The following is a 57057-nucleotide window of genomic DNA, read 5'->3' on the forward strand; positions in this document are numbered from 1 at the left end:
GATCTCGCGGACGGCCGTATCGAGGACGGCCTGGCTCGGTATCGAGAAGCACTGGAACTGTTGGGTCCTGCAATCGAGAACATCTTCGGTGATCCCTTCGTCGTTCTGCTCGGTGCCGCGGCCGTGTGTGCTCACGTCGTTCACGGACGACACGAACTCGTAGCCGGTCGGGTTCTTCAGATGAAGGATTCGAGTGCTCTCAAGTTCGATCCGAACGGTTATGCGGACCTGCCGCTCGCGGGTTCCTTGGCGTCGGCGATCGGCTCGTTCGATCTAGTGACGGGCAACATCGACCGCGGTGTCGAACTGATGGCTCTGTCGTTGAAAATGCCCGGGAGACAAGACTTCGTCTCGCTCCACCATGCGCGCCTGTCCGACTTCGCCGTTGGTGTGGTCGGAGCCGACAGGTGGTCAGTGGAAACGGAGAAGGTGTCGGGCTACTCACGTAGGGCGGTCCGCGAAGCAGCGTTGGCTGTGCTTCGCGGACCGGTGCTGGATTAGAGCTGGACAGTGTTGCGGGACTTAGGTCTTGCGCATGTACATCCGGACGGTCAGAGGTGCCATGACGGCAACGATCACCGCGGCGCCCACCAACGACCACACGACGTGGATACCGAAGTGACCGTCGTTGGCCAGCTCGCGAACCGCGGTCACCAGGTGTGAGACCGGATTGACGTTCACGAACTTCTGAAGCCAACTCGGCATGGTGGCAGGATCGACAAACGCATTCGACAGGAACGTCAGCGGGAACAGCACGAGCATCGAAACGCCCTGCACCGTGGACGCTTTGTTCATCAGCACGCCCATGAGGGCGAAGATCCAGCTGATCGAGAACGCGCACACCATGACCAGGATCGCGGCGGACAGAATGCCGACCACGCCGCCCGCGGGGCGGTATCCCATCGCGAAACCGACGATGAACGTGATGGTCGTGGCGATGCCGTAGCGCACGACGTCGGCGAGCAATGCTCCGGACAGCGGGGCGATACGAGCGATGGGAAGGGATTTGAATCGGTCGAACACGCCCTTGTCCATGTCCTCACGAAGCTGGGTGCCCGTGACGATGGAACCGGTGATGACGGTCTGAACCAAGATGCCGGGGATGATCGTCGGCAGATATGCCGTCACGTCACCGGCGATCGCGCCGCCGAAGATGTAGGTGAACATCAACGTGAAGATGATCGGCTGGATGACGACGTCGAACAGTTGCTCGGGGTTGTGCTTGATCTTGAGAATTCCGCGGTACGCCATCGTGAACGTGTTCGCGAAGCTCTGCTGCAGGCTGATGCGGCGGGGCGCGGCATCAGGCTGGGCTATCGGTGACCGGGGTTTGGTGAGGGTGGTTGTCATGCGACGCTCCGATCGGAGTCGTTGTCGGACTGGGCGTCGTTGCGTCCACCGTCTTCGGGCTGGTGCCCGGTGATGGTCAGGAACACTTCGTCCAGGCTGGGTTTCTGTACGTTGATCTCGTCGACGGCGATACCTTGCTCGCGCAGGCGGATCAGCAGGTCGGCGGTGATCGACGGGTCGCTCAACGGGGCGGTGATCCGTCCGACCTCGGGCGTGACACCTACCTCGACGCCGAGCGCCGACGCGATGAGCGAGCGAGCTTCCTCGGTGCGATCACGATCGACCAGCTTGAGTTGGAGCGAGGAGATCCCGACCGAAGCTTTGAGTTCGTCGGCAGTGCCGTTGGCGATCACGCGGCCGCGGTCGATCACCGCGATGCGATCCGCCAACTGATCGGCCTCGTCCAGGTACTGCGTGGTGAGCATCACCGTCGAACCCTCGGCGACCAATCGTCGGATGGTCACCCACATCTGGGCGCGGGTGCGCGGATCGAGGCCCGTGGTGGGCTCGTCGAGGAACAGAAGCGGCGGGCGAGCGATCAGGCTGGCCGCCAGATCCAGGCGTCGACGCATACCGCCGGAGAAGTTCTTGAGCGGCTTGGTCGCGGCCTCGACCAGGTCGAACTCTTCGAGGAGTTCGAGGGACTTGGTGCGCGCATCGCGGCGGCTCAGGCCGAGCAGTCGCGAGAAGATCACGAGGTTCTCGGTTGCGGTCAGGTCCTCGTCGACGGAGGCATACTGCCCGGTGACGCCGATCAGGGAGCGGACTGCGGTGGGTTCACGGCTGACGTCGTGGCCGAAGATGCGTGCCTCACCGCCGTCGGGGCGAAGGAGGGTGGCGAGCATGCGGACGGTGGTGGTCTTGCCGGCGCCGTTCGGCCCGAGGACGCCGAAGACCGAGCCGGTGGGGACGGTGAGGCTGACGCCGTCGACCGCGCGGTGCTCGCCGAACTTCTTGACGAGTCCGTCGGCCTCGATGGCAAGAGGCGAAGCTGTGTGGTTCATGGGGTGAAGCTTGGCAGATCGATCTTGCATGGACCTTGCGTGGAACTTGCGGTTACTTGCACAGCGCGCGAGGTCGGTGCTCCACAACCGGCAAACAATCCCCAGACGGATCTTGTTTGTCGGTGTGCGGGCGCGATGGCGTCACGCTCGCTGCATGGGAATTCTCACGCGGGCGCAGGCTCACCGGGACGGCACCAGCGACGCGCAGTTGCAGCGAGCGGTCAGGCGCGGTGAGCTGTACCGAATCGCAGCGGGGATCTACATGCGAGCCGATCACTTTCGCGAACTCGATGAGAGAGCACCCCACCGGTGCGCTGTCCTCGCGGCCGCTGAAACCTGTGGTCCAGGTGCGATCGTGAGCCACGCTTCGGCAGCGGTCATGCACGGATTGGATTGCGGCGGATTGCGATTGGGCACCGTGCACATGACGCGTAACCGGTGCTCGGGTGGGCGGAAGAGTCAGACCTTGCATCTTCATCCAGCAGTGGTCCCGCCCGAGGAGGTCGTGCTGATCGACGGTGTCGCAGCCACGTCACTTGCGCGAACGTTCGTCGACCTCGCACGGACGACCTCGTTCGAGAACGCCGTGGTGATCGGCGATTGCGCCCTGCGACGCGGGATGAGACGTGAGGACGTCGACGCTTCGCTCGATCATGCGCGCGGAAGGCTGGGCATGAGTCGTGCGCGAGTGGCGGCGGAGTTCATCGAACCGGGTGCCGAGAGCCCAGGGGAGTCCATCAGCCGCGTACGCATGCGCGCCGACGGTTGGCCGAAGCCGACCCTGCAGCACGAGATCCGTCACGGTGGCCGGTTCATCGGACGAGTCGACTTCTTCTGGAAAGAGCACGGTGTGGTGGGCGAGTTCGACGGGATGGTCAAGTACCGCGGCGACAATCCGGGTAGGGCGGTTCCTCCGCGCAGCCGCGCGCTGATTGTGCAGCCGCGGGGCTGGTCAGGCCTGCGGCTGAACAATAGTGCTGCGGCTGCTAGCTGAACCGCGCTACCAGGGCGGCGCGGTCGAGCTTGCCCGGTCCACGCAGGGGGAGCGCGTCCACGATGAAGAGTTCCCGCGGCGCTGCGGTGACGTCGAGTGTCCGCTGAGCATGTGTGCGCAGTTCCTCGAGCGTCGGAGCTTCGCCCTCTGGTACGACGACGGCCACCACCCGCTGCCCGAGACGCTTGTCCTCGATGCCGATCACCGCGCACTCGCGAACGGCGGGGTGATCTGCCAACGCGGCCTCGACCACCTGCGGTACGACGGTCAGCCCGCCGGTGGAGATAGCTTCGTCCAGTCGGCCGCTGATGCGCAGGACCCCGTCGACCACCGATCCGGCGTCGTCGGTCCGGAACCACCCGGGCTCGGCGAAAGCAGGGTGGTCGGGAAGCCCGCGGTACCCGGACGCGAGCATCGGCCCGCCCAGCAGAACCCGGCCGTCGTCGATACGAATCTTTGCCCCGGACAACGGGATTCCGTCGTACACACAGCCGCCGGACGTCTCACTCATCCCGTAGGTGCGGACGACGGTGATGCCAGCTTCGGTGGCCTGCGCGAGTACCGGTGCGGGAGTCGCAGCGCCGCCGAGCAGGACAGCGTCGAGCGAAGCCAACGCCTCGACAGCGGCGCGATCACCGAGTGCCTTGACCAACTGCGTCGGCACCAACGAGGTGTAGCGGCGCGGTCCGCTCATCGCGGCGACAGCGCCCGGCAATGCCGCCGGGTCGAAACCCGCGCTGACGTCGACGATCACCGGTTGTCTTCCGGCGAGGACACTGCGCAACAGAACCTGCATCCCGGCGATGTGGTGCGGGGGGAGAACCAGCAACCAGGATCCCGGCCCGCCGAGGCGTTCATGCGTCGCGTCGCCGCTGGCCCGCAGTGCGCTCGCCGCGAGCATCGCACCCTTCGGAGTGCCGGTGGTTCCCGAGGTTGCGACTATCAGCGAAACACCGTCGTCGATGGGCTGATCGGGGTGCAGTGCATCGCTCAGGCGGGCCGTCTCGCGTGCGTCGGCCGCCGGGACGGGGAGCACGGCGTCGTGCTTGCCTTCGAGGATCTGCGCGATGCGCGGCAGGACCTCGAAAATCGCCTCACCCTGCGGAACGGCCAGTGTGCGAAGAACGTTCACCGGACGTCCGGCCCGGCCAGCGGCCATCCACCGGCAGCCAGATGGCTTCGCACGCGGTCGACGTCGGTTTCGAGTGGCATCTCGTTGGTGATCTTCGTGATGAGGACCTGGATGTCGGTCTTCTCGATGGGCAGATCGCCGTCCTCGATCAACGCGTCGGCGACGGCGTCGACCTCGGTTTCGGAGAGTCTGCGAGTGAGAAGTGCGAAGAGGGGGATGTAGTCCTGCTCAGGGACGCCATTGGGATAGCCGGCCCGCAACCAGCCGACTATCGACGTGAGGAAGGGCGGAAGGGCCATGACGTCAGCTCACGTCTCGAACTTCGTTGTCGGATTCCGCGTCTTCGATGACCGGCCACCCACCTGCACGCAGTCTCTCGCTGACACGATCGACGTCGTCCTCGGAAGGCTCCTCGTTGAGGATTCCCTCGATGATTGCGCGGATGGTGTCGTAGTCGACGTGCCGGTCCGGTACCTCGTGTGCGGACTCGATGGACATCGAAACGACCTGCTCGATCTCCTCGTCGGTCAGACGACGACGGAGAACGGCGAGCAGCGCAAAATGATCCTTGTCCGGGATGCCCTCGGGGTACCCGGCACGCAGCCAGTCGAGCACGCTGCGCAATGAATACTTGCTCAAATCCTCGGCCTCATTTTCGTTTCGGTGGTTTCAGTGGTGTGCCGCGACGACCACTCAGAAGACGTGGATTCCGAACGTGCTGGCCAAGAAGTTCTTCATCAACAACAGTATTCCGGCGAAGATCGTGACGAGCACGACCGCAAAACAGAGGTACGCACCCATTTTACCCAGGGTGGAAGGCCCTTCGGTGCCGTCGGCGTTCGGCAGGCTCAGCGACTTGAGGCCGAAGGCGAAGATCGCCGGCAGTCCGGCTCCGAAGAGCAGTCCGACTGCCACTACCTGCCAGAGCGAATCGAGGGTATCGGTGAGTAGATGCATTCTCTTGCGCCCCTTTCAGGAGTTGCGAGTGGGTTCGGTGGACGGAGTGGGATCGACGACCGGAATCTCTCGAGCCGTCACATCCGGATTCTCGTCCCATTCAGCGGTGACGTTGGCCGCGTCTACAGGTTCCTTACGCGAACGCAGGTACATGAAGATCGCGAACGCGATGAGAGCGGCGAAGACGACGAGCACCCCGGCAAGTCCGCCGACCAGATGCGCGAGTGCCCAGCAGATAGCGCCGACGACGGCGGCCGACGGCAGCGTGATCAGCCAGGCGGCGGCCATTCGGCCTGCGACGCCCCAGCGGACCTCCGCGCCCTTGCGGCCGATGCCGGTGCCGAGGATGGATCCGGTGGCGACGTGGGTGGTCGAGAGGGGGAGTCCGAGATGGCTCGACGTGAGGATGATTGCGGCCGACGACGCTTCGGCTGCCAGACCCTGCGGCGCGGCGATCTCGACAAGGCCCTTGCCCAGGGTGCGGATGATGCGCCAACCGCCGAGGTAGGTGCCGAGAGCGATCGCGACGGCACAGGTGAACTTCACCCAGAACGGCATCTCGGTTTCGGCGGTGATGGTGCCGTGAGCGACCAGGGCCAAAAAGATGACGCCCATCGTCTTCTGGGCGTCATTGGTGCCGTGCGCAAGTGAGATCAGTGAGGCGGTGCCGATCTGGCCGTAGCGGAAACCGCGCTCACGCTCGTCTTCCTTGACGGATGCGGTGATTCGGTACACGAGCTTGGTGCCGACGCCGGCGACCAGAGCCGCGACGACCGGCGCGAGGATTGCGGGGACGACGACCTTGGTCAGGACCCCGCCCCACTCGACGCCGCCCATACCGATGGAGGCGATTGCGGCGCCGATCAATCCGCCGAACAGTGCGTGCGAGGAGCTCGACGGCAATCCGAGCAGCCAGGTCGCCAGATTCCAGATGATTCCGCCGACAAGACCGGCGAACACGATCAGCAGCAGATCCTGCCCACTGACCGCGCCGAGGTTGACGACGCCTTTGGCCACGGTTGCGGCGACCTCGACGGACAGGAACGCACCGACCAGGTTCAAGATCGCGGAAAGTGTGACCGCAACTTTGGGCTTGAGTGCACCGGTCGCGATGGAGGTGGCCATTGCGTTACCCGTGTCGTGAAAACCATTCGTGAAATCGAACGCGAGGGCGGTGACAACTACCACCAGGAGGATTAAAAGCTCTGCGGTCACAACGTGAATTGTGCGTATCGAACGCGTAAAAGTACAGCGAACGGGATGCGAACAGCGGCTCCGTGGAGTACGTCGCCGCGCGTGGGCTGCGGCGCTGCCGTTCGTGATGTGTTCAGCGCCACGAATTTCGAACCCTGTGTGGGACCTCACTTTTTGGTCTCACTCACCGGGAAGGCACATTCGGGCCGTTTTAAACGCTGATTACCTACGGGCACCGAGCGCACCGGAACAGGGGTTTCACCCCTGTATCTCGGTGTCTGTCAGTGAGAAGGAGAGCTCCGACCGTGAAGCCCAACAAGTCCACGAAGCTGATCGTGGCACTCGCCGCGACCGCCGTTCTGGCATCAGCCTGCGCATCGAATCGTGGTGACGATCCCTACGCCGTCGCTGTCGGCGGATCAGGCGTCAGCGCCGACGTCGCGTCGAGCACCTCCGATGCGAAGTTCGGCACCCTCGATTCGCCGTGTGGCAAAGGCGATGCCACCGGCGCAACCGATCAGGGCGTCAGCGACACCGAGATCAAGATCGGATTCGGCGACGACCGCGGGTACGTGAAGTCTCCGGGGCTGAACAAGGAAATGAGCGACGCGGTGAACGCGCTCATCTCGTGGTGCAACGATCAGGGCGGCATCAACGGCCGCAAGGTCGTCGGAACCGACTACGACGCCGCGATGACGCAGGCCAACTCGGTTATGCAGGAAGCGTGCGCAAGCCAGTTCATGATGGTCGGCTACGGCTTCGCGATGGATCAGACCGCCGAGCAGACGCGTGTCGCGTGCAACCTGGTGTCCGTGCCAGGCTTCACCGTCTCGCCCGACGCAGCCAACGGGCCGATGACATTCCAGGGTGTCCCGTTCCCGGTCGACTACGCGAACGGCTCGCAGTGGTTCCAGATGGCCGAGATGCACCCCGACCTGGTCAACGACTTCGACGTCGTCAACAGCACGATGCCCACGATCATCAGCTCCACCACGAAGATTCGTTCGATTGCCGAGGCTGCGGGCTTCAAGCTCAAGGATTGTGGCGTCACCCTCAACTACGAGGGTGAATCGAGCTACGTGCCGTTTGCCGAGAAATTCAAGGAGTGCGGCGCGAAGGGTATCTGGACGTCACGATCGGCGAGCCCTTCGGAGCTGAACTTCGTCAAGGCCCTCGACCAGGTCGGGATCGACCCCATCTTCTTCGGTGAAGCCACCTGGTACGGCGCGACCGTCTCTGATTGGAACAAGGACACCGGCCTGCTCGACAACCTCAACGCGGGCATGACCTTCCAGATGCTCGAGAACGCGGACAAGGTGCCCGCAGTGAAGAAGTACGTCGATCTGGTCTCCGAGCAGGGCGGCAAGACCGCGCTCCTCGGTATGCAGGCGGCGTCGTCGTTCCTGCTGTGGGCAGCCGCCGCGGACGAGTGCGGCAGCGATCTGACGCGCCAGTGCATGGTCGACGAACTCTCGAGCATTCACGAGTGGGACGGCGGCGGACTGCACGCCGCCACCGATCCCGGCAAGAACATGCCGGCCACTTGCGGACTCACGACCGCGCTGACGGGCAATACCTACTCGCAGGCGTTCCCGTCGACCGCGGGCGAATTCAAGTGTGACCCCAAGTACCTCGTCGCGACCGACAAGAGCACCTGGGGAACCGAACTCGGCACCGACCGCGTGTCGACGAAGTACCAGAACGCGAACGTCATCAAGCCGCAGTCCTGATTCTCCTGACTCGGGCGGTGAGCGCCAACCGCCGCCCGAGTCCCTAACGAGGGTTCAGCCATGAACACTTTTGTCACTTTCACGATCCTGGGCCTGGTCCTGGGATCGGTGTACGCGATCGCCGCTTCCGGGCTGGTGCTCACGTACAACACGTCAGGCATCTTCAACTTCGCGCACGGTGCACAGGCAATGCTCGGTGCGTTCATCTACTGGCAGTTGCGCTACGGCTGGGAACTTCCCACCGTCGTCGCTTTGCTGATTTCACTCGTCCTGGTCGGGCCACTGATGGGCCTGGGCCTGTACGTCCTGATCATGAAGGGTCTGCGCGATACCGCCGAGGTCACCAAAATCGTTGTGACGGTCTCGATCCTGCTCGGAATGCTCTCGATCTCGCACTGGTTCTGGCACCCCGAAACTGCTCGGACGATGCAGATGTTCTTCGGCGACCAGTCCAAGATCACGGTGTTCGGCGCGAGCATCCGCTACCACGAGTTGATCTGCATCCTCGTTGCGATCGCCATTGCCGTCGGCCTGCGGATCCTGTTCACGCGCACCCGCGCCGGCGTCGCGATGCGCGGCGTCGTCGACGATCCGGAACTACTGCGCCTCAACGGGCACAATCCGGAGCGCCTCGCGGCACTCTCGTGGGCGATGGGTTCGACGCTCGCCGTCCTCGCCGGCATCCTGATCACCCCGATCAGCGGCGGCACGCTCGAAGCGAACATGCTGACACTCTTGGTGATCGACGCGTTTGCCGCGGCCATGTTCGGCCGGTTGCGCAGCATCCCGCGCACCTTTGTCGGCGCCGTGGTTCTCGGGCTTGCCGGTACGTACGTATTGGCGTACTTCCCGACGAGTTGGAGTTGGACGTCGAATTTCCGTGTCTCCCTGCCGATGATCGCGCTGTTCGTCGTACTCATCGTCCTACCTCAGGACCGCTTGCGCGGTGCGGTCACTCGTACTCGCGAGCGCTACCACGTGCCGAGCGTGCGCAAGGCCGTCGTCTGGGGCGTGGCCCTGATCGTCATCGTCTACCTGATCCGTCTGCTGATGGTGACGTCCGCGGTCACCACACTGACCATCGGAATGACGTTTGCGATCATCGCACTCTCGCTCACCCTCCTCACCGGCTATGCGGGTGAATTGAACTTGGCGCCGGTGTCTTTCGGCGCTATCGCCACCATCGTGGCCTTCCACTTCGGGATCTCCGGTTCCGGATTGGCCGCGCACCTCAACCTGTGGGGCATCGTCGTCGGAGTCCTGGTCACCGCAGTCATCGGCGGCCTGGTCGCCCTACCGGCGCTGCGGCTGCGAGGACTGTATCTGGCGCTTGCGACCATGGCCTTCGGAGTGTTCCTCTCCAACATGGTCCTTCGTGACACCACCGAACACGAGATGTTCGGCATCCGGTACTCGCTGTTCAAGGACGGCAACATCGCCCTGCCGCCGCTGAAGATCGGCCCGCTCGATCTGAGCAACGAGACGGTGTTCCTGATGACCGTGACCGCGCTGTTCTCGGTACTCGGCGTCGGCGTCATCGCGTTGCGTAACAGCGGCTACGGGCGCCGACTCGCTGCGATGAAGGACAGCCCGGCCGGTTCGGCCATGCTCGGGCAGAGCCTGGTTCGGCTCAAGCTGAGCGTCTTCATGATCTCCTCGGGGATTGCCGGCCTCGGCGGCATTCTGATGTCGAGCGCCATGGGTTCCGTTTCGGGCGAGAGTTTTGCCATCATGGTCAGCCTCTCGCTGCTCATGCTGACCGTCGTCGCGGGTATCGGATACGTGACCGGTGCCCTGTTCGGTGGGCTCATGGCCGGAATCGGTTTTGCCGTCATCATGGTCTCGTTCACCAATCTGGCTTCGGCGCAACCGGAGTTGGAGGGAATGTGGCTGCTCTTCGGCAACATCGCGGCCGTCAGCCCGGCACTGATCGGCATCGGTGTCGGCGCGAACCCCAGCGGAACGGTCCACAGCGTGATCGAGGGCTACCGAAGGCTTGCCGATGCCAGGCCGGTTCTGATCGGCGGCGCCGCAGTTGTTCTGCTGACGTACGTCCTTGCACTGACCGGCGTGCTCGGCAACTGGTGGTTCGCGTCCATCACGATTGCCGTGGTGTTCATGCTGCCGGTGATCGGTGAGATGGTCGTGCCCAGTGCGGTTCTCACCCCGGAAGAACTGGCTGCCAAGTCGACAATCGTTCCCGAGGACGTCGGGATCGCCGTTCCGTACAGCCCCGAGATCCGTGACGAGATCGACCGCGAACTGGGGATTCCTCAGTACCAGGGCGGCTCGCCGAAGGAGTTGACCGCTCATGTCTGATGCACCACTTCTCGAAACACGCGGTGTGAGCGTTCGTTTCGGTGGACACGTCGCGGTCAAGGACGTTTCGCTCACCGTGCAACCCGGCACGGTGACGGGACTCATCGGACCGAACGGTGCCGGCAAGACGACGCTCTTCAACACCATCACCGGGCTGCAGAAACCCACCTCCGGTCAGGTGTTCCTCGGTGGCGTCGACGTGACGAAGCTGCCGCCGCACAAGCGTGCGGGTCGAGGGCTGGCACGTACCTTCCAGCGGCTCGAGTTGTTCGTCTCGCTGTCGGTGCGTGACAACCTGCGCGTCGCGGGAGACATCCACAAGGCCAACGGCCGCAACAAGATCGATGTGGACGGCGAGACCGATCGCCTGCTGGAGCTGACTGGGCTCACGGATGTCGCGGACAAGGACGTCGCGGACATTCCCACCGGACGTGCTCGCGTCGTCGAAGTTGCACGAGCCCTCATGACCGACCCGCGAGTGCTTCTGCTCGACGAACCGGCCTCGGGTCAGACCGAGCAGGAAACCGAGGTCTTTGCCGAGATGCTCACCGAACTGGCTGCGGGTGGACTCGGAATCTGTCTGGTGGAGCACGACATTCCGCTGGTGATGAAGGTGTGCTCGACCATTCACGTGCTCGACTACGGCGCTGTCCTCGCTTCGGGTGATCCGGAGAAGATCCGAACGGATCCGGAAGTGATCGCGGCCTACATCGGGACCGAGGAGGAGGCGGTATGACTTCAGCGAAAATTGGCGAGGCGAAAATCGATGAGGGCATACGCAGCCCCGACCGCGCCGAACCGTTGCTCGAACTGTCCGGTGTCCGCGCCGGTTACGGGTCCATCGAGGTTCTGCACGGGGTGGATCTGGTTCTCGAACCCGGCGCCGTGGTGGCGCTGCTCGGGCCCAACGGCGGCGGCAAGACGTCGACGCTCAAGATCTGCTCGGGAATCCTGCCCGTCACCCGCGGAGAGTTCCGGCTCGCGGGCCAGGTCGTGAACGGCGTCGAGCCTTCGGAGTTGGCGCGGCTGGGTGTCTGCTCCATCCCTGAGGGACGCGGGATCTTCGCGAACCTCACCGTGCGCGAAAATCTGTGGATCGCCACGGGAACGGGCGTCGGGTTGGCCGAACTCGAAGAGGTTGCGTACGGCAGGTTCCCGATCCTGGGGGAGCGGCGCGGACAGTTGGCCGGATCGATGTCCGGTGGTGAGCAGCAGATGCTGGCGCTGTCGCGGGCACTCGGCACTCACCCGACGGTGCTCCTGCTCGACGAGCTGTCGATGGGACTCGCACCTCGAATCGTCTCGCAGATGTACGACGTCGTCGGCTCACTTGCAGCCGAAGGCATTTCCATTCTGGTTGCCGAGCAGTTCGCGCGAGCGGTGCTGCCCATCGCGACCTCGGCCGCACTGATGTTGCAGGGACGCGTCGTGAAAACCGGCGATCCGCACGACATCGAAAACGAACTTTCTACCAGTTATCTAGGAGGATGACGATGACTACTCTCGCCGAAGATCGCCGTGAGGAATTCAAGAAGAACATCGCAGAGTTGAAGCTGGACAAGAAGCAGGCAGGCGGCGACGCTGCTACGCGCATCGCGGGCCTGGTGCTCATGGTCGTCGGAGTGGTCGGCGCCTTCGTCGTCTACATCTCCTCGCTGACGCTCTCGGACCTGCGTGATCTGGTGTCGTACCAGATCCTCACCGTGGTTTTCCTCGCCCTGACGGTGGTCGGCGCTGCGCTCTTCCTGGCCGCATCAGTGGCAAAGGTGCTGCGGCTGTGGTTGGTTCGCCAACTGCTCGAGGGTCAGGCCCAGACCGATCAGATCTCTCAGGCGCTGAGCACGCGCAACTGAACTTGCGAAGGACCGACAGATGCCCGCCACGGAAAGTTCGTGGCGGGCATCTGTCGGTCTCGAAAACAGTGGTGTCTCGGAAACAGTGGTGTCTCGGCTACACCGGGTCTGACAGTTACACGGACGGCGGCCGGGAATCGCGTCGGATGGGATGGTCCTCCGGGATCTGCACCATCACGATCGGGGTCCCGTCGGGGTCGGCGATCCACATCTCGTGCAGACCCCACGGTTCCTGCCTGGCCTCGCGGGCGATCTTGACCCCGGCGAGAACCAGTTCGGTCTGAGCGGCAGTGAGGTCACGGACCTGCAGCCAGATCGCGCCGCGAAACCCACCCTCGCCGGTGCCGCCGTGCGCAGCGACCTCGATCAGCCCTTGGCCGGCGAAGAAGACTGTGCCGCCTGGGTATTCACGAGCGATCGCCAAACCGAGGGTGTCTCGGTAGAAGCTCAGCGTTCGTTCGTACTCGCTCGGGCGCAATATCGTACGGCTACTCAGAATCTCCACGTCCGGCCTCCCGTCTCACACCTACTGTCTCAGAAGTACCAGGGATATGGTGACCAATCGGGATCGCGCTTCTCGAGGAACGAGTCGCGACCCTCGACGGCCTCGTCGGTCATGTACGCCAAACGCGTTGCCTCACCGGCGAACAGCTGCTGGCCGACCAACCCGTCGTCCTGCAGGTTGAACGCGTACTTGAGCATCCGCTGTGCCTGCGGCGACTTGCCGTTGATCTTGCCGGCCCAGTCGATCGCGACGTTCTCGAGTTCCGCGTGGTCGACAACCTTGTTGACGGCGCCCATCTGATGCATTTCCTCGGCGGTGTACGTCTCACCCAGGAAGAAGATCTCGCGGGCGAACTTCTGGCCCACCATCTTTGCCAGGTAGGCGCTGCCGTAACCGCCGTCGAAGCTTCCGACATCGGCGTCGGTCTGCTTGAAGCGAGCATGCTCGCGGCTCGCGAGCGTCAGGTCGCACACCACGTGCAGGCTGTGGCCGCCGCCCGCAGCCCAGCCGTTGACCAGGCAGATGACTACCTTCGGCATGAAGCGGATCAAGCGCTGAACCTCGAGGATGTGCAGGCGTCCGGCGCGTGCCTTGTCGACGGTGTCCGCTGTTTCACCTTCGGCGTACTGGTAGCCGCTGCGGCCACGGATGCGCTGGTCTCCGCCCGAGCAGAACGCCCAGCCGCCGTCCTTCTCGCTCGGTCCGTTGCCGGTGAGGAGGACCGCTCCCACGTCGGAGGTCATGCGGGCGTGATCGAGGGCTCGGTACAACTCGTCGACGGTGTGCGGGCGGAACGCATTACGCACTTCCGGTCGGTCGAAGGCGACGCGAACGGTGCCTTGGCTGACATGCCGGTGGTAGGTGATGTCGGTGAGGTTCTCGAATCCGGGGACAGGGCGCCAGAGCTGCGGGTTGAAGGTCACCTGAGCCACGATAGAGGCACGCCTCGCGCGTCTAACGGATACCTGAGGTAGAACACGTTCCCGGGCGCGCTAACGTGCAGGTCATGAGCGAACAAACCGCAGACGGCACGGAGATCGTCACAGACGGTGAGAAGCGGGGCGGATTTCCGCGGTTCCGGCACACTCCCGCAGGTCCGGACTTCGGCCGCTTCGTCGAGGCGATGCGCAGGTTGCAGGACCTTGCGGTCTCGACCAACGTGCCCGACGACGTACTCGCGGACATCGCCACGCAGGCCGAGGAGCTTGCCGATCGGTTGACGCCGTACGAGGTCCCGGAAGGCAAGTCGCCCGCGGGTTCCAACATTCAACTGCCCGGTCGCGGCAGCCTCCTCATGCTTCCGTGGATGGTCGAGAAGTTCGACACCGAAGGAGTCCGCAGTACCGGTGTCTTCCGTCGCTACCACCTGGGCGGCAACGGTGCCGCTCACGGCGGCGTATTGCCCCTGCTTTTCGACGACGTCTTCGGGATGACGGTCCACGCGGGTGGCCGTCCGATCTCCCGCACCGGCTACCTCCACATCAACTACCGCGCCATCACTCCGCTCAATCAACAACTGGTGATCGAGGGGCAGGTGGATCGGGTCGAGGGTCGCAAGACTTTTGTCAGCGCGCGCCTGACCGATCTCGACGGCAAGCTCCTCGCCGACGGTGAGGCGCTCATGATCGAACTGCTTCCGGGACAGCCCTGACATGTTCCCCTCGTTCGACGATCTGATCGCGGACGCCGTGGTGCTCGCGCTGCCGATGCGAGTTCGCTTTCGCGGCATCACGACTCGTGAGGCGCTGCTCGTTCGCGGCCCGGCCGGGTGGGGAGAATTCGCCCCGTTCGTCGAGTACGACGACGAAGAGGCGTCGCAGTGGCTGCTCGCGGGTATCGAAGCGGCGTGGCTGGGTCCGCCGCCGGCGCTTCGTGACGCAGTTCCCGTCAACGCGACCGTGCCTGCGATCGACGCGTTTGCCGTTCCTGAATTGTTGGAGCGCTTCCCCGGGGCCCGGACCGCCAAGGTCAAGGTCGCCGAGAAGGGGCAGTCGCTGGCGCAGGACGTCGCACGGGTGAACGAGGTGCGTCGGCACATCCCGAACGTGCGCGTCGATGCCAACGGCGGTTGGAGTGTGGACGAGGCGATCACGGCTTTGCGTGCGATCACAGAGGACGGTGACCTCGAATACGCCGAGCAGCCGTGTGCCAGCGTCGAGGAACTGGTCAGGGTTCGCGCCGCGGGGACGGGTGTGCGGATCGCTGCCGACGAGAGCATTCGCCGCGCCGACGACCCGCTGCGCGTCGTACGAGCCGGGGGAGCGGACGTAGCCGTCGTGAAGGTGCCGCCACTGGGTGGAATGCGTGCTGTGGTGGCGCTGTCGGCGCAACTGGCGGACTACGGGGTGCCGGTGGCGGTCTCGAGTGCGCTGGACACGGCTGTGGGGATGTCAGCGGGGCTGGCTGCCGCGGCAGCTTTGCCTTCGCTTCCGTTTGCTTGCGGCCTCGGCACCGGCGGCCTGTTCGTCCGGGATGTCGCGGTCACCGGGGCAGCCGTCGATGGCGCTTTGTCCGTTGGCGCGGTCGAGCCCGACCCCGTTCTACTCCAGACGCTGGCCGCGCCGGCGGACCGGCGCGACTGGTGGCTGGATCGTGCTCGGCGCTGCCATCGGATACTCGGCGGTAAGGACCTGCCGAATTTCGTATAGTCTCGGGCCCGACCTGATGAACATCAGTGAAGAATGAAGGGATCGAAAGTGGTTGCAGCTCTGAACGAAACCCTGCTCGAGGAATCACGGGTTCCCGCGGTCGTCGCGGACGTGCAGACCTTGATCGACGCAGAGGTTTCGGATAAGTCGGGGGCCTCAGGGCTGGCTCTCAAGGGTGGCTACGGCGCGGTCAAGAAGGTGAGCCCGTCCATCGTGCCGGACGCCGTCACCGCGCTTCTGCCGGCTTTCGTGGCAAAGCTCGAGCCGTACTGGCAGGACTTCTCGGCTTCCGGTGAAGGCAGCTTCGCCGATTTCATCAGCGCCCGCGGTGACGCGGTTGCCGATTCCCTCCTCGAGGTGACGGACGAGCGTATCGACGGCAGCGACAAGGCCGTCGTCAAGTCGATGTACTCGAAGCTGCGCGGTTCGGCCAAGAAGCATGTGACTGCAGCTCTGCCCCGTCTGGGCGAGCTGATCCAGAAGCACGCTGCCTAAGCGAACATAAAACAGCGAGCGGCCCGGGAGTTTCTCCCGGGCCGCTCGTTGCTTTTGATGAGTCCGTCAGTGAGCCGAATGGCCGTGGCGCCAGAAGCCGGTGAAGGTGATGTCGGTTTTGGCGAACTTACGGTCGTTCACGAGATGCCGACGCAGCCCGGTGGTAAGTGCCTGTTCGCCGGCGACAAACGTGTACGACGGCCCCTCGGGCAGTTTGGCATCGCGGACGGTCTCGAGGGTAAGAACACCCGGCGTTGCGTGTTCGTCCTCGCGAACGAGCCAATGCACGTTGACGTTCGCCAGCTCCGGAATGTCTTGCTTGTCTTCGATGTTCGGAATCTCGACGAAGACCTCGGCACGCAGGTCTGCGGGCGCGGATTCCAGAATGCCGATGATCGCGGGAAGCGCACTCTCGTCGCCGACGAGCAGTTGCCACGTAGCTTCGGGAGTGGGGTTGTAGATGCACCCCTCGTCCAGGAGGGCGACCTTGTCGCCGGCCGACGCGGTGTCCGCCCACGCGGATGCCGGGCCGATGTCGCCGTGGTAAGCGAAGTCGATGTCGATCTCCGTGGTCTCGCCGAAGAGGCCTGATCCGGCCGCGCGGTAGGCGCGAATCGTGTAGTTGCGCACGACAGGTCGCGTGTCCTTGGACATCAACAGATACTGCGCGTACCAGAGATTGCTTGCCGCGCTCGGCAACCGGAGTTCACTCTGGCCGAGTTGCGGGATGAACATGCGGAACCATTGATCGGCACCCATCGGTGCGATGGTGGACAGTTCCTCGCCCGCAATGGTCACTCGGATGAACCTGGGGCTGATTCGCTTGTTCGCCACGACCTGCGCCGACACGATGCTGCGTGAGGCCGGTTTCACGAACTTGGCGCGCTTGGCCATGACTGGTTGCTCCCTGATTATCTGTTACTCGTACCTAATCAGGTAACCCTAACCTGATTTACGGTCGCTGTGGAGTGGTGGGTCTGTCCTTTTCGACGACTTCGGGAGGAAGACCCCACTGCGCTCGGCCAAGTCGGCTCATCGGTGCGATTGTCGCGAAGTCCGGCAGGCCGTCGTCGGCGACAGCCTCGGGACGTATTGCGACCGCGACCACATTTCCCATCACGACAAATGAATTACCGACCTCGATGACCTGGTAGAGCGTGCATTCGATGGCGATCGGGGAGTCGGCGACCCGGGCGGGGCGAACCCGCTCACTCGGCTCACTCGCGATACCGAGCTCGAGAAACTCGTCGGCCTCGGCGTCGTAGAAGGCGGAACTCTGGTTCACCGCGTCGGCGAGCCTGGCAGTCGCCAGGTTGATCACGAATTCGCCGGTCGCTTCGATGTTGCGCAGACTGTCCTTACGTCCGACCGACGTGAACTGCACGATCGGCGGCGCCGAACTTGCCACGGTGAAAAAGCTGTACGGGGCCAGATTGCCGACGCCGTCCGCCGACAGGGTGGACACCCAGGCAATCGGCCGGGGGACCACCGAAGCGGTGAGTAACTGATAGAACCGGCGGGGTTCGAGCTCGGCTGGATCGAAGAGTGTGCGCACCCACACATAATGCCGCTGTCCCCGCCCCTGGGCATGCTTGCGCCCGAACATCTGACACTCTTGAAGGCGTGAATCCGTCCACTGCACAAGCCACAGCCGTCGTCGACGAACTGGTTCGTGGTGGCGTGCGTGAAGTCGTGCTGTGTCCAGGCTCTCGCAACGCGCCCCTCGCATTTGCCCTCCAGGCTGCCGATCTCGACGGCCGGTTGCGTCTGCACATGCGGATCGACGAGCGGACAGCAGGCTTTCTGGCACTCGGACTGGCAATCGCCGGGAAACGACCGGTCCCCATCGTGATGACTTCCGGGACCGCCGTCGCGAATCTCGGACCCGCTGTCCTCGAGGCCAACTACGCGCGAGTGCCGCTGGTGGTCCTGAGCGCGAACCGGCCGTACGAGATGCTCGGCACCGGCGCCAACCAGACCGTCGAGCAGCTCGGGCTCTTCGGCAGTCAAGTCCGCGCAACCATCAGCCTGGGCCTGGCGGAGGACGATTCGACGCAGAACAGCCAGTGGCGCTCGGCGGTCTGTCGGGTCCTCGCCGCTGCCCGCGGAACCCGGTCCGGAAACGCGGGTCCGGTGCACTTCGACATTCCACTTCGTGAGCCGCTGGTGCCGGACGTGCACGTGCAGGGACCGGTTCCGGAGGGACGTCCCGGCGGTGCGGCCTGGACCACCACCCAGAATGCGACGCTCGACGTTCCCGTCGATCTGGATCTGACCGCAGATACGGTGGTCATTTCCGGACACGGTAGTGCGCTTCGGCCTGAGCTGGCGGGCCTGCCGACCGTGGCCGAGCCGACGGCTCCGATGCACGGGATCGCACTGCATCCACTCGCTTTATCGCAACTCAAGCCCAAGCAGGCGATCATCACCGGCCGCCCGACGTTGCATCGTCAGGTCTCGAAGGTGCTCGCCGACCCGGGCGTCGACGTCTACGCGCTGACTACGGGGCCGCGCTGGCCCGACGTATCCGGCAACGTACTCGCCACCGGAACCAGGGCAGTGGTCACCGGGACGCCAGATCCCGCCTGGATCGGTCGATGCGCCGCGCTGACCGAACACGCCGAAACTGCCGTCCGCAAGCAACTCGACGCCCACCCCAAGGCCACCGGCCTGCACGTGGCAGCTGCCGTGATGGATGCACTCGCGGACGGCGACCAGCTTCTGCTCGGCGCGTCCAACCCCGTTCGCGACGCGGCCCTCGTGAGCTACCCCAAGCCCGCCGTGCGGGTGCTGTCCAACCGCGGTGTCGCAGGTATCGACGGCACCGTCTCGGCGGCGGTCGGTGCTGCGTTGGCGTACGACGGTGGCCGGACCGTCGCCCTCATGGGCGACCTGACATTCCTGCACGACGCTTCCGGACTGCTGATCGGGACCGGTGAGCCGAGGCCGAGTGACCTCACCATCGTCGTCGCCAACGACGACGGCGGCGGCATCTTCGAGCTCCTCGAACAAGGCGACCCGCAGTACGCGGGAGTCTTCGAGCGAGTCTTCGGAACTCCGCACGGCATGGACCTGGCCGCGCTCTGTGCGGCGTACCGCGTGCCACACGCAGCTGTCACCGTCGACGCCCTGGCCACGACGCTGGCACAACCAGCCAACGGCATCCGTGTTCTCGAAGTCGCGACAGATCGTAGTGGTCTGCGCGAACTCCACGCTTCCGTGCGGGCACAGCTGTGACGCAAAAGGTTCTGCGTCGCTTCCGCATCGGCGTGATGGTGGTTGCCATCGGCATTTCGGTGCTCGCGGTCATCCTCGTCCTCGGGGCCTGGCGCAACGATCGGACCATCGAATCGAACATGGGGACCGCAACTGCCGAGGTGCTCTCGGCGGGCTCGCTTCGGTCGGCGATCAGCTTCGTGACACCGGACGGCGCGAATCACAACCCCGAACTCGGTGTGCTCTACCCCACCAATCTGACTGTGGGACAACGTATCGAGGTGGAGTACTACAAGACGGACCCCGATTTGGTCAGGGTAGCCGGACGCAACGCGACGGTGGCGCTGATCCCGGCCGGATCCGTGATCGTCGTGACGTGGCTTCTGGCAGGACCGTCGATCTGGTACCTGCGCAAGCGGGAAGCACAGGCAGCGGGTTCGGCGCCGGTCGCCTCGAGTTAGTTCGCGCTTCGCCCGAACTTCACACGAACATGACGTGGACTTTTCCTGGCCCTGTCACCGTTCTCGGTGTGAGAGTAGCCATCGTTGCGGAGTCATTCCTGCCCAACATGAACGGCGTCACCAACTCGGTACTGCGCGTGCTCGAACACCTCGATCGCACTGGCCACGACGCCATGGTCATTGCGCCGGACACTGTCGGATCCGACACCTCTGCCGCCACCGAACACGAAGGTGTTCAGGTGGTTCGAGTGCCCGCTGTCATGGTGCCCAAAGTCAGTTCACTCCCCGTCGGCCTGCCACAACCACGTCTGACGACGGCCGTGCGGACCTTCGCGCCCGACGTCGTACATCTGGCATCGCCGTTCCTGCTCGGTGCCGGGGGAGTCGCCGTCGCCAAACGCCTCGGAATCCCCACCGTCGCGGTTTACCAAACCGATGTCGCCGGATTCGCCGAAAGCTACGGGCTCGGCGTCACCAGTCGCGCCGCGTGGGCGTGGACCCGTCGAATCCACAAGAGCTGCAACAGGACCCTCGCGCCGTCCACCTCGGCGGTCGACGCCCTCGAAGAGCACGGCATTCCGCGTGTCCACCGGTGGGCCCGCGGCGTCGACGCACAACGATTCGCGCCTTCGCGTCGTAGCTCGGGGTTGCGCCAGTCCTGGATCGGTGACAGCGACAGGTTGGTGGTCGGCTTCGTCGGTCGCCTCGCGCCCGAAAAGCACGTCGAACGATTGGCGGCGCTGGCCGGCGATCCCAGTGTGCAGATCGTCGTCGTCGGAGACGGCCCGGACCGCCAGAATCTGCAGCGACTGATGCCGGACGCGATCTTCACCGGACAACTCGGCGGTACCGCGCTTGCTGACGCTTACGCCAGCCTGGACGTGTTCGTTCACCCCGGCGAGCACGAGACCTTCTGCCAGGCGGTTCAGGAAGCGCTCGCGAGCGGTGTGCCCGTCGTCGGCCCGGACGCCGGTGGCCCGCGTGACCTGATCTCGCATTGCCGCAACGGCTACCTCCTGCCGACGGACAGGTTCACCGAACTCCTGCCCAGCGCCGTCGACGCACTTCGCCAGCGTGATCTGCGAGTGCAGTTCGGCTCCGCAGCGAGGCGCTCGGTGCTGCACCGCACCTGGCCGGCCATCTGCGAAGAGTTGCTCCGTCACTACGAGGACGTGCAGGGCCTCGGGCGGCGAACGGGCGCCAGAGCAGCCTGAACGCCCTCGCTGCCCGAGGGTTGGTAGCGTTTCGGGTGTGGCCACTACACACGGAACCCGAGCAACTCTCGAGAAGCAACCGCACGAAGTCGCGTCGATGTTCGACGACGTCGCGGAGCGATACGACCTCACCAACACCGTGCTGTCCTTCGGCCAGGACAAGGGTTGGCGCAAGGCCACCCGCGAAGCCCTCGACCTGAAGCCGGGCGAGAAGGTGCTCGACCTCGCGGCCGGAACAGGTGTCTCGACCGTCGAGCTGGGGCGCTCCGGTGCCTGGTGCGTCGCCACCGACTTCTCCAAGGGAATGCTCAAGGCCGGGATTTCGCGCAAAGTCCCGATGGTGGCAGGTGACGCGATGTATCTGCCGTACGCCGACAACGTGTTCGATGCCGCGACGATTTCCTTCGGCCTGCGCAACGTCTCCGACTTCGAGGCCGGACTTCGCGAGATCGCCCGGGTAACCAAGCCGGGCGGGCGTCTCGTCGTCAGTGAGTTCTCGACGCCCGTCTTCGGGCCGTTCCGCACGGTCTACATGGAGTACCTCATGAAGGCGCTCCCGCAGGTCGCACGCACCGTCAGCAGCAACCCCGACGCCTACGTCTACCTCGCCGAATCGATCCGCGCCTGGCCGACCCAGGAAGAGTTGGCCCGCAAGATCGAGGCCGCCGGGTGGAAGAACGTCAAGTGGCGCAACCTCACCGGCGGCATCGTGGCGCTGCATTACGCCACTGCCTGACTGCTGTGCGCCTTTATTAACCCCCGGCGGTTAATAAAGGCGCACAGCAGTTGCTCAACCGAACAGCGGCCGGGAGTCGATCTTTCTCGACGCGGCCCCTGACGCCCGCCAGGCCTTCGCCGTCAGATCGGCGTCGGCGTCGGTGACGAGGTTTCCCATCACCCGAACGGCGACCGTCATCAGTGCCCGTGAGCGCATCGCAATCGGACCCGACGCGGGCAGGAACTGCGGAACCGTCAGCAGTCCTGCGAGTCGGCGCGCGACCGAGAACGCCTGCCCGTAATGCTCCCGCAGCACCTTCGGCCACAGCTGCGTCAGATCGTCGGCGCCGAGCTGTTCGATCACCAAACGTCCGCCTTCGAGGCCGTAGTCGATGCCCTCACCGTTGAGCGGGTTCACGCACGCTGCGGCGTCACCGATCACGGCCCAGTTGCGTCCGGCGATGTTGGAGACTGCGCCGCCCATGGGTAGCAAAGCCGAAGCGACGGAATGTATTTCGCTGCTCCACTGCCACTCGCTTCGGCGCTGATCGGTGTAGAGGTCGAGCAAGGGGCGCAGGGCGCCTGGTGCCGGACGTTTGGACGTCGCCAGTGTCCCGACGCCGATGTTCACCTCGCCGGTACCGAGCGGGAAGATCCAGCCGTACCCCGCCCGCAACGTGCCCTCACCGTCCCGCAGTTCCAGATGCGAGGTGATCCACGGGTCGGCGCTGCGCGGCGTTGCGACATACGCGCGTGCTGCGACGCCGTATGCGGTGTCCCGGTGCCACTGCCGCCCCAGCTTCTTGCCGAGCGTCGAGCGAACGCCGTCGGCGATGATCAGCGTTCGACAACGAAGGGTGCTGCGTCCCGAGGGGCCGGCGAGTACGACGGCGGCTACTCGATCACCGTCGAGTTCGACGTCCACTGCTTTAGTGCCCTCGACCATGACCGCGCCGGATTCGACGGCACACCGGCGAATGGCGTCGTCGAGTTCGGTGCGGGGGATCGCACTGCCGATCGGTGGGAACGACGTCCCCGGCCACTCGAGTTCGAGTTCCTGGCCGAAGCCGGACAACCGCAGGCCCTTGTTCGTCGTATGTGACCGAACCCACTCGCCGAGGCCGAGGAGATCCAGTTCGGCTACGGCGCGCGGAGTGAGTCCATCACCACAAGTCTTGTCTCGCGGGAAGACGGCAGCGTCCACCAGCACGACGTCTCGGCCGCTGCGGGCGGCCCACGCCGCGGCCGAAGAACCCGCGGGACCAGCGCCGATGACCACAATGTCGGTTTCGGTCGGAAGCGAATCGACGACGGGGGACTGCTCATCTACGGACACACTCACATCTTCCCAGGCTCGCGATCGCCACCGTGGCGAGGCCGTCCCGAGTGCGAACCGCTAGGTTCACTACCGTGGGAACCGAGCCGTCACTGACGACAGGAATGGGTACTGACATCGTGAGCACCGAAAAGACTGCTGCCGACGCAACCGCTTCGAGCACCGTCGTTGCAGGCATCGACCTGGGCGACGAACAGCTCGCCGCAGTAGTGCGTGGTGGACTCTCCGATGTCGAGGAGTTGTTGGTCAGCGAGCTGTCCGACGGAGAAGACTTCCTCACCGAGGCCGCGCTGCACCTCGCGCGAGCCGGTGGAAAGCGCTTCCGTCCGTTGTTCACGATCCTGACCGCGCAGCTCGGACCGGTGCCGAACGATCCGTCGATCATCACCGCAGCGACCGTCACCGAACTCGTTCACCTCGCGACGCTCTATCACGACGACGTCATGGACGAGGCGTCCATGCGCCGCGGAGCACCCAGCGCCAACGCCCGCTGGGGCAACAGCGTGGCGATCCTGGCCGGCGACTACCTGTTCGCGCACGCGTCACGACTGGTGTCGACGCTCGGACCCGAAGCAGTTCGGATCATCGCCGAAACCTTCGCCGAGCTGGTCACCGGCCAGATGCGCGAGACGATCGGCGTCAAGAAGGAGCAGGATCCGGTCGAGCACTACCTCAAGGTCGTGTGGGAGAAGACCGGTTCGCTGATCGCTGCCTCGGGACGTTTCGGCGGCACCTTCTCCGGCGCCGACGCAGCTCACATCGAGCGCCTCGAGCGCTTGGGTGATGCCGTCGGCACCGCGTTCCAGATCTCCGACGACATCATCGACATCTCGTCCGTCTCGGCGCAGTCCGGCAAGACGCCCGGCACCGATCTGCGTGAGGGCGTCCACACCCTGCCCGTCCTGTACGCGTTCCGCGAAGAAGGAGCCGATGCAGATCGTCTCCGTAAGCTCCTCGCGGGTCCGGTAACCGAAGACGCCCTGGTAGAAGAAGCCCTCGAACTACTCGAGCGTTCGCCGGGCATGGTCAAGGCGAAGGCAAAGTTGGGCGAGTACGCCGTGGCGGCCAAGGCTCAGTTGGCCGAACTCCCGCAGGGGCCTGCAAACGAAGCGCTGGTGCGTCTCGTGGACTACACGATCGAACGAGTCGGCTGACACCTCCACGAATCGGGGCTTCCGGGTGGAAACCCCGACGAGCTCTGGGTGGGAACCCTGATGGCCCTGTCCTTCGTTGACTGAACAGAACCGGTGCACACGCCGGGGAGTTCGGGTGAGCCTTCGGCTCCGGCGAGGCAAGAGGTGAGCGGTTTGCACGGCTACGCGAACGGTGCGAAGACATTCGGGTTGTTGGTGGGGATGTCGGCGCTGATCGTCTTCATCGGCTCGCTGTTCGGCAGCCCGGTGCTCCTGTGGGGATCCGTTCTCTTTGCCGTCGGCATGAATGCCTACGTGTACTTCAACAGCGACAAGCTGGCGCTTCGATCGATGCGCGCCCAGCCCATCACCGAGGTCGAGGCGCCGGCGATCTACCGCATCGTGCGTGAACTCGCGACGACGGCGCACCAACCGATGCCCCGGCTGTACATCAGCCCCACGAACGCCCCGAATGCGTTTGCCACCGGTCGAAACCCCCGTCACGCCGCCGTGTGCGTGACCAGCGGCATCATGCAAATCTTGAACGAACGCGAATTGCGGGCCGTGCTCGGGCACGAACTCTCCCACGTCTACAACCGCGACATTCTGATCTCGTCCGTGGCCGGCGCGATGGCCAGCGTCATCTCGGGCCTGGCCAACTTCGCGATGTACGCGAGCATCTTCGGCGGACGAGGAAACGGGCAGGGAAGTAATCCGATCGCGCTGCTGCTGGTCTCCCTGCTGGGACCGATCGCGGCAACCGTGGTCAAGCTGACCGTCTCGCGCTCTCGCGAGTACCAGGCGGATCAATCGGGGGCCGAGCTCACCGGTGATCCGTTGGCGTTGGCGTCGGCGCTGCGCAAGCTCGAGTCGGGCGTCGCCGCCGCGCCGTTGCCGCCCGAGCCGAAGCTCGCGGCCCAGTCCCACCTGATGATCGCCAACCCTTTCAGAGCGGGGGACAAGGTGAGCAAGCTGTTCTCGACGCATCCGCCCATGGCGGACCGGATCGAGCGTTTGGAGAAGATGGCGGGGATGTAGGGCCTTCGGCCCCTGTGCGCGGTTAGGTAGCCCCAGGACTCCTTAACCGCGCACAGGGGCGCAGCCCCTACTACCGGTAGTTCACGAACTGCAGGGCGATCCCGAAGTCCTCACCCTTGAGCAGGGAGATGACACCCTGGAGGTCGTCGCGCTTCTTGCTACTCACCCGAAGCTCTTCACCCTGGATCTGCGCCTTGACGCCCTTGGGGCCCTCGTCGCGGATCTTCTTGGTGATCTTCTTCGCGTTCTCACTGGTGATGCCCTGGACCAAGGTTCCGGACAGCTTGTAGATCTTTCCGGACTGCGCCGGCTCGCCGGCATCGAATGCCTTCAGTGAGATGTCACGACGGATCAGCTTCTCCTTGAACACGTCGAGGGCGGCCAGCAGTCGCTCCTCGGTGTCGGCGTTCAACGTGATCGTCTCTTCACCAGACCACTCGATCGACGCTCCCGTGTTTCGGAAGTCGAAACGCGTGGTCAACTCCTTGGCAGCCTGATGCAGAGCGTTGTCCACCTCTTGACGGTCTACTTTGCTCACCACGTCGAAGGACGAATCAGCCACTTCACACTCCCGCTTTCCGGTAGTTCACGAACATCGAGTTCCGCCCACCTTCCATACCGGTGGACACCTCGACGTTATCGGGTCGGCACCGCCCGTTACCACCCGGTTTGCAAAATGGGGGTGTGTTCGTTGTATTCTTCTCACCGCACCGAGGAAGCCGTTTTCGGCCGCCGCACGTCGCGATATACTTGCGAATGCGCCGGATCGAAGCCTGGTGCAAGCACGGCAGATTGCCCGAGCGGCCAATGGGAGCGGACTGTAAATCCGTCGGCTTATGCCTACGTAGGTTCGAATCCTACATCTGCCACACCAAGTCAGCCCCGATTCTCTTTTCGAGAGTCGGGGCTGACTTTTTTTGGTGCTTGTTGCCGGTGGCGGCTGCTCGCAGGTGACGCGTATCTGCTGCGGCTCAGGCCGGGACTTCGGGGGAGTGCAGGGTCAGGCTGGTTCACGCAAAGCCCTCGCCACAGGCCCCGATCGGTGCAAGAATGGGCTCCGGCACCATTTTTGCCCCGATGACCAGCGGATTTGGTGCTGGCGCTCGTTCGTGTGTAATCTTTCGGAGGCTTCAAGAGAGCGGCAACGCACTCCTGAGCCACGCCCCCTTAGCTCAGTCGGTAGAGCGTTTCCATGGTAAGGAAAAGGTCAACGGTTCGATTCCGTTAGGGGGCTCGCTGGATTGTGGTGCCGTGCTTTCCGCGCGACACTCGACACCGAGGCGGTGTAGCTCAGTTGGTAGAGCAAACGACTCATAATCGTTGCGTCGCCGGTTCAAGTCCGGTCACCGCTACACAATATGCATGATCCACCCTGATTGCTCGTAATCAGATACACCCGAAAGAAGGCATCCCGTGGCCTCCTCGACCGACGTTCGGCCCAAGATCACCTTGGCCTGCGAGGTATGCAAGCACCGCAACTACATCACCAAGAAGAATCGGCGCAACGACCCCGATCGCCTGGAGCTCAAGAAGTTCTGCCCCAACTGCGGAACCCACCAGTCGCACCGCGAGTCGAAGTAGTAAGTCCTTAACCGGACGACGATTTTCGCGGAAGACCCTCTCCGGGCCTGCGTCTTCGGGTCCTAGCTAGAAGAGAGTCTCACCGCGTGACAGATTTGCAAGAGAACCAGGCAGCGGCCGAGGTCCCTATGGACCCGGCCGCTCATGCCGTCCAGATGGTCGGTCACCACTATCGTGTCGAAGACTTCTACGAGGTCGGACGCGAGAAGGTGCGCGAGTTCGCTCGCGCCGTCCAGGACGCGCATCCCGCGCACTACGACGAGTCGGTAGCCAAAGGCCTCGGATACGACGGTCTGATCGCTCCCATCACGTTTGTCGCAATCGTGGGTGCCATTGCTCAGCGACGTCTGTTCGAAGAGATCGTCACTGGCTACGATTTGAGTCAGATTCTTCAGACCGATCAGCGTTTGGTGCTGCACAAGCCCATGCAGGTCGGTGACCGACTCTTCTGCGACGTCTACCTGGATTCGTTCAGGCAGGCCGCAGGTAGCGACATCATCGTGACCAAGAACATCATCACCGATCAGAACGACGAGGCAGTTGTCACCACGTGGACAACGCTTGTCGCTCGAACCGGTGGGGAAGTGGACGAGAACATCGCCCACGCAGTCAAGGACGTGATGATGCATGTCGCTTCGTAAATTCTCCGACGTGAGTGTCGGCGAACTTCTCCCCGAGAAGTCCGTCACCCTGACACGCGGAAACCTCGCCAACTATGCCGGTGTCTCGGGAGATCCGAACCCGATTCACTTCAGCGACGAGGTTGCACGACTTGCCGGCTTGCCGGACGTGGTTGCGCACGGCATGCTCTCCATGGGCATCGGTGCCGGGTACGTCACCGAATGGCTGGGAGATCCGGGCGCAGTGACCGAGTACAACGTACGGTTCACGAGCCCGGTCATCGTGGCGGCCGACAAGGCTGCCGAGATCGATTTCACCGCCAAGGTGAAGTCGGTCGACGAAGAAAGCAAGACCGCAGTACTGGCAATCGTGGCCAAGTCCGAAGGTAAGAAGATCTTCGGTCGTGCCACTGCCACGGTCCGTCTAGCCTGATCGCAGGGCGGATTGTGTTTGTTCCGGGGCTTTGAAGTACACTGAGATTTCTGGGATTCCTCAGCGCTGCGCGCTGCCCTGAATGTTGCAAGACATTCACCTCGGGTAGCGCGTATGTTGTGTGATCGCAGAACGGTTGATTCAGGCAGGGTTTACCTGTCGAGGTCAACCAAAGGGGCGTAGCTCAACTGGCAGAGCAGCGGTCTCCAAAACCGCAGGTTGCAGGTTCAAGTCCTGTCGCCCCTGCCCCCGGATGCCAGCGACTGAGAGGAACGACGTGAGCGAGGAGCGCGCCAAGCGCGACGCCGACACTTCGGATGCGGAGACTTCACCGTCTGCCGATTCGACCGGTGTCGACGACACTGCAGCTGACGCGACTACGCGTTCCGATCTGTCGTTGGACAAGGACGGTGCCGAGCAGGCTCCCTCCGCATCCAGTGGGGTTTCCAACAAGCCGACCGGTAAGCGCGCTGCACGCGGCGCCCCGGTCAGCGCGTCCACCGTGAAGACTCCGGCCCGGACGGCATCCCGGACATCATCGGCCAAGCCGACTGCAACGAACCCCGGCAAGAAGCCCAAGGCGAAGAAAGACAACATCTTCAAGCGCCTGCGCAAATTCTTCCGCGAGGTCATCGCAGAACTCCGTAAGGTCATCTGGCCGAACCGCAAGCAGATGATCACCTACACCAGCGTCGTGCTGACGTTCGTGGTCTTCATGGTCGCTTTCATCAGCGGCGTCGATATCGCTGTGATCAAGGGTGTCACCTGGCTGTTCGGCTGATCGCCGTAGCAGTCGGGCGTCTTTGCCTGTGAGCGCGACAAGACCCGACCCGGGTCCGAGTAACGAGAGGAAGCGAGTGCCCCAGTGAGCACCCCCGAGAACGACACGAATGAGGCTTTGGCCGAAGAGCGTGTTTCTGCCGAGGCGGCAGCCGAAGTAGACGTCGTGGTTGCCGAAGGCACCGATGCAGACGTTGTCGAAGGCACCGATGCAGACGTTGATGAAGACGCTGCCGACACTGCAGCGACCGAGGACGTCATCTCCGACGATGCCGAGAACTCCGACGAGGCCGCTCCCGCCGCCGAGCTCGAGGTCGAGGATCCCGTTGCCGAACTGAAGGCTGCGCTGCGTCGCGCCCCGGGTGACTGGTACGTCATCCACTCGTACGCCGGTTACGAGAACAAGGTCAAGACCAACCTCGAGACTCGCGTTCAGAACCTCGACGTAGGTGACTACATCTTCCAGGTGGAAGTTCCCACCGAAGAGGTCACCGAGATCAAGAACGGCCAGCGCAAGCAGGTCAACCGCAAGGTTCTGCCCGGATACATCCTCGTTCGCATGGAGCTCAACGACGAGTCGTGGGGCGCAGTGCGCAACACGCCTGGTGTCACCGGTTTTGTCGGTGCCACGTCGCGTCCCTCGCCGCTGACCCTCAACGAGGTCGTCAAGTTCCTGCTCCCGCAGCAGGAGCAGAAGAAGCAGCAGGCTGCAGCGGCCGCCGTCGCAGCAGGCGAGGCGCCGTCCGAGTCCTTCGGCAAGCCCCTCATCGAGGTCGACTTCGAGGTCGGGGAGTCGGTCACCGTCATGGACGGTCCGTTCGCAACCCTTCCGGCCAGCATCAGCGAGGTCAACGGCGAGCAGCAGAAGCTCAAGGTTCTCGTGTCGATCTTCGGTCGTGAAACCCCGGTTGAGCTCAACTTCAACCAGGTCGCGAAGATCTGACCACCCCAAAACTTGCAATTTGTTCGACGCAAGACACACACCCAAGCTAGAAACTAGGAACTAGAGATGCCCCCAAAGAAGAAGAAGCTCGCCGGGCTCATCAAGCTGCAGATCCAGGCAGGTCAGGCTAACCCTGCACCTCCCGTGGGTCCCGCGCTCGGTCAGCACGGCGTGAACATCATGGAGTTCTGCAAGGCCTACAACGCGGCGACTGAGTCCCAGCGCGGCAACGTTGTGCCGGTCGAGATCTCGGTATACGAAGACCGGACCTTCGATTTCAAGCTGAAGACCCCTCCCGCCGCCAAGCTGCTCCTCAAGGCAGCCGGCGTCGCCAAGGGCTCCGGCGAACCGCACAAGACCAAGGTTGCCTCGGTGACCATGGATCAGGTGCGCGAAATCGCGAAGACCAAGGCTGAAGACCTCAATGCCAATGACATCGAGCAGGCCGCGAAGATCATCGCCGGCACCGCTCGCTCCATGGGCATCACGGTCCAGGGCTAGTAGCCCGCTCCACAGCATGACGTGGGAGGGCCGGCCAGGCCCCGACCACAACTGAACCATTCACCACTGCACCAAGTAACTCACTGCAGTGATAAGTAAGGACAGAACAAATGGCAAAGCGCAGCAAGGCGTACCTCGCCGCCGCTGAGAAGATCGACGCAGACAAGCTCTACAGCCCGCTTCAGGCTGCAAAGCTCGCCAAGGAGACGTCGTCCACCAAGATGGATGCAACCGTTGAGGTTGCAGTTCGTCTGGGCGTCGACCCCCGTAAGGCTGACCAGATGGTCCGCGGAACGGTCAACCTGCCCCACGGCACCGGTAAGACCGCTCGCGTCATCGTGTTCGCTGTTGGCGAGAAGGCAGCAGAAGCAGAGGCTGCAGGCGCTGACGTAGTCGGTGCAGAAGACCTGATCGAGCGCATCCAGGGTGGATGGGTCGATTTCGACGCCGCAATCGCGACTCCTGATCAGATGGCCAAGGTCGGCCGCATCGCCCGTGTCCTCGGACCGCGTGGCCTGATGCCGAACCCGAAGACGGGCACCGTCACGGCGGATGTCACCAAGGCTGTCAACGACATCAAGGGCGGAAAGATCAACTTCCGCGTCGACAAGCAGGCTAACCTGCACTTCGTCATCGGCAAGGCATCGTTCGACGATGAGAAGCTGGTGGAGAACTACGGCGCAGCCCTGGACGAGATCCTGCGTGCGAAGCCCTCGTCGGCCAAGGGCCGCTACGTGAAGAAGATCACGGTCTCGACCACCACCGGTCCGGGCATCCCGGTGGATCCGAACCGTACTCGCAACCTCCTCGAGGATGCTGCAGACGCGTAAGCAGTCCGCATACGAACAAGAAGGCCGGCAGGGATCACTCCCTGCCGGCCTTCTTGTCTGTTTCGGGAGGGGAGTGATCCCCGCCGGTGGTATCGGTCCAGCGGTGGTATCGATCTAGCGGTGGCATCATCGGGTGTATGCACGAAGCGTTCCAGTTCCTCGGAAATTTCTGGTGGCTGCTGTTCGTTTTCGGCGGCACCATCGGTGGGGCGCTGAAAGGTATCGCGGTTGCCAACGAAAGGCGGATCGAGCGCCGGCAGGAGCGTTTCCGGCTCAAACAGCAGACCAAGGTCGCCATCGCCCAAGCCAACGCACAACATCACGCCGACGAGGACACACAGCGTCGCGAGCTGGCGAAAGCCGTCGAACAGCACGACGAAGTCGACGCAAGATGGTTCTCGTACGAGCTCGACCCGGTCACGCTGCTCGACACCCCGATGATGACGGACATGCGCGAGCCGTTGACCGCCGATTTTCATCGAGCCAAATACCGTGCCGATCTCTTCCGACCAGGCAATCCGGAGACGATGATCGGTAACCAGCAGGCACAAACCGAGTACCGCGAGTCGGTGCACGCTTACGCGATCGCCTTCGAAATCGCGGAAGCGGAAGCCAAACGCCGCCGACGCAGCGGCTTCACCCTCGTCGAACAAGAGCGTCTGGTACGAGCGTAGCGTCTGTTGCGACTGGCCATGGACGAGGGCGCGACGCCGCAGGAACGTCAGAGCGCGTACAGGAAGGCCCACAAGGAACTCGAAGGACTGCTTGTCTTGCCGGATCGTGCTCGGGCGGAGATCGAGCACAAGATCGCCAGGGCTATAGGTGCGTGAAGAAGCGGGGCGTGACGAACCCGATTTGGTTATGCAGCGAGCAGTCAGGTAGTCTTCGACCCGGAGTTCAGTGCTGGATATGAACTTCACCCCAAAATCATGTTCTACCCAAGACCGTTGGTGATTGCGCTCAGTGATGAGTGTGGTTGAAAGTCCGGGAGTGCCCGGCGGCCCACGTAGGTGAACGAGGTAGGGGGATAGCTTGATGTAGTGGTTCTACAGTTTGCCTGGTTATGCACTGCTTTGCGTTGCATCGTTACGCTGATTCGTAAGCCTCTTCTTCATGTTTCCTCTGTACGCCCCGTGCGCTTGCGCCGGGGCGTTTTGCATGTCGCGGGTTGTGTCTTCTCGGGTTCATCCCCGATGAGGTGCAGCGGTTCCTGAGTGGGACAACGACTGTCACGAGAGGAGGCGAAGTATGGCAAAGCCTGAGAAGGTTTCCGCAGTTGCGGAAATCACCGAGCAGTTCAAGGGTTCGACCGCCGCTGTGGTCACGGAATACCGTGGCCTTTCGGTTGGCAACATCACGACACTGCGACGCGCTCTCGGAGAAGGTGCCACCTACTCCGTCGCCAAGAACACCCTGGTCAAGCGTGCCGCCGCAGAGGCTGGCATCGAGGGCCTTGATGACCTGTTCGTTGGTCCGACCGCCATTGCATTCATCAAGGGCGAACCGGTCGACGCTGCGAAGGCTCTGAAGAACTTCGCTAAGGACAACAAGGCGCTCATCATCAAGGGCGGCTACATGGACGGCGCTGCGCTGTCCGTGGAAGAGGTCAACAAGATCGCGGATCTCGAATCCCGCGAAATCCTGTTGGCAAAGCTTGCCGGCGCGATGAAGGGCAACTTGGCAAAGGCCGCAGGGCTTTTCAATGCTCCCGCTTCGCAGTTTGCCCGTTTGGCTGCTGCACTGCAGGAGAAGAAGGCCGCAGAAGGCGGAGCCGCAGAGGCCCCCGCAGAGGCTGCCACCGAGGCTCCGGCCGAGGCCGAAGCCGAAAGCTGATCCGCACCCGCGCATCACTGCTATAACCCCGCCCGGTCGCGGATCAGCGACATGGGACTTACAGGAAGGACCGCCACAATGGCGAAGCTCAGCACCGAAGAGTTGTTGGACCAGTTCAAGGAGCTCACCCTCCTCGAGCTCTCGGAGTTCGTTAAGGCATTCGAGGAGACCTTCGAGGTCACCGCTGCTGCTCCCGTCGCCGTCGCCGCTGCAGGCGCACCGGCTGCCGGCGCAGAAGCTGCTGAAGAGCAGGACGAGTTCGACGTCGTCCTCGAGTCGGCTGGCGACAAGAAGATCCAGGTCATCAAGGTCGTCCGTGAGGTCGTTTCCGGCCTCGGCCTGAAGGAAGCCAAGGACCTCGTCGAGAGCGCTCCGAAGGCCATCCTCGAGAAGGTTGCCAAGGACGCCGCAGAGGCTGCCAAGGAAAAGCTCGAAGCTGCCGGCGCAAAGATCGTCATCAAGTAAGACGGTTTTCCCGCTGCTCTTCGCGAGTAGTAACGAAGAGGGCCACTCCCCACGGGGAGTGGCCCTCTTTTTTTGAACTTTTTTCGCGGGCGATATGTCGGAATCCATGCAGGTGGGAGGGGTGTCCGAACTAGGCTGTGACCTGAATTATGCTTCTTCCCTACTCGTTAGTAGTATTCGCAGTCACGGGTACCACTCCCATGCGATAGAGTGACCCAACCCACACGGGTGCATGCATGCAACGGACGTCGCGGAGGTAATGGTGGGAGTCGAGGTAGCGGTACAAGGACTGACAAAGTCTTTCGGGTCGCAGAGGATTTGGCAGGACGTGTCGTTGACACTTCCCGCGGGTGAGGTCAGTGCACTGCTCGGGCCTTCGGGTACCGGTAAGTCGGTGTTCCTGAAGTCCCTGATCGGACTGCTCCGCCCTGAACAAGGCTCCATCGTCATCGACGGCACGGACATCCTGCAGTGCTCCTCCAAGGAGCTCTACGAGATCCGCAAACTGTTCGGCGTTCTGTTCCAGGACGGCGCTCTGTTCGGCTCGATGAACTTGTACGACAACATCGCCTTCCCGCTTCGTGAGCACACCAAGAAGTCGGAATCCGATATTCGCAAGATCGTGATGGAGAAGTTGGATCTCACCGGTCTGGTCGGCGCCGAGGACAAGCTCCCCGGCGAGATCTCCGGCGGTATGCGCAAGCGTGCCGGTCTGGCGCGTGCACTCGTTCTCGACCCCGAGATCATCCTCGTCGACGAGCCTGACTCCGGTCTGGACCCGGTGCGTACGACGTACATCAGCCAGACACTGATCGACATCAACGCGCAGTCGGACGCGACGATTCTGATCGTCTCGCACAACATCAACCTCGCGCGCACGGTGCCGGACAACATCGGCATGCTCTTCCGTCGCCAGTTGGTGATGTTCGGTCCTCGTGAGGTTCTGCTCACCTCGGACGAACCCGTCGTCAAGCAGTTCCTCAACGGAACGATGATCGGTCCGATCGGTATGTCGGAGGAGAAGGACGAGGCGCAGATGGCGCACGAGCAGGCGCTCGTCGACGCCGGTCACCACGCTGGTGGTGTCGACGACGTCGAGGGCATCGTGCCGCAGATGAAGGCCACCCCCGGAAATCCGGAGCGTCAGGCTGTTCGTCGTCGCCAGGAGCGCGTCCGCCAGATCATGCACACCCTCCCAGCTAACGCTCAGGCGGCAATTCAGGACAGCCTGGACGAGGTTGACGGAACTGGGCAGTACGATCCCCAGTACGCCGAAGCGAGCGGCTATCAGGGGGAGTGGAACGACAACTCGCAAGACACGCAGGTCATTCCTGCATACGAGGGCGATCCCTACGGAAACACGACACACGGGCAAGGGTAGGCATATCGGATGGGGGTTACCCGCAACTCGGTTCTGAGTCCGGTCAACGGAGCATTAACTCAGGCCGGAAACATCGTCGAACTGTTTGTCGACGTCGTCAGGAATACGTTCCGGCGTCCATTTCAGTTCCGTGAGTTCATCGAGCAGGCCTGGTTCATCGCCAGCGTGACGATTTTGCCGACGGCATTGGTAGCCATTCCTTTCGGCGCCGTCGTCTCACTGCAGACCGGTTCGCTGATCAAGCAGTTGGGTGCAGAATCGTTCACCGGCGCTGCCAGCGTCCTGGCGGTGATCCAGCAGGGTAGCCCTCTGGTGACAGCGTTGCTGGTCGCCGGTGCGGCCGGATCGGCCGTGACGGCCGACCTCGGTTCACGAACCATCCGCGAAGAGATCGACGCGATGGAAGTCCTCGGAATCAATCCGATTCAGCGCCTGGTGGTTCCGCGAGTACTCGCGATGGTGCTGATCGCTGTACTGCTCAACGGACTGGTGTCCGTGGTCGGTATCGCGGGTGGCTACTTCTTCAACGTGATCCTGCAGGGCGGTAACCCCGGTGCCTACATCTCGTCGTTCTCAGCTTTTGCGCAGCTACCGGACATTTGGAGCGGTGAGATCAAAGCCGCGGTGTTCGGTGTCATCGCTGGTGTGATCTCCGCGTACAAGGGACTCCACCCGTCCGGTGGCCCGAAGGGCGTCGGTGAGGCGGTGAACCAGGCCGTCGTCATCACGTTCCTGCTGTTGTTCTTCGCCAATCTGATTCTGACGATGGTGTACCTCCAGATCGTGCCGGCGAAGGGATCTTGACCTAAATGACCATCGCACGAGGCCGCGGCGATCAGTTCCTGCTGAAGAGTCGCAAAGTAGCCAGAATTCCAGTGAACGCGTTGGACCGCGCGGGCGAGCAGATGTCGTTCTACGCGCGCGCCATCGCGTGGACCCCGCGTACCCTGCATCGGTACCGAAAGGAGACGCTTCGACTACTCGCCGAAGTGACCTTCGGTAGCGGTGCGCTCGCAGTGATCGGCGGAACCATCGGCGTCATCGCGATGATGTCCGGATTCACCGGTGTCGTCGTCGGCCTCCAGGGCTTCGCCGCTCTGGAGCAGTTGGGTAGCTCGGTCCTGACCGGCTTCCTCTCCGCATACGTCAACACCCGTGAGATCGCTCCGATCGTTGCGGCTCTTGCGCTCTCGGCCACGGTGGGTTGTGGTTTCACCGCTCAACTCGGTGCCATGCGTATCTCCGAAGAGATCGACGCATTGGAGGTCATGGCAGTTCCGTCGGTGCCGTTCCTGGTCACGACGCGCATGATCGCCGGCTTCGTCGCCGTCATCCCGCTGTACATCGTGGGTCTGCTTGCGGCGTACCTCGCCTCGAGAGTGATCAGTACGGTGTTCAACGGGCAGTCGACGGGCTCGTACGACCACTACTTCAACCTGTTCCTGCCACCGCAGGACGTGCTGTACTCGTTTGCGAAAGTCCTGGTCTTCGCCTTCGTGCTGATCCTGATCCACTGCTACTACGGTTTCCACGCCTCGGGTGGTCCCGCAGGCGTGGGCGTGGCCGTCGGCCGCGCTGTTCGCGCCGCCATCGTGACGATCGCCGTTCTCGACTTCTTCCTCAGCCTCGCAATCTGGGGCACCACGACGACAGTGAGGGTGGCCGGATGATCGAGGCTCCGTCAGTCCTGCGCCGCCGTGTGCTCGGACTCGTGTTCTTCGTGGTGTTGGCCTTGTTCCTGGCCTTCACCATCGGAACTTTCAACAAGACGTTCAAGGACGTCGTGAAGATCGACCTCGTGACCGACACCGTCGGAAATGCTTTGCCGCCCAACGCGGACGTCAAGGTCCGCGGGTTGCTGGTGGGCGAGGTGCGATCCGCGTCGACAAAAGACGGCCAGGTCACGTCGGTCCTCGCGATCGAACCGGACAAGGCTGATCTGATTCCGTCCAACGTCACGGCGCGTCTGCTTCCGAAGACGCTTTTCGGTGAGCGATACGTCTCCCTGATCATTCCGGAGGGAACCACCGCGACCCCGATTTCCGCGGGAACGGTGATTCACCAGGACAAGAGCGGTAACGCTGTCGAGGTCGGTGACGTTCTGGACGGGCTGCTCCCACTCCTGCAGGCCATTCCGCCGCAGGATCTGGCGAACACTCTCGGGTCTCTCGCTCAGGGCCTGACGGGCCGCGGTGCCGAGCTCGGTTTGACCGTCGATCGTCTCGAAGAGATCTTCCGCGGCGTCAACACCGAACTACCTGCCGTGCAAGAGGATCTGCGTAAGTTCGCGGACTTCTCCCAGACGTACTCGGACGCTGCGCCCGATCTGGTCAACGCTCTCGACAATCTGCGGACCACGGGTAACACGGTGGTGCAGAAGCAGGATCAGTTGCGGACACTCCTTGCGTCGCTCACCGCGACCTCGTCGAACACAGCAGCATTCCTTGAGACGAACTCGTCCTCGATCATCACACTTGCCGCGGATTCGACCGAAGCGCTCCAGCTGTTGGCGCAGTACTCGCCGACGTTCGGGTGCACGTTCAAGGGCTTCTCGGACACCGCTCCGGAAGCGGCCAAGATTCTCTCCACCGACGCGCCCAATCCCGGTGTGCGTGCCAGTATTCAGATCGTGAACCCCAAGGGCCGCTACCTGCCCAACCAGGACGAGCCCCGGCTCGTCGACAACCGCGGCCCGGTTTGCTACGACAACGTCACCGAGCCCGGCCGCCCGTTCCCGCAGTACCCCGGCGGGTCGTACGGTGACGGTTCCTACCAGGTGCCGTCCCGCAACCCAGGACCCGCGACCATGGAATTCCTGCCCGCACCCGAGGGCTCCGGACCGCAGCTCTTCTCGACCAACAACAGTGGTCCTGCACAGCAGGCCGGCTACGCGGGCTCGCGACTCGAAGAGGATACGTTGAAGGTGATCTACGGACAGGCCAACGGTGTTGCGCCGGACGACGTTCCGGCGTGGACCACAATGGTCAGTGCTCCGGCATTCGCCGGTGCGGAGGTGAGCGTCCAATGAGAGGACTCGCAGCTCCGCTGACAAAGCTCATCATCTTCGTGGTGGTCACCGTCCTGGCGACAGGATTGCTGGCGGCCAGTATCGCCAACCTCGGAGGCGGTGGCGGTACCAAGTTCAACGCCGTCTTCTCCGACGTCACCTCGCTGAACGAGGGCGACGAGGTACGCATTGCCGGAGTTCGTGTCGGGCAGGTCGAGAAGATCGCCATCGTCAACGACAACCAGGCCGAGGTGCAGTTCTCGGTGTCCGACCGTGACTGGTTGCCGGCAAGTTCCATCGCCACGATCCGGTTCCGCAACCTGGTGGGGCAGCGGTACATCTCCCTTTCACAAGGTGAAGGTAGCCAGGGCAAGAAGATCACCGGCGGCGACACCTTGCCGTTGGCGCAGACGCGTCCGGCGGTCAACCTCACGACGCTCTTCAACGGGTTCAAGCCGCTGTTCACCACACTGAGCGCCGACGACGTCAACAAGCTGTCGTACCAGATCATCCAGGTCTTCCAGGGTGAGTCGGGCACCATCAGTGAGCTCGTACGCAACACCGCGAGCCTGACCAACACCGTTGCCGACAAGGACGCTGTCATCGGCGCGGTGATCAAGAACCTCAACGACGTTCTCGACACCGTCAACGCAAATGACAAGAACCTCGATTCGCTGATCGTCAACACCCAGCAACTGGTCACCGGGTTGGCCAACGAGCGTGGTGTGGTCGGTTCGGCCGTCACCTCACTCGCCGGCCTGACCGACGCGACGGCCGATCTGCTCGAGCCGACAAGGCCGTCGATCCAGGGCTCGATCACGGCACTCAACACGTTGGCGACCACACTCAACCGTCGTAGTGACGACGTGAATGCGGTGCTCGAGACCTTGCCGGTCAAGCTCGACAAGCTCGCTCGCGTCGCGAGTTACGGTTCCTGGTTCCAGTTCTACCTGTGTGGAATCGACATCGTCGCCGGTCCCGGACAGTCTGCGTCGCTGAATCTGCCCACCGGCCTGCCGACGGTCAACCAGCCGATCTACACCAACGCGGCCACGCGATGCACTCAAGACGGTATGAGGGAGTTGCAAGGTCGATGAGTAAACGTCGCAGTCCGGCAATGGCCGGAGCCATCGGTATTTTCGTGGTGCTCTTGGCCACGTTGTCAGCGTTCTTCCTCGATTCGCTTCCATTCGTGGGGGCAGGCTCGTCCTACTCCGCGGAGTTCTCCGAAGCCGCTGGGCTCAAGCCCGGCAACGAGGTTCGTATCGCCGGAGTGAAGGTCGGAAAGGTCACCTCCGTCGATCTCGACGGAGATCGCGTACTTGTCGATTTCAAGGTCAGCGACGCGTGGGTCGGCGATCAAACTTCGGCATCCATCCAGATCAAGACGATTCTGGGGCAGAAGTACCTCGCACTCGATCCGCGCGGAACCGACAACCTCGATCCCAAGGACCGGATTCCGCTCGAGCGCACCACGTCTCCGTACGACGTTGTTCAGGCTTTCTCGGCCGCGGCGGACACGGTCGGCGACATCGACACCGACCAGTTGGCGAAGAGCATGGAGACCTTGTCCCAAGCCTTCTCCGAGACACCTGGCGACGTGCGAGCCTCGCTCGACGGTGTCAGCCGGTTGTCCCAGACGATCGCGAGCCGCGATCAGGACTTGCAGAAGCTTTTCGACGCGACCGGGAAGACGTCACAGATCCTTGCCGATCGCAACAAGGAATTCACGCAGCTCATCCGAGACGGCGGACTTCTGGTGCAGGAGCTCAACAATCGTCAGCAAGCGATTTCGCAGCTCCTCACCGGAACGCAGCGAGTCTCGCAGCAGCTCACCGGTCTCGTTCGTGACAACGAGGCGGCAATCGGGCCGGCGTTGACGCAGCTCAACGGCGTCATCGACATCTTGAAGGCCAACAACGAGAACTTGGACAAGGCACTGAAGCTCTACGAACCCTTCATTCGGCTGTACGCCAACGTGGTCGGCAACGGCCGTTGGTTCGACCAGGTCGTCGTGAACCTCCTTCCGCCGGGTCTGCCGGATATTCCGGGCTACCGTGACCCCGTTCGTACGTTGGGAGGCAACTGATGGCTGATACTGCCGAAGCCGGAAGCAGCTCCAAGAAGCGCTCGATTGCGATCATCGCCGCTGTTCTGATCGGGCTACTCGTCATCGGTGGCGCGCTGTGGTGGGTGTTCACTCGCGCTGGAACGACCAAGATCACCGCCTACTTCGACAAGTCGGTGGGTATCTACGACGGTTCCGACGTTCGTGTTCTCGGTGTCAAGGTCGGTACCGTCGAATCCGTCGAACCTCAGGGAGATCAGGTCAAGGTCGAGTTGCGTGTCGACCGTGGGATCGACATCCCCGCAGGCGCCAGTGCCGCACAGATCACGCCTTCGGTGGTTGCCGATCGCTACATCCAGTTGACACCGGTCTTCACCGGCGGCGACAAGATGGCTAGCGGCGCGGTCATTCCGATCGAGAAGACTGCGACGCCCGTCGAGGTCGACCAGCTGTACTCCAGCATCGACGAACTCGCGTCGGCGCTCGGTCCCGAAGGTGCCAACAAGAATGGTGCGTTGTCCGATTTCGTCGAGACGGGCGCGGCAAACCTCGAGGGCAACGGCGAAGCGTTGGGGGACAGCATCACCAACCTCTCGGATGCCGCACGGACACTGAACGATTCGCGTGACAACATCTCGCTGACCATCAAGAACCTCGATACGTTCGTGGGCGCTCTCGCGGCCAACGATCAGCAGGTGCGTCAGTTCAACACTCAGTTGTCGGACCTGACCGGATTCTTGGCAGGTGAACGCGACGATCTCGGTGCCGCCCTGAATCAACTGTCGATCGCACTCGGCGACGTCGCGAAGTTCGTGGCGGACAACCGCGATCAACTGGTCCAGACAACCGAGGGCCTCGTCGAACCGACACAGACATTGGCGAACAACAAGGAAGCCCTGGCCAACACGCTCACCATGCTCCCGTTGGCGATCTCCAACCTGGTCAACTCGTACGACGCCGAATCAGGTGTGCTGGCTTCACGTCTGGCGTTCCCTGATCTTCAGAACCCGGCCGGAGTGCTCTGCAAGTTAATGGACCTCGGCAAGCTATTGCCCGGTGATCCGCGGTTCGAGGCGTTGGGACGGCAGATGCAACCGGCAATCGACCAGTGCGCAAACGTCGCAGCGATGACCGACGCTGCCAATCAGGCTGCAGGCCTGAACCTTCCCTTCGGCATCCTTGCCGGTTCCGAACGACAGATGCAGGTAGTTCCGGGCACTGTGCCCGGCGTCGTGTCACCGCGGCTGACCAGTGGAAACGGGGAGGGCGAGTGAAGCGTTCATTGATAGTCGGCGCCGGATTGTGCGCTGTCCTGATCTCGGCAACCGCCTGCTCGTCCGAGGGCATCTACGCGGTCCCGCTTCCCGGCGGTCCTGATGTGGGATCGGATCCGATGCACTTGACCATTCAGTTCGACGACGTGCTGGACCTCGTTCCGCAGTCTGCTGTGAAGGTCGACGGCGTTCCCGTCGGTCGCGTCGACGACGTGTCAGTCGGACCGGACGGATGGACTGCCGACGTCGGCATCATCCTCGACTCGTCGGTTGATTTGCCCGCCAACGCAATTGCCGCGGTCGAGCAGACGAACCTGCTCGGCGAGAAGTTCATCCAACTGTCGGCCCCGCCGTCCGGACCGGACTCTGCGAAGCTGGCCGACGGAGATCTGATCCCGCTCGATCGCACCAGGCACGCCACCGAAATCGAGCAGGTTCTCGGCGCGCTGTCGCTGCTGCTCAACGGCGGCGGTGTCGGCCAGTTGCAGCCCATCGTCGAAGAACTCGGGGCCGCGTTCGACGGCCGCGAAGGCAAGACGAGAAGTCTTCTGGAGCAGGCGAACACACTCATCGGTGGACTCAACGAGCAGCGTGACGACATCACGCGCGCCCTCGACGGACTCGACGTGCTGTCGAGTCGAGTCAACGATCAGAACGAGAAGATCGGCAAGATTCTCGAGGAACTGCCCGTTGCGACACAGGTTCTCAACGAGCAGCGTCCGCAGCTGACGCAGATGCTCGCTCAGGTGGATCGACTCGGAACAGTGGGAACCGACGTTCTCACACAGTCCAAGGACGATCTGATTGCTGACCTTCAGGCTCTCCGTCCGACGTTGCAGGCGCTCGCCGATTCCGGTGACGACTTCGTCGGGGCACTTCCTTTCCTCCCGACATTCCCGTTCCCGGACGGCGTCGAGAAGATTGCGCAGGGTGGCTCCGTGAACCTCTTCCTGAGCGTTGACCTGCAGATCGGCAATACTCTCTCGGGTCTTGGTGTCGGACAGGGCGAACCGGAATACCGTCAGCCGAAGTTCGGCAATCCCAAGCCGGTCGTCGATCCGTCCAACCCGTACTACAACGGCAACGGACCGCGCCCGGGTTGGCCGACGGTGTCACTGCTGCCGATCGCTCCGATCCTGCCGCAGATTCCCGTCGTCGCCGGTCTTCCCGCCACAACGGCGGGTGCCCCGGCAACCCCGGGTCCGGCAGCGGACCCACTCAATCCCATCCAGGGAATGCTGGAACAGTTCGGAATCGGTGGTGATGGACAGTGAGATCAGCTCTGGTCAAATGGCAACTCGTGGGCTTTGTCTTGGTTGCGCTTCTGGGTCTCATCTACGTCGGTGCCAAGTACGTGCGTCTGGACAACCTCATGGGGTTCGGGCAATACACGGTCAAGACCGAACTGGCCACGTCCGGTGGAATTTTCACGAACGCCGAAGTCACGTATCGCGGCGTGCCCGTCGGGCGTGTGGGCGACATGTCGTTGACCGAGGACGGAATTCAGGTCGACCTGAAGATCGACAACAGTGCTCCGGAGATTCCCGCGTCGGCCCGTGCAGTCGTGGCTAACCGCTCCGCCATCGGCGAGCAGTACGTCGACCTTCAGCCCGATACCGATCAGGGACCTTTCCTCGAGGACGGATCGGTGATTGCGGTGGGGGACACCACAACTCCCATCCCGATCGAGGATGTCCTGACCAGTGCCAACGGCTTGGTCAAGTCCGTGCCGGTCGACGCACTCCACACCGTCGCCGTCGAACTCGGTGCTGCGTTCAACGGCAAGGGTGAGGACATTCAGGTCCTGGCCGATTCGTTGTCCGGCCTCTCGCAGTCCGGTCTCGATACCCTGCCTCAGACACTTGCGCTGATTCGCAACAGTGAGACGGTACTGACGACGCAGTCGGATCAGTCCTCCGCGATCAAGCAGTTCAGTACCGATCTCGATGCTGTCACGGCGCAGTTGCGGACCAGCGATCCGGACATCCGACGCTTGATCGACAACGGCATTCCGGCCAGCGATCAGATCGGTGCCCTCATCAACGAGGGCGGTCCGAGCCTGACGACCGACCTGACCAATCTGGCGGCCACCACCAAGACGCTTGCGCCTCGAACGATCGCGCTGCAGCCGTTCCTGATCTTCCTACCGGGCCTGGCTGCTGCCGCACCGACGGTTGCTCCCGGCGACGGAACGGTCCATCAGGGCTTGGTGCTGGAGACCAACAATCCGCTCTCGTGCACGGTGGGTTACGAAGGCACGATGGCGATCCTGGACGAGATGAAGCGTCAGAATCCCAATTTCGACGACACCCAGCAGGACTTCCCGCTCAACACGGCAGCGTCGTGTGAGGTGCCGCTGGGCAGCGAGACGGGTGTCCGCAGCGCCAACCGTGTGATCTATGCAGACCCCGACACGATCCAGCCTTGGGACTTCAAGCCGAAGGTTGATCCGGACAAGTTGAACCTCAACCCGATCGCGACGCAGTTGGCGCCGATGCTCGGAGTGACACCGAAGTAGACCGATCCGAATGTGATCGAGTTTGTGCAGTTCAGGCTACTGAGTTGTGGCAGTTGACGATTCGCGGCCAGAGGCTGGGCAAAACAGGTAAGTAGGGTAGTGAGTGTGATTCAGAGAAACAGTTCCCCGCAGTCCGGCGGGCCCGAGCAAGTTGAAGCGGGAACGCCGACGACCGGCAAACCGAAGGGGCTGACAGCGTCTCTGATTGCGGTCGGTGTCTTGCTTCTGGCGGCAGTGGTTGCGCTCGGTGTGTTCGGCGTCCCGTACGTTCGGGCGCTCACCACCGACCGCACCACCGCCGAGATGCGTGACGACGCGTTGATCGGTGCGCAGCAAGTCGCGATCAATCTCAACAACGCGGACTCGGCCAATCTCGACCAGTCGATCGAAAACATGCGTTCTTCGGTGACCGGTGACGAGATGACGACGTATCTGCAGACCGTTCAGGATTCCATCACCGACGAATTGCGTAACTCTGGCTCGAAGGCTGACACCGAAGTTGTGCAGTCCGCTCTGACCGAACTCAACACCGATGACCGGACCGCCACGGCTCTGGTCGTCGTTCGAGTGACCACGACCCAGGGCAACCAGTTCGTCAAGAACCAGCTCGGGATGCGGCTCGGGATGGTCGAGGTCGACGGGGTCTGGAAGGCGCAGTCGGCCGATCCGGTCGGATCGCGGGTCGATCTCGGCTCCGGCACCCTGCCGGCTGCCGACGGCTCCACGCCGGCACCTGGTGCGTCGCCCGCCCCCGGCTCGGGGACCGAAGCACCTGCATCCAGTGCTCCTGCACCGACAACCGAGGGCGGTGATTCCGGTGGCCAGTAGTTCTACGAACCTGCACACCGACATCCCTCGAAGGAGAAGCGCGTAATGCCACCCAAACGTCGTACCGGCGGACCGTCCTCCCCGCAGAACCGTCGGCCGAAGATCGCGGGAAGCGCTCGCTCGCTCAACGTCCCCGCGGGGACGTCCGATTCGGATCCGGTCGAGCCCACGATCGAGCAGCCGGAAGCAGCGACCCCGGAAGCAGCGACCCCGGAAGCAGCAGCTCCGGATTCAGTGACACCTGAATCAGCGAAGCCGAACCTGACCAAGGCGCAAGCCTCCGGTGCCGAGCCGGCGAAGTTTGAATCCGACGCCCCTGAATCCGACGCCCCGGAATCCACACCAGGCCCCGATCTCACCAAGCCGGCGAAGACCGTCGCTGCCGAACCGAAGGCCGCTACCGAAGAGTCGAAGGCCCCCGCTGCCCCGGAGGCGGACGCGGGGGAGTCGGCGACAACCTCCCCACCATCCAGGGCCGGCTGGCGCCTGGTCGCGATCCTGGGGGCAGCAGCGGTGATCGTCGCGATCCTCGCGGGCATCGCCTTCTTCAAAGTCGGCGCGAAGACGGACGACAGCGCCTGGGTGGACGAAGGCGCGACGGCTGAGGTTCTCCGCGTGACGCCGTCGGCGTTGGCCGCAGTCTTCACGTTCTCACCCGACACGTTCGACGCCGATTTCGACAAGGGCGTCCAGGGCTTGAATCAGTCGATGCGTGACCAACTGACGCAATACAAGGACACGCAGAAGGCCGGCGTCGAACAAACGCAGACGGCAACGACCGCTGATGTCCCGCTGATCGGGATCACGCGACTCGAGAAGGACCGGGCACAGTTGCTCGCCCAACTGAACGTCAGCTCGACGCAGAACGGCGTGGCGGCAGACTCTCGCTCCGGAATGGTCATCGTGAGCCTGGAGAAGCAGGACGGAAACTGGCTGATTTCTGAGATTCGCGACCAGTAGCCCCTGCTTACCAGCGCGAAGATCTGGACCGACGCACGATGTCGGTCCAGATTTTTCGTGTGTGACGCCGTTGCTCGCTACACTTCCGGTGGCAGTGTTCGAATGCAGGCGACGAATGTTCGAATGCTGCGACACGCGCTCTCGCCCTTGACGGGGCGGTCCGCAAGGTCCACTCTGATCGGTGAACATGCACGGACGAGTGATCGGCAGTCTCACGTCAGTATCTGAATCAGACCCTCAGCTACACCCGACTCGACATTTCCTGAGTAAGGGTGTACTTTTGGACGTTGCGCTGGCTGCCTCCTGTCCACCCCTCGTCTCAACCGCTGCGAAGTCAAGTACTTCTTGCTTTCTGCGACGGGTTTCGTTCGGGTTGTAACCAGCGAAATTCGAAGCAGATACAGCGGCGGTCGCAACAGCACGGAGCGGCCCGCGTGAGGTGCTGGAAGGACGCATCTTGGCAGTCTCTAGCCAGACCAAGGCAGTTTCCGGAATCCCCGGAGCCCCGAAGAGGGTTTCGTTCGCGAAAGTTCGCGAACCCCTCGAAGTTCCCGGGCTTCTTGACGTACAGACAGATTCGTTCGAGTGGCTGATCGGCGCGCAGAGTTGGCGTGAACGAGCAGCGGCACTCGGCGACAATGCAGTGTCCGGTGGTCTCGAGGACATCCTCGCGGAGCTTTCTCCGATCGAGGATTTCAACGGCACTATGTCGCTGTCCTTCTCCGACCCTCGATTCGACGAGGTCAAGGCCTCGACGGACGAGTGCAAAGACAAGGACATGACCTACGCGGCGCCGTTGTTCGTCACCGCGGAGTTCATCAACAACAACACTGGTGAGATCAAGAGCCAGACGGTCTTCATGGGAGATTTCCCGATGATGACCGACAAGGGCACCTTCATCATCAACGGCACCGAGCGTGTGGTCGTCTCGCAGCTCGTGCGTTCCCCCGGTGTGTACTTCGACATGAGCGTCGACAAGAGCACCGAGAAGGATCTGCACAGCGTCAAGGTGATCCCCGGTCGCGGTGCATGGCTCGAGTTCGACGTCGACAAGCGCGACACCGTTGGTGTCCGTATCGACCGCAAGCGTCGTCAGCCTGTCACCGTCCTGCTCAAGGCACTCGGCTGGACCACCGAGCAGATCACGGAGCGCTTCGGCTTCTCCGAGATCCTCATGGCCACGCTGGAGAAGGACAACACCGCCGGTACCGATGAGGCGTTGCTCGACATCTACCGCAAGCTGCGTCCGGGCGAGCCCCCCACCAAGGAGAGCGCGCAGACTCTGCTGGAGAACCTGTTCTTCAAGGACAAGCGCTACGACCTCGCTCGCGTGGGTCGTTACAAGATCAACAAGAAGCTCGGCCTGAACGCGGGTCAGCCGATCGTTGCATCCACGCTCACCGAAGAAGACATCGTCGCCACCGTCGAGTACCTCGTGCGTCTGCACGCAGGTGACACCTCGATGACGGCTCCGGGCGGCGTCGAGGTTCCCGTCGAGGTCGACGACATCGACCACTTCGGCAACCGTCGTCTGCGTACGGTCGGCGAGCTCATCCAGAACCAGATCCGCGTGGGCCTGTCCCGCATGGAGCGCGTGGTTCGTGAGCGCATGACCACGCAGGACGTCGAGGCAATCACGCCTCAGACGCTGATCAACATCCGTCCCGTCGTCGCTGCGATCAGGGAGTTCTTCGGAACCTCCCAGCTGTCGCAGTTCATGGACCAGAACAACCCGCTGTCGGGGCTGACGCACAAGCGTCGTCTGTCCGCCCTCGGCCCGGGTGGTCTGTCCCGTGAGCGCGCCGGCCTCGAGGTTCGTGACGTTCACCCGTCGCACTACGGCCGCATGTGCCCGATCGAGACCCCGGAAGGCCCGAACATCGGCCTGATCGGTTCGCTGTCGGTCTACGCACGCGTCAACCCGTTCGGTTTCATCGAGACCCCGTACCGTCGCGTCGTCGACGGACAGGTGACGGATGACGTCGACTACCTGACCGCCGACGAAGAAGACCGCCACGTAGTCGCGCAGGCCAACTCGGCCATCGACCGCGAGGGTCGCTTCACCGACTCGAAGATTCTCGTCCGCCGTAAGGGTGGCGAGGTCGAGTTCGTCGCGTCCTCCGACATCGACTACATGGACGTTTCGCCGCGTCAGATGGTGTCCGTCGCTACCGCGATGATTCCGTTCCTCGAGCACGACGATGCAAACCGTGCCCTGATGGGCGCGAACATGCAGCGTCAGGCTGTCCCGCTGGTTCGCAGCGAGGCGCCTCTCGTCGGAACCGGCATGGAGCTGCGTGCAGCTGTGGATGCCGGCGACGTCATCATCACCGAGAAGACCGGTGTCGTGGAGGAGATCTCCGCGGACTACGTCACGGTGATGGCTGACGACGGAAGCCGCAAGACGTACCGGATGCGCAAGTTCGCGCGTTCCAACCAGGGCACGTGCGCCAACCAGCGTCCGATCGTGGACGAGGGACAGCGTGTCGAGGCCGGCCAGGTTCTGGCCGACGGTCCTTGCACCGAGAACGGTGAGATGGCGCTGGGCAAGAACTTGCTCGTCGCGATCATGCCGTGGGAAGGCCACAACTACGAGGACGCGATCATTCTGTCGCAGCGTCTCGTGGAAGAGGACGTCCTGACCTCGATTCACATCGAGGAGCACGAGATCGATGCCCGCGACACCAAGCTCGGTGCCGAGGAAATCACTCGCGACATCCCGAACGTCTCCGACGAGGTCCTCGCCGACCTCGACGAGCGCGGCATCATCCGTATCGGTGCCGAGGTTCGTGACGGCGACGTGCTGGTCGGAAAGGTCACGCCGAAGGGCGAGACCGAGCTGACCCCCGAAGAGCGCCTCCTTCGCGCCATCTTCGGTGAGAAGGCTCGCGAGGTTCGTGACACGTCCCTCAAGGTTCCTCACGGTGAGACCGGCAAGGTCATCGGAATCCGCGTGTTCTCGCGTGACGAAGACGACGATCTGCCTCCCGGTGTCAACGAGTTGGTCCGCGTCTACGTGGCACAGAAGCGCAAGATCCAGGACGGCGACAAGCTCGCCGGCCGCCACGGTAACAAGGGCGTCATCGGCAAGATCCTGCCGCAGGAAGACATGCCGTTCCTCTCGGACGGCACGCCTGTCGACATCATCTTGAACACGCACGGTGTCCCGCGTCGTATGAACATCGGTCAGGTCTTGGAGACCCACCTCGGGTGGATCGGCAAGACCGGCTGGAACATTCAGATCGCGTCCGACGGTTCTCGTCCCGACTGGGCTGCGACCCTGCCGGAAGAGATGCTGTCCGCTCCGGCCGACTCGAACATCGCCACCCCGGTGTTCGACGGTGCGAAGGAAGACGAGCTCACCGGTCTCCTCGGCGCGACGCTGCCGAACCGTGACGGCGAGCAGATGGTCGGGCCCGACGGAAAGGCCACCTTGTTCGACGGCCGCTCCGGCGAGCCGTTCCCGTACCCGGTTTCGGTCGGTTACATGTACATCATCAAGCTGCACCACTTGGTCGACGACAAGATCCACGCTCGTTCGACCGGTCCGTACTCGATGATCACGCAGCAGCCTCTCGGTGGTAAGGCCCAGTTCGGTGGCCAGCGCTTCGGTGAGATGGAGTGCTGGGCGATGCAGGCCTACGGCGCGGCTTACACGCTGCAGGAACTGCTGACCATCAAGTCGGACGACGTGGTCGGTCGAGTCAAGGTGTACGAAGCCATCGTCAAGGGCGAGAACATCCCCGAACCCGGCATCCCCGAGTCGTTCAAGGTGCTCCTCAAGGAGCTCCAGTCGCTCTGCCTCAACGTGGAGGTGCTGTCCTCGGACGGCGCGGCCATCACGATGGCGGACGGCGACGACGAGGACTTGGAGCGGGCCGCAGCGAACCTGGGCATCAACCTGTCCAGGAACGAAGCTGCGACGGTCGACGACCTCGCGAACTAGGTTTCGGTCCCCGGGTTGCTCTTGAAAGAGCAGCCCGGGGGCGTAGTTCACATTTGAATTGGCAGTCAGGTTGCCGGGTGACCGGCAACCGTAACCCCAACGGGGAAAGGAAGTTACGTGCTCGACGTCAACTTCTTCGATGAACTCCGCATTGGCTTGGCCAGTGCAGAGGACATCCGCAATTGGTCCTACGGCGAGGTCAAGAAGCCGGAGACCATCAACTACCGCACGCTCAAGCCCGAGAAGGACGGCCTCTTCTGCGAGAAGATCTTCGGCCCCACTCGGGACTGGGAGTGCTACTGCGGTAAGTACAAGCGTGTCCGCTTCAAGGGCATCATCTGTGAGCGCTGTGGCGTCGAGGTCACTCGCGCCAAGGTTCGTCGTGAGCGCATGGGTCACATCGAACTGGCCGCACCGGTCACGCACATCTGGTACTTCAAGGGTGTTCCGAGCCGTCTCGGTTACCTGCTCGACCTGGCTCCGAAGGATCTGGAAAAGATCATCTACTTCGCTGCCTACGTCATCGTCGGCGTCGACGAGGAGCTCCGTCACAACGAGCTGTCCACCCTCGAAGCCGAGATGCAGGTCGAGAAGAAGACCGTCGCAGATCAGCGCGACGCCGATCTCGAGGCACGTGCGCAGAAGCTCGAAGCCGACATCGCGGAGCTCGAGGCAGAGGGCGCGAAGTCCGATGTCCGCCGCAAGGTCAAGGACGGCGGCGAGCGCGAAATGCGTCAGCTCCGTGACCGCGCGCAGCGTGAGCTGGATCGTCTCGACGAGATCTGGACCACCTTCACCAAGCTGAGCGTCAAGCAGCTCATCATCGACGAGCTGCTGTACCGCGAGCTGGTCGACCGTTACGGCGAGTACTTCACGGGTGCGATGGGCGCAGAGTCCATCCAGATCCTGATGCAGAACTTCGACCTCGACGCCGAGGCAGAGTCTCTTCGCGAGACCATCCGCAGCGGCAAGGGCCAGAAGAAGCTGCGTGCTCTCAAGCGCCTCAAGGTGGTTGCGGCTTTCCAGACCAACGGCAACTCGCCGATGGGCATGGTCCTCAACGCTGTTCCGGTGATTCCGCCGGAGCTTCGCCCGATGGTTCAGCTCGACGGTGGACGTTTCGCGACGTCCGACCTCAACGACCTGTACCGCCGCGTCATCAACCGCAACAACCGCCTCAAGCGACTGATCGACCTCGGTGCTCCCGAGATCATCGTCAACAACGAGAAGCGGATGCTGCAGGAGTCGGTCGACGCCCTGTTCGACAACGGTCGTCGTGGACGTCCGGTCACCGGACCGGGTAACCGCCCGCTGAAGTCCCTGAGCGATCTGCTCAAGGGCAAGCAGGGTCGTTTCCGTCAGAACCTGCTCGGTAAGCGCGTCGACTACTCGGGTCGTTCCGTGATCGTCGTCGGTCCTCAGCTCAAGCTGCACCAGTGTGGTCTGCCCAAGCTGATGGCTCTCGAGCTGTTCAAGCCGTTCGTGATGAAGCGTCTGGTCGATCTGAACCACGCGCAGAACATCAAGTCGGCAAAGCGCATGGTCGAGCGCAAGCGCGTCCAGGTGTGGGACGTCCTCGAAGAGGTCATCGCCGAGCACCCCGTGCTGCTCAACCGTGCACCTACGCTGCACCGTCTGGGTATCCAGGCATTCGAGCCGCAGCTCGTCGAGGGCAAGGCCATTCAGCTCCACCCGCTGGTGTGTGAGGCCTTCAACGCCGACTTCGACGGTGACCAGATGGCTGTTCACCTCCCGCTGTCGGCAGAGGCTCAGGCCGAGGCACGCATCCTGATGCTGTCCTCGAACAACATCCTCTCGCCTGCTTCGGGTCGCCCGCTCGCCATGCCGCGTCTGGACATGGTCACGGGTCTGTTCCACCTCACCCGTCTCGACGAGGGTGTCACCGGTGAGCTCATTGCTCCGACCAACGACGAGGCAGAGCAGGGCGTGTACTCCTCGCCCGCCGAGGCTCAGATGGCGGTCGACCGCGGTGCTCTCTCGGTGCAGGCTCAGATCAAGGTGCGTCTGACGCAACAGCGTCCGCCGCGCGACCTCGAGAACGAACTGTTCCCCGAGGGCTGGAACTACGGTGACGGTTGGACCGCCACCACGACACTCGGCCGTGTGCTCTTCAACGAGCTGCTTCCGGCGGACTACCCGTTCGTCAACGAGCAGATGCCGAAGAAGCGCCAGGCGACGATCATCAACGATCTCGCCGAGCGGTACCCGATGATCGTGGTTGCACAGACCGTCGACAAGCTCAAGGACGTCGGGTTCTACTGGGCCACCCGTTCGGGTGTCACGGTCTCGATTTCCGACGTGCTCGTGCCGCCGGAGAAGCCTGCCATCATCGAGGACTTCGAGGCTCAGGCCGACAAGATCGAGAAGCAGTACCAGCGTGGTGCTTTGGACAAGAAGGAGCGCAACAGCGCTCTGGTCACCATTTGGCAGGAAGCGACCGACAAGGTCGGCAAGGCCATGGAGGCTCACTTCCCCGACAGCAACCCGATCCCGATGATCGTGAAGTCCGGCGCAGCCGGCAACATGACTCAGGTTCGCTCGCTCGCCGGTATGAAGGGTCTGGTGACAAACCCGAAGGGTGAGTTCATCCCGCGTCCGATCAAGTCTTCCTTCAAGGAAGGCCTGACCGTTCTCGAGTACTTCATCAACACGCACGGTGCTCGTAAGGGTCTGGCCGATACCGCACTCCGCACCGCCGACTCGGGTTACCTGACCCGTCGTCTGGTGGACGTTTCGCAGGACGTCATCGTCCGCGAGGTCGACTGTGGAACAGAGCGCGGCATCGTCACCACGATCGCCGAGAAGCAGGCCGACGGCACGATGATCCGCGATGCTCACGTGGAGACCAGCACGTACGCCCGTACCTTGGCGGCCGATGCAGTCGACGCGAACGGCACCGTCATCGTCGAGCGTGGCCACGATCTCGGTGACCCCGCCATCGATGCTCTGCTCGAGGCCGGCATCACGACGGTCAAGGTCCGCTCGGTCCTGACCTGCACCACCGGCACCGGCGTTTGTGCCACTTGCTACGGCCGCTCGATGGCCACCGGCAAGCTGGTCGACATCGGTGAGGCTGTCGGTATTGTCGCCGCTCAGTCGATCGGTGAGCCCGGTACCCAGCTGACCATGCGTACCTTCCACCAGGGTGGTGTCGCAGGAGATGACATCACCGGCGGTCTGCCGCGTGTCCAGGAGCTGTTCGAGGCACGTGTGCCCAAGGGCAAGGCTCCTATCGCGGACGTCACCGGTCGGGTACAGCTCGAAGACGGCGATCGTTTCTACAAGATCACCATCGTTCCGGACGATGGCGGCGAAGAGGTTGTCTACGACAAGCTCAGCAAGCGTCAGCGTCTGCGCGTCTTCAAGCATGCTGACGGTCGCGAAAGCCTCTTGGCTGACGGTGACCACGTCGAGGTCGGACAGCAGCTCATGGAAGGTGCTGCCGATCCCCACGAGGTCCTGCGAGTCATGGGTCCGCGTCAGGTTCAGATCCACTTGGTCAACGAGGTCCAGGAGGTGTACCGGAGCCAGGGTGTGTCGATCCACGACAAGCACATCGAGGTCATCGTGCGCCAGATGCTTCGTCGCGTGACGATCATCGATTCCGGTGCCACCGAGTTCCTGCCCGGTTCGCTCACCGAGCGCGCCGAGTTCGAGTCGGCAAACCGCCGCGTTGTCGCCGAGGGTGGCGAGCCCGCAGCCGGCCGTCCGGTGCTCATGGGTATCACGAAGGCGTCGCTCGCGACGGATTCGTGGCTGTCCGCGGCATCGTTCCAGGAGACCACTCGTGTCTTGACCGATGCGGCTATCAACTGCCGCTCGGACAAGCTGATCGGTCTGAAGGAAAATGTCATCATCGGCAAGCTGATCCCTGCCGGTACCGGTATCAACCGTTACCGCAACATCCAGGTTCAGCCCACCGAAGAGGCACGCGCCGCTGCTTACGCAGTGCCGTCGTACGACGACCAGTACTACAGCCCGGACGGCTTCGGCCAGAACACCGGTGCTGCAGTTCCGCTGGACGACTACGGCTTCAGCAACGACTACCGCTAGTCGGGTAGTCGCATGTGACGACTACCGCTAAGCGCTAGGTCGTGAGAAATCCCCCGCCTGAATCAGGCGGGGGATTTCTTCGTTTCGGAGGTGCGGTTTTCAGGAGTTACTACCGCTGAGATCTGGGATGACGATCTCCTGGACGGCCCACTTGTTGCCGTCGGGGTCGGCGAAGTAGATGAATCTGCCCCAAGCCTGGTCGTCGATCGGGCTGATGTCGATGCCGCGGCTCTTGAACTCGCGCTCAGCCTCTTCGATGTCCTTGACCACCACCTGCATGCCGACGACGGAACCGGGGTCGGCGTCGGTGATTCCCTTGCCGATGCAGATCGAGCAGGCAGAGCCGGGTGGGGTCAACTGGACGAACCGCAGGTCCTCGCTGACCGTGTGATCGTGGTCGGCATTGAAGCCGAGGCGGACGTAGAAGTCCTTGGCGCGGTCGATGTCGGTGACGGGAATGGCGACCAGTTCGAGCTTGATGTCCATGACGTGCCCTTCATGTGATGGTGTATTCCGGCGACAGGTCCAGTGTTGCGGGTATTGCGGTCAGAAACGGTCCTCGTTCGGCGTCCGGATGAAACTTTCCGAATTCCTTGTTGCTCCGAGAGTGCTTCTCTCACTGCTCGACCGATCCCGAACCAGGAGCGGATACCCCGACTCCGCAGCTCTGACGCATTCGCTCGAACGCGCCACCGACGCCGACGCTCTCGGCTACCACCGGTTCTGGGTCGCCGAGCATCACGCGGTGCCGGGGATCGGGAGCGGTTCGCCGGCAGTACTGCTCGCCGCGATCGGCGCACATACGCGAGATATCAGGCTCGGAAGCGGTGGGGTAATGCTGCCGAATCACCAACCGCTGATCGTCGCCGAGCAGTTCCTGATGTTGGAATCGCTGTATCCCGGGCGAATCGATCTCGGTCTCGGCCGATCGCTGGGATTCACGGAGCCTGTTCGTCAGGCACTACGCCGCAGCAAGGATGCTCCGGACACGTTTGTGTCGGACCTGGACGAGGTGAGGCGCTACCTGGACGGCTCCGCCGCAGTGACGGCACGGCCGGCGTCGCAGACCGGGGTGCCGATCTTCGTGCTGGCGACGCGCGCAGGTCTGAAAGTGGCAGCGCAGCTGGGGCTTCCGGTGGTCGTGGGTGGGCCGATACTGGGAATCGGTAGCACCGATCGGGTGGATGCGTTGGATGAGTACCGCCGAGCTTTCCAGCCCACCGACACGCACCCCGAACCCTATGTGGTGGTTTCCCTCGAGGTGGCGGTTGCCGATACCACCGAGGCGGCCCGTGAGTTGCTGATCCCGGAGGCGTACGCGCTCGCAGAATCGTCACGGACGGGGGAGTTTCCGCCGCTCGCGTCGCCGGACGAGATCAGGCGCGCCCCGCGCAGTGATCGAAACGCCAGGCGCGTCGAGTCGTTCACGGCGTCGGCGCTGCACGGGACGCCGGTCGAGGTGAAGCAGCAGCTTCACGATCTGGCCGAGCGGACCGGTGCCGACGAATTGCTCGCGTCCACGTCGACGTACGACCGTGACGCGCTTGCACTTTCGGACCGACTGCTGCGTGAGGTGATCTAGTGGTGTGGTCGATCTAGCGGGGTACGTGAAACTCGAGCAGCGTCGCGACGGAGTCGTCGAGTTCGGTCCACGGCACCGGTACCGAGAGGACCGCGATCGCCGAAGTCGGGAACTTGTCCCGGATACGTTGGGCCGCTTCGGAGTTTTCGTTCGACGCCAGATCGAGGGCAGTCCACGGGATCCCGGGTTCGTGTCCGACGATCAGGAGTGTTTTGACGTGGTCCGACGTGGTGCGCGCAGCTGCGATCACGTCGGCGGGTGAGCCGCCGTAGATGGACTTCTCGAATCCGGCGGGCGCCTCGATACCCGTCGAGGCAAGGGTTTCGACGGTCCGCCGGGAGGTGGAGCACAGAACGGCGTCGACGGGCGGGACGTTCTCGCGGATCCATTCGCCGCCGATGCGGGCCTCGCGCAGGCCCCGTTCGGCGAGTGGACGCTCGTGATCTCGGATGCCCTCTGGGTAGCTGGACTTGCCGTGTCGCATGAGGACGAGGGTGCGGTGGTCGGCCATGCGTTCACGGTATCCGCTTTATGCCCGTCAGTCCGGTTACTCTGGATGGTCAGGACCTTGAAGGAGGTTTTCGATGGCCGGTAAGAAGCTCGATCGAACTAATGCCCGAACCGCACTCGAGGTGGTACGCGAAAGCCCCACCATCGCGTTCATCACCGTTGCCCCGGCAGTGGTCGTGTTCGGCGTGGTTTGGTGGCTCTTCGGTTTCTGGGCCGCGATTCTTCTTGCGTTGGTGTTCGGTGTCGCGGCTGTCGCGACCCAGAAACTGCGTTAGAGGGCGCTCACCTGCGCAACTGCGCGGAGCGCTTCGCCGACCAGGAACCAGACCGTGACGGTCTTGTCGTCGACGCGACTGCGCAGGACGACGTCGTCGCTGGAGACGATGGGGGAGAGGTACTCGATCAGCGCTCGATGCGGAACGGTACGCAATTCTGTGCGAGCGCTGAGGACCTCTTCGACCGCTTGCCAATAGACGGCGTTGTTGACGTGGTCGAACGGGTCGATGTCGGTGGCGCGCAGAGCGAACGGCGCGTCGAGAACACCGGCGTCGTCCACCTCCGGTGCGTTCTCGGCGAGGACACGCTTCCACTTCAGGCGATGCTCGTCGGTGGATTCTTCCAACGGCCGCATGAAGTCGTCACTCATCCGGGTGGGCATGCCCGACTCGGCGCTGATGTTGATCCAGAAGCCTTCGGTTTCCATCAGCGCGCCGTTGCTGCCGTCGAAGCGCACGCGCATGTTCGCCCATCTCGTGGAGAAGCCGGAGCACCAGCGAGTCATGGTCAACTCTTCCGGCCAGATTGCCGGCCGGACGACGTCGACGACGGTGCGACGCACTATCCAGAGCGGGTGTGTGTCGATGGCCCCGGCGGCCTCGATGTTGTCGTTGCCGATGTCCTGCAGGTAGCGGGCGACGGCGTCGAGCCTGACCTGTTTGGCGACGTCGATGTCGCCGGTGCGTACCGGGCGGGACTTGACGAAGATCGGTCCTCGGTCTGGCTGCTGCGCGAGCGTGAGATCTGGGTTCACGTGAGATTCCTGTTCGCTGGAGTGAGCCGATTCTGTCAGGCTTTTCAGCGAGTGGCGATTATCTGCTTTCCGCAGCCGGAGCCGTCGACCATACGTGCCACGGCGACGGCGGTGTCGGCAAGGGAATGAACGGAGTCGATCACCGGGGTGACGAGGCCTGCGTCGATCATCTGCGTCAGGACCTCCAGATCGTCGGCGTTCTCCGAAGCCATCAAAGACCCGAGCTTCTGAGATACGAACGGAGACAAACACAGTGCGCGGATTTGGCGATCGATTCCGCCGAGCCACCGTCCACCGTTCTCGCCGCCGACGATGACGAGAGTTCCGGTGCGTGTGAGTGCTCGTCGTAGGTCTCGCAATCGGCGGTTGCCGCCGGTGTCGATTATGACGTCGTACCGATGCGACCCGTCGGTGACGTCCTCGCTTCGATAGTCGAGAACCTCGTCGGCTCCGAGAGCGCGGACGGTATCGATTTTCGATGCGCTGCATACGCCGGTGACGTGCGCCCCGAGGGCTTTGGCCACTTGGACCGCATAGATTCCGACACCACCGGATGCACCGAGGACGAGGACGGATTGCTCCGCCTCCACGTGACCG

Annotated in this window: 57 protein-coding genes, 4 tRNA genes and 1 pseudogene (2 of these 62 running past the window's edge); 45 read left to right on the top strand and 17 right to left on the bottom strand. The window is 63.1% G+C overall.

The genetic code is table 11. From position 1 onward, the window contains the following. A protein-coding gene (locus ACWF6P_RS12135) for a BTAD domain-containing putative transcriptional regulator (protein ID WP_452621159.1) crosses the window boundary here: on the top strand, positions 1-501 show its final stretch. 2748 nt of this gene lie to the left of the window's left edge; only the last 501 of its 3249 coding nucleotides appear in the window; its start codon lies off the left edge, out of view; its stop codon occupies positions 499-501. Between the two features lie 21 nt (positions 502-522). Here the strand turns inward: ACWF6P_RS12135 and ACWF6P_RS12140 are convergent, their stop codons facing one another. After that, entirely contained in the window at positions 523-1350 is an 828-nt protein-coding gene (locus ACWF6P_RS12140) for an ABC transporter permease (RefSeq protein ID WP_003941848.1), read from the bottom strand. Then, positions 1347-2354 carry an ATP-binding cassette domain-containing protein gene (locus tag ACWF6P_RS12145; RefSeq protein WP_452621160.1) on the bottom strand — a complete coding sequence of 336 codons (1008 nt, stop codon included), beginning with the start codon at positions 2352-2354 and terminating at the stop codon, positions 1347-1349. The genes ACWF6P_RS12140 and ACWF6P_RS12145 overlap by 4 nt, the downstream gene beginning before the upstream one ends. A gap of 154 nt (positions 2355-2508) precedes the next feature. Between ACWF6P_RS12145 and ACWF6P_RS12150 the strand changes: the two genes are divergently transcribed. Then, positions 2509-3348, top strand: coding sequence for a type IV toxin-antitoxin system AbiEi family antitoxin domain-containing protein (locus tag ACWF6P_RS12150; RefSeq protein WP_452621161.1), 840 nt, complete (start codon positions 2509-2511; stop codon positions 3346-3348). On the opposite strand, the gene menE is transcribed toward ACWF6P_RS12150, so the two are convergent. Genes menE through ACWF6P_RS12175 form a run of 5 tightly spaced genes read right to left on the bottom strand, consistent with a single transcriptional unit; the run spans position 3341 to position 6652 of the window. Beyond that, positions 3341-4507, bottom strand: a complete 1167-nt coding sequence (gene menE / locus ACWF6P_RS12155; RefSeq protein WP_452621162.1) for an o-succinylbenzoate--CoA ligase — start codon at positions 4505-4507, stop codon at positions 3341-3343. The genes ACWF6P_RS12150 and menE overlap by 8 nt on opposite strands. After that, positions 4477-4779, bottom strand: coding sequence for a DUF3349 domain-containing protein (locus ACWF6P_RS12160; protein ID WP_003941976.1), 303 nt, complete (start codon positions 4777-4779; stop codon positions 4477-4479). Before ACWF6P_RS12160 ends, menE begins: the two co-directional genes overlap by 31 nt. A 4-nt stretch (positions 4780-4783) precedes the next feature. Then, positions 4784-5119, bottom strand: a complete 336-nt coding sequence (locus ACWF6P_RS12165; protein WP_378447163.1) for a DUF3349 domain-containing protein — start codon at positions 5117-5119, stop codon at positions 4784-4786. A gap of 54 nt (positions 5120-5173) precedes the next feature. After that, complete coding sequence (locus tag ACWF6P_RS12170; RefSeq protein WP_003942079.1) at positions 5174-5437, bottom strand: hypothetical protein; 264 nt, start codon at positions 5435-5437, stop codon at positions 5174-5176. A 15-nt stretch (positions 5438-5452) separates the two neighbouring features. Further along, positions 5453-6652 (bottom strand): inorganic phosphate transporter, encoded by a 1200-nt coding sequence (locus tag ACWF6P_RS12175; RefSeq protein WP_378548634.1) that lies wholly within the window; start codon positions 6650-6652, stop codon positions 5453-5455. Positions 6653-6936: 284 nt separating this feature from the next. Between ACWF6P_RS12175 and ACWF6P_RS12180 the strand changes: the two genes are divergently transcribed. From ACWF6P_RS12180 to ACWF6P_RS12200, 5 genes are read left to right on the top strand one after another with little or no spacing between them, the layout of a single operon-like run. After that, positions 6937-8361, top strand: coding sequence for an ABC transporter substrate-binding protein (locus ACWF6P_RS12180; protein ID WP_452621163.1), 1425 nt, complete (start codon positions 6937-6939; stop codon positions 8359-8361). 60 nt (positions 8362-8421) lie between these two features. Beyond that, positions 8422-10680: an ABC transporter permease gene (locus tag ACWF6P_RS12185; RefSeq protein WP_452621164.1), complete on the top strand. Its 2259-nt coding sequence runs from the start codon at positions 8422-8424 to the stop codon at positions 10678-10680. After that, positions 10673-11416: an ABC transporter ATP-binding protein gene (locus ACWF6P_RS12190; protein WP_050656716.1), complete on the top strand. Its 744-nt coding sequence runs from the start codon at positions 10673-10675 to the stop codon at positions 11414-11416. The genes ACWF6P_RS12185 and ACWF6P_RS12190 overlap by 8 nt, the downstream gene beginning before the upstream one ends. Continuing rightward, positions 11413-12171, top strand: a complete 759-nt coding sequence (locus ACWF6P_RS12195) for an ABC transporter ATP-binding protein (protein WP_378548642.1) — start codon at positions 11413-11415, stop codon at positions 12169-12171. The genes ACWF6P_RS12190 and ACWF6P_RS12195 overlap by 4 nt, the downstream gene beginning before the upstream one ends. 2 nt (positions 12172-12173) lie before the next feature. After that, positions 12174-12533 (top strand): hypothetical protein, encoded by a 360-nt coding sequence (locus tag ACWF6P_RS12200; RefSeq protein WP_003942018.1) that lies wholly within the window; start codon positions 12174-12176, stop codon positions 12531-12533. Between the two features lie 115 nt (positions 12534-12648). Here the strand turns inward: ACWF6P_RS12200 and ACWF6P_RS12205 are convergent, their stop codons facing one another. Continuing rightward, positions 12649-13038, bottom strand: a complete 390-nt coding sequence (locus ACWF6P_RS12205) for a VOC family protein (protein WP_230812137.1) — start codon at positions 13036-13038, stop codon at positions 12649-12651. A gap of 29 nt (positions 13039-13067) precedes the next feature. Beyond that, positions 13068-13961 carry a 1,4-dihydroxy-2-naphthoyl-CoA synthase gene (locus ACWF6P_RS12210; RefSeq protein WP_024487301.1) on the bottom strand — a complete coding sequence of 298 codons (894 nt, stop codon included), beginning with the start codon at positions 13959-13961 and terminating at the stop codon, positions 13068-13070. An 83-nt stretch (positions 13962-14044) separates the two neighbouring features. On the opposite strand from ACWF6P_RS12210, the gene ACWF6P_RS12215 reads away from it, so the two are divergent. Genes ACWF6P_RS12215 through ACWF6P_RS12225 form a run of 3 tightly spaced genes read left to right on the top strand, consistent with a single transcriptional unit; the run spans position 14045 to position 16181 of the window. Next, the gene (locus ACWF6P_RS12215; RefSeq protein ID WP_037129937.1) at positions 14045-14689 is read left to right on the top strand and encodes a PaaI family thioesterase; all 645 of its coding nucleotides are present in this window, start codon (positions 14045-14047) and stop codon (positions 14687-14689) included. A 1-nt stretch (position 14690) separates the two neighbouring features. Then, positions 14691-15686: an o-succinylbenzoate synthase gene (locus tag ACWF6P_RS12220; protein ID WP_452621165.1), complete on the top strand. Its 996-nt coding sequence runs from the start codon at positions 14691-14693 to the stop codon at positions 15684-15686. 48 nt (positions 15687-15734) lie between these two features. After that, a complete protein-coding gene (locus ACWF6P_RS12225) occupies positions 15735-16181 on the top strand; it encodes a DUF6918 family protein (protein WP_378447170.1) in 447 nt (148 codons plus the stop codon). Positions 16182-16247: 66 nt separating this feature from the next. Here the strand turns inward: ACWF6P_RS12225 and ACWF6P_RS12230 are convergent, their stop codons facing one another. Both ACWF6P_RS12230 and ACWF6P_RS12235 read right to left on the bottom strand, forming a co-directional pair. After that, on the bottom strand, positions 16248-17075 hold the full coding sequence (locus ACWF6P_RS12230) for a siderophore-interacting protein (protein ID WP_452621166.1): 828 nt from the start codon (positions 17073-17075) through the stop codon (positions 16248-16250). Positions 17076-17133: 58 nt separating this feature from the next. Next, a complete protein-coding gene (locus ACWF6P_RS12235) occupies positions 17134-17736 on the bottom strand; it encodes a flavin reductase family protein (protein WP_452621167.1) in 603 nt (200 codons plus the stop codon). Positions 17737-17804: 68 nt separating this feature from the next. On the opposite strand from ACWF6P_RS12235, the gene menD reads away from it, so the two are divergent. The 4 genes from menD (at position 17805) to ACWF6P_RS12255 (ending at position 21808) form a co-directional block, all read left to right on the top strand. After that, positions 17805-19418, top strand: a complete 1614-nt coding sequence (gene menD / locus ACWF6P_RS12240) for a 2-succinyl-5-enolpyruvyl-6-hydroxy-3-cyclohexene-1-carboxylic-acid synthase (protein WP_452621168.1) — start codon at positions 17805-17807, stop codon at positions 19416-19418. Then, positions 19415-19858, top strand: coding sequence for a DUF3592 domain-containing protein (locus ACWF6P_RS12245; protein WP_452621169.1), 444 nt, complete (start codon positions 19415-19417; stop codon positions 19856-19858). The genes menD and ACWF6P_RS12245 overlap by 4 nt, the downstream gene beginning before the upstream one ends. 68 nt (positions 19859-19926) lie before the next feature. Next, positions 19927-21072, top strand: a complete 1146-nt coding sequence (locus ACWF6P_RS12250; protein ID WP_378447175.1) for a glycosyltransferase family 4 protein — start codon at positions 19927-19929, stop codon at positions 21070-21072. 37 nt (positions 21073-21109) lie between these two features. Continuing rightward, complete coding sequence (locus ACWF6P_RS12255) at positions 21110-21808, top strand: demethylmenaquinone methyltransferase (protein ID WP_003941879.1); 699 nt, start codon at positions 21110-21112, stop codon at positions 21806-21808. Between the two features lie 54 nt (positions 21809-21862). On the opposite strand, the gene ACWF6P_RS12260 is transcribed toward ACWF6P_RS12255, so the two are convergent. Further along, the gene (locus tag ACWF6P_RS12260) at positions 21863-23125 is read right to left on the bottom strand and encodes a geranylgeranyl reductase family protein (RefSeq protein WP_452621170.1); all 1263 of its coding nucleotides are present in this window, start codon (positions 23123-23125) and stop codon (positions 21863-21865) included. Between the two features lie 104 nt (positions 23126-23229). Here ACWF6P_RS12260 and ACWF6P_RS12265 point away from each other — a divergent pair, with 104 nt between their 5' ends. Continuing rightward, the gene (locus ACWF6P_RS12265) at positions 23230-24279 is read left to right on the top strand and encodes a polyprenyl synthetase family protein (protein ID WP_452621243.1); all 1050 of its coding nucleotides are present in this window, start codon (positions 23230-23232) and stop codon (positions 24277-24279) included. A gap of 153 nt (positions 24280-24432) precedes the next feature. Beyond that, positions 24433-25296 carry a zinc metalloprotease HtpX gene (htpX, locus tag ACWF6P_RS12270; protein ID WP_452621244.1) on the top strand — a complete coding sequence of 288 codons (864 nt, stop codon included), beginning with the start codon at positions 24433-24435 and terminating at the stop codon, positions 25294-25296. 70 nt (positions 25297-25366) lie between these two features. Here htpX and ACWF6P_RS12275 read toward each other — a convergent pair whose 3' ends face one another. Further along, the gene (locus ACWF6P_RS12275; RefSeq protein WP_283305038.1) at positions 25367-25858 is read right to left on the bottom strand and encodes a YajQ family cyclic di-GMP-binding protein; all 492 of its coding nucleotides are present in this window, start codon (positions 25856-25858) and stop codon (positions 25367-25369) included. A gap of 224 nt (positions 25859-26082) precedes the next feature. Here ACWF6P_RS12275 and ACWF6P_RS12280 point away from each other — a divergent pair. The 27 genes and pseudogenes from ACWF6P_RS12280 (at position 26083) to ACWF6P_RS12410 (ending at position 53338) form a co-directional block, all read left to right on the top strand. Next, positions 26083-26165, top strand: a tRNA-Tyr gene (locus tag ACWF6P_RS12280). A gap of 292 nt (positions 26166-26457) precedes the next feature. Next, positions 26458-26530, top strand: a tRNA-Thr gene (locus ACWF6P_RS12285). A gap of 45 nt (positions 26531-26575) precedes the next feature. Beyond that, a tRNA-Met gene (locus tag ACWF6P_RS12290) sits at positions 26576-26648 on the top strand. Between the two features lie 61 nt (positions 26649-26709). After that, positions 26710-26877, top strand: coding sequence for a 50S ribosomal protein L33 (gene rpmG, locus ACWF6P_RS12295; RefSeq protein WP_003941903.1), 168 nt, complete (start codon positions 26710-26712; stop codon positions 26875-26877). Between the two features lie 128 nt (positions 26878-27005). After that, the gene (gene hadA, locus ACWF6P_RS12300; RefSeq protein WP_452621245.1) at positions 27006-27518 is read left to right on the top strand and encodes a (3R)-hydroxyacyl-ACP dehydratase subunit HadA; all 513 of its coding nucleotides are present in this window, start codon (positions 27006-27008) and stop codon (positions 27516-27518) included. Continuing rightward, on the top strand, positions 27505-27930 hold the full coding sequence (hadB, locus tag ACWF6P_RS12305) for a (3R)-hydroxyacyl-ACP dehydratase subunit HadB (protein WP_230812146.1): 426 nt from the start codon (positions 27505-27507) through the stop codon (positions 27928-27930). The genes hadA and hadB overlap by 14 nt, the downstream gene beginning before the upstream one ends. A 173-nt stretch (positions 27931-28103) precedes the next feature. Next, positions 28104-28176: transfer RNA gene (locus ACWF6P_RS12310), tRNA-Trp, on the top strand. A gap of 31 nt (positions 28177-28207) precedes the next feature. After that, positions 28208-28711 carry a preprotein translocase subunit SecE gene (secE, locus tag ACWF6P_RS12315; RefSeq protein ID WP_452621171.1) on the top strand — a complete coding sequence of 168 codons (504 nt, stop codon included), beginning with the start codon at positions 28208-28210 and terminating at the stop codon, positions 28709-28711. An 84-nt stretch (positions 28712-28795) separates the two neighbouring features. After that, a complete protein-coding gene (gene nusG, locus ACWF6P_RS12320) occupies positions 28796-29653 on the top strand; it encodes a transcription termination/antitermination protein NusG (protein ID WP_452621172.1) in 858 nt (285 codons plus the stop codon). Positions 29654-29719: 66 nt separating this feature from the next. Beyond that, positions 29720-30154 carry a 50S ribosomal protein L11 gene (gene rplK, locus ACWF6P_RS12325; protein WP_003941896.1) on the top strand — a complete coding sequence of 145 codons (435 nt, stop codon included), beginning with the start codon at positions 29720-29722 and terminating at the stop codon, positions 30152-30154. Positions 30155-30264: 110 nt separating this feature from the next. Further along, positions 30265-30984, top strand: a complete 720-nt coding sequence (rplA, locus tag ACWF6P_RS12330) for a 50S ribosomal protein L1 (protein ID WP_003941982.1) — start codon at positions 30265-30267, stop codon at positions 30982-30984. A 137-nt stretch (positions 30985-31121) separates the two neighbouring features. After that, a pseudogene (locus ACWF6P_RS12335) lies at positions 31122-31814 on the top strand (hypothetical protein). Between the two features lie 418 nt (positions 31815-32232). After that, entirely contained in the window at positions 32233-32817 is a 585-nt protein-coding gene (gene rplJ / locus ACWF6P_RS12340) for a 50S ribosomal protein L10 (RefSeq protein ID WP_378447180.1), read from the top strand. A 78-nt stretch (positions 32818-32895) separates the two neighbouring features. Further along, complete coding sequence (gene rplL / locus ACWF6P_RS12345) at positions 32896-33282, top strand: 50S ribosomal protein L7/L12 (RefSeq protein WP_003941857.1); 387 nt, start codon at positions 32896-32898, stop codon at positions 33280-33282. A gap of 259 nt (positions 33283-33541) precedes the next feature. After that, positions 33542-34663: an ABC transporter ATP-binding protein gene (locus tag ACWF6P_RS12350; RefSeq protein ID WP_007728450.1), complete on the top strand. Its 1122-nt coding sequence runs from the start codon at positions 33542-33544 to the stop codon at positions 34661-34663. Positions 34664-34672: 9 nt separating this feature from the next. Then, a complete protein-coding gene (locus ACWF6P_RS12355) occupies positions 34673-35467 on the top strand; it encodes an MlaE family ABC transporter permease (protein ID WP_003942038.1) in 795 nt (264 codons plus the stop codon). Between the two features lie 5 nt (positions 35468-35472). Then, positions 35473-36333 carry an MlaE family ABC transporter permease gene (locus tag ACWF6P_RS12360; protein ID WP_003941894.1) on the top strand — a complete coding sequence of 287 codons (861 nt, stop codon included), beginning with the start codon at positions 35473-35475 and terminating at the stop codon, positions 36331-36333. After that, on the top strand, positions 36330-37691 hold the full coding sequence (locus ACWF6P_RS12365; protein ID WP_230812150.1) for an MCE family protein: 1362 nt from the start codon (positions 36330-36332) through the stop codon (positions 37689-37691). The genes ACWF6P_RS12360 and ACWF6P_RS12365 overlap by 4 nt, the downstream gene beginning before the upstream one ends. Beyond that, positions 37688-38767 carry an MCE family protein gene (locus tag ACWF6P_RS12370; RefSeq protein ID WP_378447182.1) on the top strand — a complete coding sequence of 360 codons (1080 nt, stop codon included), beginning with the start codon at positions 37688-37690 and terminating at the stop codon, positions 38765-38767. Before ACWF6P_RS12365 ends, ACWF6P_RS12370 begins: the two co-directional genes overlap by 4 nt. Next, a complete protein-coding gene (locus ACWF6P_RS12375) occupies positions 38764-39759 on the top strand; it encodes an MCE family protein (RefSeq protein ID WP_230812152.1) in 996 nt (331 codons plus the stop codon). Before ACWF6P_RS12370 ends, ACWF6P_RS12375 begins: the two co-directional genes overlap by 4 nt. Continuing rightward, entirely contained in the window at positions 39759-41012 is a 1254-nt protein-coding gene (locus ACWF6P_RS12380; RefSeq protein ID WP_452621173.1) for an MCE family protein, read from the top strand. The genes ACWF6P_RS12375 and ACWF6P_RS12380 overlap by 1 nt, the downstream gene beginning before the upstream one ends. Then, positions 41009-42286 carry an MCE family protein gene (locus ACWF6P_RS12385; protein ID WP_452621174.1) on the top strand — a complete coding sequence of 426 codons (1278 nt, stop codon included), beginning with the start codon at positions 41009-41011 and terminating at the stop codon, positions 42284-42286. Before ACWF6P_RS12380 ends, ACWF6P_RS12385 begins: the two co-directional genes overlap by 4 nt. After that, positions 42283-43530, top strand: a complete 1248-nt coding sequence (locus ACWF6P_RS12390; RefSeq protein WP_452621175.1) for an MCE family protein — start codon at positions 42283-42285, stop codon at positions 43528-43530. Before ACWF6P_RS12385 ends, ACWF6P_RS12390 begins: the two co-directional genes overlap by 4 nt. A gap of 99 nt (positions 43531-43629) precedes the next feature. Further along, positions 43630-44358 (top strand): hypothetical protein, encoded by a 729-nt coding sequence (locus ACWF6P_RS12395; RefSeq protein ID WP_452621176.1) that lies wholly within the window; start codon positions 43630-43632, stop codon positions 44356-44358. 45 nt (positions 44359-44403) lie between these two features. After that, positions 44404-45318, top strand: coding sequence for a hypothetical protein (locus ACWF6P_RS12400; RefSeq protein WP_452621177.1), 915 nt, complete (start codon positions 44404-44406; stop codon positions 45316-45318). 439 nt (positions 45319-45757) lie between these two features. After that, positions 45758-49264, top strand: coding sequence for a DNA-directed RNA polymerase subunit beta (gene rpoB / locus ACWF6P_RS12405; protein ID WP_452621178.1), 3507 nt, complete (start codon positions 45758-45760; stop codon positions 49262-49264). A gap of 117 nt (positions 49265-49381) precedes the next feature. Then, positions 49382-53338: a DNA-directed RNA polymerase subunit beta' gene (locus ACWF6P_RS12410; RefSeq protein WP_378447188.1), complete on the top strand. Its 3957-nt coding sequence runs from the start codon at positions 49382-49384 to the stop codon at positions 53336-53338. A 99-nt stretch (positions 53339-53437) separates the two neighbouring features. Here the strand turns inward: ACWF6P_RS12410 and ACWF6P_RS12415 are convergent, their stop codons facing one another. Then, entirely contained in the window at positions 53438-53824 is a 387-nt protein-coding gene (locus ACWF6P_RS12415) for a glyoxalase superfamily protein (RefSeq protein WP_378548663.1), read from the bottom strand. Between the two features lie 88 nt (positions 53825-53912). Between ACWF6P_RS12415 and ACWF6P_RS12420 the strand changes: the two genes are divergently transcribed. After that, on the top strand, positions 53913-54920 hold the full coding sequence (locus ACWF6P_RS12420) for an LLM class flavin-dependent oxidoreductase (protein WP_452621179.1): 1008 nt from the start codon (positions 53913-53915) through the stop codon (positions 54918-54920). A 13-nt stretch (positions 54921-54933) separates the two neighbouring features. Here the strand turns inward: ACWF6P_RS12420 and ACWF6P_RS12425 are convergent, their stop codons facing one another. Continuing rightward, positions 54934-55431 (bottom strand): SixA phosphatase family protein, encoded by a 498-nt coding sequence (locus ACWF6P_RS12425; RefSeq protein ID WP_007728426.1) that lies wholly within the window; start codon positions 55429-55431, stop codon positions 54934-54936. Between the two features lie 73 nt (positions 55432-55504). On the opposite strand from ACWF6P_RS12425, the gene ACWF6P_RS12430 reads away from it, so the two are divergent. Beyond that, the gene (locus ACWF6P_RS12430; RefSeq protein ID WP_003941897.1) at positions 55505-55705 is read left to right on the top strand and encodes a hypothetical protein; all 201 of its coding nucleotides are present in this window, start codon (positions 55505-55507) and stop codon (positions 55703-55705) included. On the opposite strand, the gene ACWF6P_RS12435 is transcribed toward ACWF6P_RS12430, so the two are convergent. Together ACWF6P_RS12435 and ACWF6P_RS12440 are read right to left on the bottom strand one after the other, a co-directional pair. Next, on the bottom strand, positions 55702-56460 hold the full coding sequence (locus ACWF6P_RS12435; protein ID WP_452621180.1) for an acyl-[acyl-carrier-protein] thioesterase: 759 nt from the start codon (positions 56458-56460) through the stop codon (positions 55702-55704). The genes ACWF6P_RS12430 and ACWF6P_RS12435 overlap by 4 nt on opposite strands. 44 nt (positions 56461-56504) lie before the next feature. After that, positions 56505-57057, bottom strand: the 3' portion of a protein-coding gene (locus ACWF6P_RS12440) for an NAD(P)-dependent alcohol dehydrogenase (RefSeq protein WP_452621181.1). The gene runs 437 nt beyond the window's last position; only the last 553 of its 990 coding nucleotides appear in the window; its start codon lies off the right edge, out of view — the gene reads right to left on this strand; its stop codon occupies positions 56505-56507.

This window comes from Rhodococcus sp. NPDC055024, assembly GCF_053608585.1.

Coding starts and splice junctions, on each gene's coding strand:
- ACWF6P_RS12140 (WP_003941848.1), bottom strand. CDS start 1,350: ATGACAACCACCCTCACCAAACCCCGGTCACCGATAGCCCAGCCTGAT.
- ACWF6P_RS12145 (WP_452621160.1), bottom strand. CDS start 2,354: ATGAACCACACAGCTTCGCCTCTTGCCATCGAGGCCGACGGACTCGTC.
- ACWF6P_RS12150 (WP_452621161.1), top strand. CDS start 2,509: ATGGGAATTCTCACGCGGGCGCAGGCTCACCGGGACGGCACCAGCGAC.
- menE (WP_452621162.1), bottom strand. CDS start 4,507: ATGGCCGCTGGCCGGGCCGGACGTCCGGTGAACGTTCTTCGCACACTG.
- ACWF6P_RS12160 (WP_003941976.1), bottom strand. CDS start 4,779: ATGGCCCTTCCGCCCTTCCTCACGTCGATAGTCGGCTGGTTGCGGGCC.
- ACWF6P_RS12170 (WP_003942079.1), bottom strand. CDS start 5,437: ATGCATCTACTCACCGATACCCTCGATTCGCTCTGGCAGGTAGTGGCA.
- ACWF6P_RS12185 (WP_452621164.1), top strand. CDS start 8,422: ATGAACACTTTTGTCACTTTCACGATCCTGGGCCTGGTCCTGGGATCG.
- ACWF6P_RS12190 (WP_050656716.1), top strand. CDS start 10,673: ATGTCTGATGCACCACTTCTCGAAACACGCGGTGTGAGCGTTCGTTTC.
- ACWF6P_RS12195 (WP_378548642.1), top strand. CDS start 11,413: ATGACTTCAGCGAAAATTGGCGAGGCGAAAATCGATGAGGGCATACGC.
- ACWF6P_RS12200 (WP_003942018.1), top strand. CDS start 12,174: ATGACTACTCTCGCCGAAGATCGCCGTGAGGAATTCAAGAAGAACATC.
- ACWF6P_RS12215 (WP_037129937.1), top strand. CDS start 14,045: ATGAGCGAACAAACCGCAGACGGCACGGAGATCGTCACAGACGGTGAG.
- ACWF6P_RS12220 (WP_452621165.1), top strand. CDS start 14,691: ATGTTCCCCTCGTTCGACGATCTGATCGCGGACGCCGTGGTGCTCGCG.
- ACWF6P_RS12230 (WP_452621166.1), bottom strand. CDS start 17,075: ATGGCCAAGCGCGCCAAGTTCGTGAAACCGGCCTCACGCAGCATCGTG.
- ACWF6P_RS12265 (WP_452621243.1), top strand. CDS start 23,230: ATGGGTACTGACATCGTGAGCACCGAAAAGACTGCTGCCGACGCAACC.
- hadA (WP_452621245.1), top strand. CDS start 27,006: ATGGACCCGGCCGCTCATGCCGTCCAGATGGTCGGTCACCACTATCGT.
- hadB (WP_230812146.1), top strand. CDS start 27,505: ATGTCGCTTCGTAAATTCTCCGACGTGAGTGTCGGCGAACTTCTCCCC.
- rplK (WP_003941896.1), top strand. CDS start 29,720: ATGCCCCCAAAGAAGAAGAAGCTCGCCGGGCTCATCAAGCTGCAGATC.
- rplA (WP_003941982.1), top strand. CDS start 30,265: ATGGCAAAGCGCAGCAAGGCGTACCTCGCCGCCGCTGAGAAGATCGAC.
- rplJ (WP_378447180.1), top strand. CDS start 32,233: ATGGCAAAGCCTGAGAAGGTTTCCGCAGTTGCGGAAATCACCGAGCAG.
- rplL (WP_003941857.1), top strand. CDS start 32,896: ATGGCGAAGCTCAGCACCGAAGAGTTGTTGGACCAGTTCAAGGAGCTC.
- ACWF6P_RS12350 (WP_007728450.1), top strand. CDS start 33,542: ATGGTGGGAGTCGAGGTAGCGGTACAAGGACTGACAAAGTCTTTCGGG.
- ACWF6P_RS12355 (WP_003942038.1), top strand. CDS start 34,673: ATGGGGGTTACCCGCAACTCGGTTCTGAGTCCGGTCAACGGAGCATTA.
- ACWF6P_RS12360 (WP_003941894.1), top strand. CDS start 35,473: ATGACCATCGCACGAGGCCGCGGCGATCAGTTCCTGCTGAAGAGTCGC.
- ACWF6P_RS12365 (WP_230812150.1), top strand. CDS start 36,330: ATGATCGAGGCTCCGTCAGTCCTGCGCCGCCGTGTGCTCGGACTCGTG.
- ACWF6P_RS12370 (WP_378447182.1), top strand. CDS start 37,688: ATGAGAGGACTCGCAGCTCCGCTGACAAAGCTCATCATCTTCGTGGTG.
- ACWF6P_RS12375 (WP_230812152.1), top strand. CDS start 38,764: ATGAGTAAACGTCGCAGTCCGGCAATGGCCGGAGCCATCGGTATTTTC.
- ACWF6P_RS12380 (WP_452621173.1), top strand. CDS start 39,759: ATGGCTGATACTGCCGAAGCCGGAAGCAGCTCCAAGAAGCGCTCGATT.
- ACWF6P_RS12400 (WP_452621177.1), top strand. CDS start 44,404: ATGCCACCCAAACGTCGTACCGGCGGACCGTCCTCCCCGCAGAACCGT.
- ACWF6P_RS12415 (WP_378548663.1), bottom strand. CDS start 53,824: ATGGACATCAAGCTCGAACTGGTCGCCATTCCCGTCACCGACATCGAC.
- ACWF6P_RS12420 (WP_452621179.1), top strand. CDS start 53,913: ATGAAACTTTCCGAATTCCTTGTTGCTCCGAGAGTGCTTCTCTCACTG.
- ACWF6P_RS12425 (WP_007728426.1), bottom strand. CDS start 55,431: ATGGCCGACCACCGCACCCTCGTCCTCATGCGACACGGCAAGTCCAGC.
- ACWF6P_RS12430 (WP_003941897.1), top strand. CDS start 55,505: ATGGCCGGTAAGAAGCTCGATCGAACTAATGCCCGAACCGCACTCGAG.